The sequence below is a fragment of the Streptosporangium sp. NPDC023615 genome (genome assembly GCF_040640155.1).
GTDB lineage: Bacteria > Actinomycetota > Actinomycetes > Streptosporangiales > Streptosporangiaceae > Streptosporangium.
The window spans coordinates 18,480-64,646 of sequence record NZ_JBFABE010000046.1; the positions used below are offsets into that span (position 1 = coordinate 18,480).

Annotated in this window: 47 protein-coding genes and 1 pseudogene; 27 read left to right on the forward strand and 21 right to left on the reverse strand. The window is 71.2% G+C overall.

All coding sequences use genetic code 11. The features are described 5' to 3' along the window. Positions 1 to 115 precede the first annotated feature (115 nt). Entirely contained in the window at positions 116 to 853 is a 738-nt protein-coding gene (locus tag AB0G16_RS26700) for a DUF998 domain-containing protein (protein WP_362810437.1), read from the reverse strand. A 217-nt stretch (positions 854 to 1,070) separates the two neighbouring features. On the opposite strand from AB0G16_RS26700, the gene AB0G16_RS26705 reads away from it, so the two are divergent. The 4 genes from AB0G16_RS26705 (at position 1,071) to AB0G16_RS26720 (ending at position 5,444) form a co-directional block, all read left to right on the forward strand. Further along, positions 1,071 to 1,658, forward strand: a complete 588-nt coding sequence (locus AB0G16_RS26705; RefSeq protein ID WP_362810440.1) for an MFS transporter — start codon at positions 1,071 to 1,073, stop codon at positions 1,656 to 1,658. Between the two features lie 291 nt (positions 1,659 to 1,949). Further along, entirely contained in the window at positions 1,950 to 2,555 is a 606-nt protein-coding gene (locus AB0G16_RS26710; RefSeq protein WP_362810443.1) for a copper chaperone PCu(A)C, read from the forward strand. Between the two features lie 21 nt (positions 2,556 to 2,576). Then, positions 2,577 to 3,872 carry a Dyp-type peroxidase gene (locus tag AB0G16_RS26715; RefSeq protein ID WP_362810446.1) on the forward strand — a complete coding sequence of 432 codons (1,296 nt, stop codon included), beginning with the start codon at positions 2,577 to 2,579 and terminating at the stop codon, positions 3,870 to 3,872. A gap of 312 nt (positions 3,873 to 4,184) precedes the next feature. Then, positions 4,185 to 5,444 carry an ROK family transcriptional regulator gene (locus AB0G16_RS26720; protein ID WP_362810449.1) on the forward strand — a complete coding sequence of 420 codons (1,260 nt, stop codon included), beginning with the start codon at positions 4,185 to 4,187 and terminating at the stop codon, positions 5,442 to 5,444. A 190-nt stretch (positions 5,445 to 5,634) separates the two neighbouring features. Here the strand turns inward: AB0G16_RS26720 and AB0G16_RS26725 are convergent, their stop codons facing one another. Next, the gene (locus AB0G16_RS26725) at positions 5,635 to 6,207 is read right to left on the reverse strand and encodes a DUF1707 domain-containing protein (protein ID WP_362810452.1); all 573 of its coding nucleotides are present in this window, start codon (positions 6,205 to 6,207) and stop codon (positions 5,635 to 5,637) included. 193 nt (positions 6,208 to 6,400) lie between these two features. Between AB0G16_RS26725 and AB0G16_RS26730 the strand changes: the two genes are divergently transcribed. The 3 genes from AB0G16_RS26730 to AB0G16_RS26740 all read left to right on the forward strand — a co-directional run bounded on the left by AB0G16_RS26730 (position 6,401) and on the right by AB0G16_RS26740 (position 10,191). Beyond that, positions 6,401 to 8,362: an acyltransferase family protein gene (locus tag AB0G16_RS26730; RefSeq protein WP_362810454.1), complete on the forward strand. Its 1,962-nt coding sequence runs from the start codon at positions 6,401 to 6,403 to the stop codon at positions 8,360 to 8,362. A 112-nt stretch (positions 8,363 to 8,474) separates the two neighbouring features. Further along, positions 8,475 to 9,305 carry an alpha/beta fold hydrolase gene (locus AB0G16_RS26735; protein WP_362810457.1) on the forward strand — a complete coding sequence of 277 codons (831 nt, stop codon included), beginning with the start codon at positions 8,475 to 8,477 and terminating at the stop codon, positions 9,303 to 9,305. Between the two features lie 151 nt (positions 9,306 to 9,456). Beyond that, positions 9,457 to 10,191, forward strand: a complete 735-nt coding sequence (locus tag AB0G16_RS26740; protein ID WP_362810460.1) for an AAA family ATPase — start codon at positions 9,457 to 9,459, stop codon at positions 10,189 to 10,191. A 34-nt stretch (positions 10,192 to 10,225) separates the two neighbouring features. On the opposite strand, the gene AB0G16_RS26745 is transcribed toward AB0G16_RS26740, so the two are convergent. Next, positions 10,226 to 10,786: a flavoprotein gene (locus AB0G16_RS26745; RefSeq protein ID WP_362810463.1), complete on the reverse strand. Its 561-nt coding sequence runs from the start codon at positions 10,784 to 10,786 to the stop codon at positions 10,226 to 10,228. 274 nt (positions 10,787 to 11,060) lie between these two features. Between AB0G16_RS26745 and AB0G16_RS26750 the strand changes: the two genes are divergently transcribed. From AB0G16_RS26750 to AB0G16_RS26760, 3 genes are all read left to right on the forward strand, one after another. Next, positions 11,061 to 11,468, forward strand: coding sequence for a hypothetical protein (locus AB0G16_RS26750; RefSeq protein WP_362810466.1), 408 nt, complete (start codon positions 11,061 to 11,063; stop codon positions 11,466 to 11,468). Positions 11,469 to 11,550: 82 nt separating this feature from the next. Then, positions 11,551 to 12,210, forward strand: a complete 660-nt coding sequence (locus tag AB0G16_RS26755) for a hypothetical protein (protein WP_362810469.1) — start codon at positions 11,551 to 11,553, stop codon at positions 12,208 to 12,210. Between the two features lie 284 nt (positions 12,211 to 12,494). Further along, a complete protein-coding gene (locus AB0G16_RS26760) occupies positions 12,495 to 13,145 on the forward strand; it encodes a phospholipase A2 (protein WP_362810472.1) in 651 nt (216 codons plus the stop codon). 196 nt (positions 13,146 to 13,341) lie between these two features. Here AB0G16_RS26760 and AB0G16_RS26765 read toward each other — a convergent pair whose 3' ends face one another. From AB0G16_RS26765 to AB0G16_RS26775, 3 genes are all read right to left on the reverse strand, one after another. Continuing rightward, complete coding sequence (locus AB0G16_RS26765; protein ID WP_362810475.1) at positions 13,342 to 13,971, reverse strand: SRPBCC family protein; 630 nt, start codon at positions 13,969 to 13,971, stop codon at positions 13,342 to 13,344. Positions 13,972 to 14,027: 56 nt separating this feature from the next. Continuing rightward, positions 14,028 to 14,909, reverse strand: a complete 882-nt coding sequence (locus AB0G16_RS26770; protein ID WP_362810478.1) for an aminoglycoside phosphotransferase family protein — start codon at positions 14,907 to 14,909, stop codon at positions 14,028 to 14,030. A gap of 96 nt (positions 14,910 to 15,005) precedes the next feature. Next, positions 15,006 to 15,962, reverse strand: coding sequence for a YafY family protein (locus AB0G16_RS26775; protein ID WP_362810480.1), 957 nt, complete (start codon positions 15,960 to 15,962; stop codon positions 15,006 to 15,008). A gap of 39 nt (positions 15,963 to 16,001) precedes the next feature. On the opposite strand from AB0G16_RS26775, the gene AB0G16_RS26780 reads away from it, so the two are divergent. Together AB0G16_RS26780 and AB0G16_RS26785 are read left to right on the forward strand one after the other, a co-directional pair. Continuing rightward, positions 16,002 to 16,481, forward strand: coding sequence for a hypothetical protein (locus tag AB0G16_RS26780; RefSeq protein WP_362810483.1), 480 nt, complete (start codon positions 16,002 to 16,004; stop codon positions 16,479 to 16,481). Continuing rightward, a complete protein-coding gene (locus AB0G16_RS26785; protein ID WP_362810487.1) occupies positions 16,478 to 16,927 on the forward strand; it encodes a hypothetical protein in 450 nt (149 codons plus the stop codon). The genes AB0G16_RS26780 and AB0G16_RS26785 overlap by 4 nt, the downstream gene beginning before the upstream one ends. Positions 16,928 to 17,273: 346 nt before the next feature. Here the strand turns inward: AB0G16_RS26785 and AB0G16_RS26790 are convergent, their stop codons facing one another. The 3 genes from AB0G16_RS26790 to AB0G16_RS26800 form a co-directional block, all read right to left on the reverse strand. Next, complete coding sequence (locus AB0G16_RS26790) at positions 17,274 to 17,627, reverse strand: metalloregulator ArsR/SmtB family transcription factor (protein ID WP_362810490.1); 354 nt, start codon at positions 17,625 to 17,627, stop codon at positions 17,274 to 17,276. Beyond that, positions 17,624 to 18,076 (reverse strand): SRPBCC family protein, encoded by a 453-nt coding sequence (locus AB0G16_RS26795; protein WP_362810493.1) that lies wholly within the window; start codon positions 18,074 to 18,076, stop codon positions 17,624 to 17,626. Before AB0G16_RS26795 ends, AB0G16_RS26790 begins: the two co-directional genes overlap by 4 nt. Positions 18,077 to 18,213: 137 nt before the next feature. Continuing rightward, complete coding sequence (locus tag AB0G16_RS26800; protein ID WP_362810496.1) at positions 18,214 to 18,882, reverse strand: DUF6879 family protein; 669 nt, start codon at positions 18,880 to 18,882, stop codon at positions 18,214 to 18,216. A gap of 88 nt (positions 18,883 to 18,970) precedes the next feature. Between AB0G16_RS26800 and AB0G16_RS26805 the strand changes: the two genes are divergently transcribed. Next, entirely contained in the window at positions 18,971 to 19,885 is a 915-nt protein-coding gene (locus AB0G16_RS26805) for an aldo/keto reductase (RefSeq protein ID WP_362810499.1), read from the forward strand. 50 nt (positions 19,886 to 19,935) lie between these two features. After that, complete coding sequence (locus AB0G16_RS26810) at positions 19,936 to 20,499, forward strand: YciI family protein (RefSeq protein WP_362810503.1); 564 nt, start codon at positions 19,936 to 19,938, stop codon at positions 20,497 to 20,499. An 87-nt stretch (positions 20,500 to 20,586) separates the two neighbouring features. Here AB0G16_RS26810 and AB0G16_RS26815 read toward each other — a convergent pair whose 3' ends face one another. Further along, positions 20,587 to 21,315, reverse strand: coding sequence for a GNAT family N-acetyltransferase (locus tag AB0G16_RS26815; RefSeq protein WP_362810506.1), 729 nt, complete (start codon positions 21,313 to 21,315; stop codon positions 20,587 to 20,589). 379 nt (positions 21,316 to 21,694) lie between these two features. Here AB0G16_RS26815 and AB0G16_RS26820 point away from each other — a divergent pair, with 379 nt between their 5' ends. After that, complete coding sequence (locus tag AB0G16_RS26820) at positions 21,695 to 22,444, forward strand: hypothetical protein (RefSeq protein WP_362810509.1); 750 nt, start codon at positions 21,695 to 21,697, stop codon at positions 22,442 to 22,444. Then, positions 22,339 to 23,787: a DUF4132 domain-containing protein gene (locus tag AB0G16_RS26825; protein WP_362810512.1), complete on the forward strand. Its 1,449-nt coding sequence runs from the start codon at positions 22,339 to 22,341 to the stop codon at positions 23,785 to 23,787. The genes AB0G16_RS26820 and AB0G16_RS26825 overlap by 106 nt, the downstream gene beginning before the upstream one ends. A 128-nt stretch (positions 23,788 to 23,915) precedes the next feature. On the opposite strand, the gene AB0G16_RS26830 is transcribed toward AB0G16_RS26825, so the two are convergent. Next, positions 23,916 to 24,419, reverse strand: a complete 504-nt coding sequence (locus AB0G16_RS26830) for a hypothetical protein (RefSeq protein WP_362810515.1) — start codon at positions 24,417 to 24,419, stop codon at positions 23,916 to 23,918. A gap of 100 nt (positions 24,420 to 24,519) precedes the next feature. Then, a complete protein-coding gene (locus AB0G16_RS26835; protein WP_362810517.1) occupies positions 24,520 to 25,650 on the reverse strand; it encodes a serine hydrolase domain-containing protein in 1,131 nt (376 codons plus the stop codon). A 171-nt stretch (positions 25,651 to 25,821) separates the two neighbouring features. Here AB0G16_RS26835 and AB0G16_RS26840 point away from each other — a divergent pair, with 171 nt between their 5' ends. The 3 genes from AB0G16_RS26840 to AB0G16_RS26850 all read left to right on the forward strand — a co-directional run bounded on the left by AB0G16_RS26840 (position 25,822) and on the right by AB0G16_RS26850 (position 27,396). Next, positions 25,822 to 26,361 (forward strand): PadR family transcriptional regulator, encoded by a 540-nt coding sequence (locus AB0G16_RS26840; protein WP_362810519.1) that lies wholly within the window; start codon positions 25,822 to 25,824, stop codon positions 26,359 to 26,361. Positions 26,362 to 26,462: 101 nt separating this feature from the next. Then, positions 26,463 to 26,675 (forward strand): hypothetical protein, encoded by a 213-nt coding sequence (locus tag AB0G16_RS26845; protein ID WP_362810521.1) that lies wholly within the window; start codon positions 26,463 to 26,465, stop codon positions 26,673 to 26,675. Between the two features lie 37 nt (positions 26,676 to 26,712). Next, a complete protein-coding gene (locus AB0G16_RS26850; protein ID WP_362810523.1) occupies positions 26,713 to 27,396 on the forward strand; it encodes a hypothetical protein in 684 nt (227 codons plus the stop codon). Positions 27,397 to 27,450: 54 nt separating this feature from the next. Here AB0G16_RS26850 and AB0G16_RS26855 read toward each other — a convergent pair whose 3' ends face one another. Next, a complete protein-coding gene (locus AB0G16_RS26855; protein ID WP_362810525.1) occupies positions 27,451 to 28,581 on the reverse strand; it encodes a helix-turn-helix domain-containing protein in 1,131 nt (376 codons plus the stop codon). Positions 28,582 to 28,765: 184 nt separating this feature from the next. Here AB0G16_RS26855 and AB0G16_RS26860 point away from each other — a divergent pair, with 184 nt between their 5' ends. Further along, positions 28,766 to 30,802, forward strand: coding sequence for a SufS family cysteine desulfurase (locus tag AB0G16_RS26860; protein ID WP_362810527.1), 2,037 nt, complete (start codon positions 28,766 to 28,768; stop codon positions 30,800 to 30,802). Positions 30,803 to 30,957: 155 nt separating this feature from the next. On the opposite strand, the gene AB0G16_RS26865 is transcribed toward AB0G16_RS26860, so the two are convergent. The 5 genes from AB0G16_RS26865 to AB0G16_RS26885 form a co-directional block, all read right to left on the reverse strand. Then, positions 30,958 to 31,566, reverse strand: coding sequence for a response regulator transcription factor (locus AB0G16_RS26865; RefSeq protein ID WP_362810530.1), 609 nt, complete (start codon positions 31,564 to 31,566; stop codon positions 30,958 to 30,960). Continuing rightward, positions 31,563 to 32,717 (reverse strand): histidine kinase, encoded by a 1,155-nt coding sequence (locus AB0G16_RS26870; protein WP_362810533.1) that lies wholly within the window; start codon positions 32,715 to 32,717, stop codon positions 31,563 to 31,565. The genes AB0G16_RS26865 and AB0G16_RS26870 overlap by 4 nt, the downstream gene beginning before the upstream one ends. Before the next feature lie 29 nt (positions 32,718 to 32,746). Continuing rightward, a complete protein-coding gene (locus tag AB0G16_RS26875; RefSeq protein ID WP_362810536.1) occupies positions 32,747 to 33,646 on the reverse strand; it encodes a DUF6010 family protein in 900 nt (299 codons plus the stop codon). Between the two features lie 162 nt (positions 33,647 to 33,808). Continuing rightward, entirely contained in the window at positions 33,809 to 35,386 is a 1,578-nt protein-coding gene (locus tag AB0G16_RS26880; protein ID WP_362810540.1) for an alpha/beta fold hydrolase, read from the reverse strand. Positions 35,387 to 35,673: 287 nt separating this feature from the next. Continuing rightward, entirely contained in the window at positions 35,674 to 35,898 is a 225-nt protein-coding gene (locus tag AB0G16_RS26885) for a hypothetical protein (protein WP_362810543.1), read from the reverse strand. A 521-nt stretch (positions 35,899 to 36,419) separates the two neighbouring features. On the opposite strand from AB0G16_RS26885, the gene AB0G16_RS26890 reads away from it, so the two are divergent. The 3 genes from AB0G16_RS26890 to AB0G16_RS26900 all read left to right on the forward strand — a co-directional run bounded on the left by AB0G16_RS26890 (position 36,420) and on the right by AB0G16_RS26900 (position 38,554). Further along, positions 36,420 to 36,686: a hypothetical protein gene (locus AB0G16_RS26890; RefSeq protein ID WP_362810546.1), complete on the forward strand. Its 267-nt coding sequence runs from the start codon at positions 36,420 to 36,422 to the stop codon at positions 36,684 to 36,686. 195 nt (positions 36,687 to 36,881) lie between these two features. Beyond that, positions 36,882 to 37,406, forward strand: a complete 525-nt coding sequence (locus tag AB0G16_RS26895) for a hypothetical protein (RefSeq protein ID WP_362810549.1) — start codon at positions 36,882 to 36,884, stop codon at positions 37,404 to 37,406. A 95-nt stretch (positions 37,407 to 37,501) separates the two neighbouring features. Further along, a complete protein-coding gene (locus tag AB0G16_RS26900) occupies positions 37,502 to 38,554 on the forward strand; it encodes a hypothetical protein (RefSeq protein WP_362810552.1) in 1,053 nt (350 codons plus the stop codon). 394 nt (positions 38,555 to 38,948) lie between these two features. Here the strand turns inward: AB0G16_RS26900 and AB0G16_RS26905 are convergent, their stop codons facing one another. Then, positions 38,949 to 39,698 carry an SDR family oxidoreductase gene (locus AB0G16_RS26905; protein ID WP_362810555.1) on the reverse strand — a complete coding sequence of 250 codons (750 nt, stop codon included), beginning with the start codon at positions 39,696 to 39,698 and terminating at the stop codon, positions 38,949 to 38,951. Between the two features lie 210 nt (positions 39,699 to 39,908). Continuing rightward, positions 39,909 to 40,928 (reverse strand): DUF4331 family protein, encoded by a 1,020-nt coding sequence (locus tag AB0G16_RS26910; protein ID WP_362810558.1) that lies wholly within the window; start codon positions 40,926 to 40,928, stop codon positions 39,909 to 39,911. 664 nt (positions 40,929 to 41,592) lie between these two features. Between AB0G16_RS26910 and AB0G16_RS26915 the strand changes: the two are divergent. From AB0G16_RS26915 to AB0G16_RS26930, 4 genes and pseudogenes are all read left to right on the forward strand, one after another. After that, a pseudogene (locus AB0G16_RS26915) lies at positions 41,593 to 42,966 on the forward strand (IS1380 family transposase). A 292-nt stretch (positions 42,967 to 43,258) separates the two neighbouring features. Continuing rightward, a complete protein-coding gene (locus AB0G16_RS26920; protein WP_362810561.1) occupies positions 43,259 to 44,380 on the forward strand; it encodes an XRE family transcriptional regulator in 1,122 nt (373 codons plus the stop codon). Then, the gene (locus AB0G16_RS26925; RefSeq protein WP_362810564.1) at positions 44,377 to 44,925 is read left to right on the forward strand and encodes a hypothetical protein; all 549 of its coding nucleotides are present in this window, start codon (positions 44,377 to 44,379) and stop codon (positions 44,923 to 44,925) included. The genes AB0G16_RS26920 and AB0G16_RS26925 overlap by 4 nt, the downstream gene beginning before the upstream one ends. Before the next feature lie 125 nt (positions 44,926 to 45,050). Next, complete coding sequence (locus tag AB0G16_RS26930) at positions 45,051 to 45,197, forward strand: hypothetical protein (protein WP_362810567.1); 147 nt, start codon at positions 45,051 to 45,053, stop codon at positions 45,195 to 45,197. Between the two features lie 242 nt (positions 45,198 to 45,439). Here the strand turns inward: AB0G16_RS26930 and AB0G16_RS26935 are convergent. Then, a partial coding sequence (locus AB0G16_RS26935; RefSeq protein ID WP_362810570.1) for a transposase occupies positions 45,440 to 46,167 on the reverse strand: 728 nt, incomplete at its 5' end.

A 46,167-nucleotide genomic window follows, 5' to 3' on the forward strand; every position in this document is an offset into this window, starting at 1 on the left:
CGGTGTTCGGCTGTGACGGTGTTCGGCTGTGACGGTGTTCGGCTGTGACGGTGTTCGGCTGTGACGGTGTTCCCGGACGGTGGGACGGGGTGTCCTCCGGCGTGCGGGGCGCCGGTCAGGCGCGTCCGGGCGAGACGCGCCGGTGGAGGTGGAACGACAGGGCCGAGATCCAGGCCCAGACGACCACGACGCCGGTGACGAAGGTCAGGATGGACCAGGTGGCCCCGCCGCCCGCCGCGATGCAGAGGAAGGTGACCAGGAAGAGCCCGCCGGTGATCCGCGAGTACAGGCCCCATCCCCGGCGCCCCTCGGCGGCGAACCCGCGGCCGGCGACCAGGCAGGCCGCGATCACGCACAGGAAGCCCACGGCGCCGACGGCGAAGTGGAGCGTCCCGTGCCGGCTCACCGGACCCGGCCCTTCCGGTGTGCCGGGCGGGAAGCCCATCCCCGGATCCGCCCGGAAGATCCCCGCGCCGATCAGGCTCACCCCGTACACGGCGACGAGCCGGGGGATCCAGGCCGCGCCGGCCCCGCCGGTGAGGGCCCGGCGGAGACCGGCCGCGCAGGCGACGGTCGCCAGCCCGGCCACGACCAGGTTGGTGACCTGGATCCATCCGAGGTCACCGTTGGCGAGCATGCTCCACGCGTGGCGGGTGAGGTCGAACCCCTCCCGGGTCAGCGCCTGGACGACCGAGACCACGACGTACACCGGCCCGGCGATGACGCCGAGGCTCAGGAGCGACGCCGTGACGCCCGCGGCCGGGCCGGCGGTCCCCGCGGCGGTGGCCCTCGGGGCGGCGGTCCCCGGGCCCGTCGTGCTGTCGTTCGTGCTACCCGTCGTCTGCTGGGGCATGGGCCCGTCTCCTCACCTCTCCGGGGCCGGTCGGCTGCCTCGTTCCGGCCCTTGTGACCACGCTTCGAACGGGACCGGGCCGATTCGACAGGCCGCCCGGATTCTTTTCATGATTTTTTACGAGCGGGTACGGCTCCGGCCGCCCGGCTCCGATCGGAACCGGGCCGCGCACCGCCCCGATCTTCACGGCGGCCCACCCGGCTGAGAGGATGTCTCCGTGACCTCCAGTGCGACCGGCCCGGCTGCCACGCGAGCGGACATGACGTTCCGCTCCGCGCGCGCAGCGGTCTTCGCCGTGGTCTGCCTGGGGCTGAGCGTGACGGCGCACGTCGTCGCGGGAGGCCCGGTCTCCGCGACGAGCGCGGTCCTCGCCCTCGTCCTCGCCTTCGTCGTGGCCCTGGCCGCCTCGGGGCGCGAGCGCACGGTGGCGGTGATCCTGCCGCTGCTGGCGGGCGTGCAGGCCGCTCTGCACGTGCTGTTCTCCCTCGCGCACGCCCCGTCCCACACCGATCCGATGGGACACCTCCACTCCGGGCTGCTGCCCGACCTGGGCATGCTGGTGGCGCACGGGTGGGCCGTCGGGCTGACCGCGCTCTGGATGGCACGCGGCGAGGCGGCCCTGTGGGCGACGCTGCGCGGGTTCGCCGTGCGGCTCCGCCGGGTGCTGATCGTGCTCGTCACCCCGGCGCGCGTCCCGCTCCTCACCGCGAGCACGGCCGGGCCGGGAATCCTCCGCTCCGCCGTCCTGCGTCATTTCGTCAGCAGGCGTGGCCCCCCGGCGACCGTCGTCGCCGTCCCCGGCTGACCGACCGGGTCACCCGGAACGCCATCCTTCCCGCGCGCACGTCCGCGCGGGCCTTCGCCGACGCCGCCGTCCCGGCCGCTCGTGCCGCCCTTCCGGCCGCTCGTGCCGCCGTCCCGGCCGACCACGCGCCACACGGGCCGCTCACGTGCGGGTCGGGCCGCTCATGTGCGGTCCCGGCCGCTCGGCGCACCGAACCATCGTTGACGATCCCGGCCGTACGTCCGGCACGGCCTCCTCGAGCGGCGTTCCGCCGGGGCCCGCCGGCCGTCCGGCCTGCAGAAAGGCATCACCATGTCCGTTCGACGTACCATTCCCGCCCCGATCCGCCGGGCCGTCTCCGCCGGAGTCCTGATCGCGGCCGTGACGACCCTCGGCGCGTGCGGGTCCCAGGGGAGCCCGGCCTCCCAGGGAGCCCCGGCCGGCACGGCGTCGGCCGTCGCCCCGGCCTCCACGCCGTCCGCCGTGGCCGCTCCCGGCGCCGCGCTGACGATCACCGACCCGTGGGTGAAGACCGCCTCGAAGGGGATGAGCGCAGCCTTCGGCACCCTGGTCAACCCCACCGACGCCGAGGTGACGGTCGTCTCCGGGACCTCGCCGCTCTCACCGACGATCGAGCTGCACGAGGTCGTCGAGGCCGACGGAAAGATGATCATGAGGCCGAAGGAGGGCGGGTTTGTGATCCCGCCGCGGGGCACCCACCGGCTCGAGCCCGGAGGCGACCACATCATGCTGATGGGCGTCGTCGAGGAGGTGAAGCCGGGCGCGAGGGTCCCCTTCACCCTCACCCTCAAGGGCGGCGGGACCCTGGAGTTCACCGCCGTCGGCAAGGAGTTCGCCGGTGCCAAGGAGGACTACGAGCCCGGCACGCACGGTGAGGGGGACAAGGGTGACGGCTGACCGGGAAGCGGAGTAGAGCTCATGCGGGAACCTCGAATCAGCCGCAGGGGCCTGCTCGCGGGGGGCGCCGCCACCGCGGCCGGCGCCCTCGCGGCGTGCGCGCCCGACCAGGTCCTCTCCCCGGCGGCCCCCCGGCCCGCCGCGGCGCCCCCCGCGCCCCCCGCGCCCCCGGGGTCCCCGGGGGCCCCCGTGCCCGCGACCTCGGACGTCTCCCGCGTCCCGGGCGGTTCCGACGGTTCCGGCGGCCTGGTGACGGAGCCGTTCGACGGCGTCCACCAGGCGGGGATCGCGACGCCGCCGCAGACGTACGGGGTCTTCGTCGGCCTGGACCTGCTGCCCGGCACCGATCGCGAGGCGCTGGAGCGGATGATGCGGCTGCTCACCGACGACGCCCGGCGGCTGACGCAGGGCAGGCCCGCCCTGGCCGACACCGAGCCCGAACTCGCCGGGCTGCCCGCCCGGCTGACGGTGACCTTCGGGTTCGGGCCCGGCCTCTTCACGGCGGCCGGGCTGGCCGATCGCCGTCCCGAGCAGGTGGCGCCGCTGCCCGCCTTCGGGATCGACAGACTGAGAAAGGAGTGGAGCGGCGGGGACCTGCTGCTGCAGATCTGCGCCGACGACGCGCTGACCCTGTCCCACGCCCTGCGCATGACGGTCAAGGACGCCCGCGCGTTCGCGAAGGTCCGCTGGACCCAGCGGGGCTTCCGGCGCGGTGCGTACACCCACGCCACCGGGCTGACCCAGCGCAACGTCATGGGACAACTCGACGGGACCGTCAACCCCGTCCCGGGCACCCCCGACTTCGACCGGGCGGTCTGGGTGAGCGACGGCCCGTCCTGGCTGCGCGGCGGCACCACGCTGGTGCTGCGGCGCATCCGGGCGGAGATGGAGACCTGGGACGCCGTGGACCGGATCGGCAAGGAGTTCACGGTGGGGCGCCGCCTGGACAACGGCGCCCCGCTCACCGGCCGGGACGAGCGCGACGAGGCCGACTTCACGAAGGTCAACGCGATCGGTTTCCCCGTCATCTCCGAGCAGGCCCACATCCGCCGGGCCCACGTCGCCGACCCGGGCATGCGGATGCTGCGCCGGGTCTACAACTACGACGAGGGGCTCACCCCGGCCGGGCACGCCGACTCAGGGTTGTTGTTCGCCTCCTACCAGGCCGACATCGCCCGGCAGTTCGTCCCCGTCCAGCGAAGGCTGGCCGAGGCCGACCTGCTCAACGAGTGGACGACCCCGATCGGCTCGGCGGTCTTCGCCGTCCCTCCGGGATGCTCCCCGGACGGCTGGATCGGGGAGGGGCTGCTCGGCTGAGACGGCGGGGCCGCCGGGGGCGTTCACCGATCCCGCGGCCCCGCCACCCCGCCGGTCCCGTCCCGCCCTGGAACGGGGCGGGACCGGCGGATCCGGACGCGCGTGCCGGTCCCACCGGACGGGAGCCGGTGCCTTCCTCCGGGAACCGCCGGAATCACACGTGATTCCGGCTTCTTCGTGACAATACTGCGGCGGGCACCGGTTGGTATTCTCACCTGGTGGCAGGACTCGTCCCATCGCTCCCGGGCGACGGGGGACGTCCTGTCGGTGGCGCACCACGATGACAATCCTCGAGTCGTCAGGATCCCCACGATGCTGAGAGCCGGTAGGTCCCAGGAGGAGATCCGCCGGCACAACCTGGGCGCCCTGCTCCGGCAGGTACACCTGGGCGGGCCGGTCTCCCGCACGGTCCTGGCCGACCGGATGGGCCTGAACCGGAGCACCATCATGGCGCTGACCGCCGAGCTCACCTCGGCGGGCCTGGTCCGCGAGGAACGCCCCACCGACACCGGCAAGGCGGGCCGGCCCTCGCTGGTGGTCCGGCCGGAGTCCGACCGGGTGTACGTGCTGGCCTTCGACGTACGGGTGGACAGGCTCGTCGCGGCCAGGGTCGGGCTGGGCGGGACGGTGCTGGAGCGGATGGAGGCGGTCCGGCCGAGAGCCGGAGCCGATCTGGACGACGTGGTGGGGGTGCTCGCCGGATTCGCCCGGCGGTTGCACCGCGCGGCGAGCCCGGACGCGATCTGCGTCGGGGTGGGGGCGGCCTACTGCGGCATGATCCGGCCCGCCGACGGGATGGTGCGGTTCGGGCCGAACATGGGCTGGGTGGATCAGGCCTTCGGCGCCGAGCTCGGTCACCGGCTGGGGCTCGGCCTGCCGGTGGCCGTGGGCAACGAGGCCCACCTGGGCGCGCTGGCCGAGCACGAGCGCGGCGCGGGGGTCGGCTTCGACAACCTGATCTACCTGCACGGGGACGTCGGCGTGGGGGGCGGGATCATCGTCGGCGGCAAGCTGCTGGACGGCGACGGCGGCTACGGCTGCGAGCTCGGGCACATGATGGTGAACCCGCACGACGGGCGGCCCTGCGGGTGCGGCTCGCGAGGCTGCCTGGAGGCGGAGGTGGGGGAGCAGGCCCTGCTCGACGCGGCCGGCCGTTCCGCCGACCTCTTCGGCCGCGAGGGCGTACGGACCGTGGTGGAGGCCGCCGATCTCGGTGACCTCAGGGCGCGGGACGCGCTGCGCCGGATCGGCGACTGGCTGGGCATCGGGGTGGCGAACCTGATCAACCTGTTCAACCCGGGCATGGTGATCTTCGGCGGGATGCTGCGCGAGGTCTACCCGGGAGCGGCGGCCCAGGTCCGGGACCGGGTGGAGGCCAACGTGCTGATGATCTCCCGGAAGGCGCGCCTGCGCGTCGCGGCCCTGGGGGACGACGCCACTCTGATCGGTGCCGCCGAGCTCGCCTTCGCCAAGGTCCTGGCCAGCCCCCTGGAGGTGCTCTCCCGGAGCGACGGCGCCCTGGGCGGCGCGCCGGGGGCGGACGCCCGCCCGCACGACGTCATGATCCGCTGACCCCCACGCCCCCCGGATCCATCGCCGGACGCGGCGGGCGGCGGGGCGAGGTGAGCCGGGTGGCGGGGTGAGACGGGTGACGGGGCGGGGTGAGCGGCGGGGCGAGCCGGGCGGCGGGGTGGGACGGGTGGCGGGGTGGGACGGGTGGGCGGTGCGGCAGGTGGCCGCACCGGGTGGTGGAGGACGGGGTTCAGGTGCGGCGGCGGCGGTACCTCACCCAGACGTGGCCGTCCGTCCGGCCCGTGAGCCGGAGCGTGACCGCGGCGGGCCCCGTCGGCGCGGACGGCCTGTTGTAGACACCTCCCCAGCCGGCGACGAGCACCTCGTCGGAACGGACCTGCCAGTCGCCCGGCACCGTGATCATGATGCCGCTGGACCGGGCGTCGCAGCTCACCTCCATGAAGATCTCGGGCCAGGCGCACTCGGCCCCGGTGAAGTCGATCCTCACCGAGCCCTGGCGGGCTATGGCGTTGATGCGCGGGGGCACGACCCAGTACCCCTCCTGCCGGACCATCTGCCAGTTCTGGGCCTCCAGCCGCAGGAGGTCGGGGACGCCCGGAAGGGAGACGGGCGGGCCGCCCGCCCGGGGAAGATCGGCCACGATGGCGTCCAGCTCCCCGCAGGTCCGTGCCTCGTACGTACGGTCGAGGCGTTCGTTCAGCTCCTCGAGGCTGATGCGTCCCTCGGTGACCGCGACGCGCAGCGTCTCGGCGATTCGCTCCCGGTCGGCGTCCCCCGCGCGGATGTCCACGTGATCGGTCATGGCCTCCACTGTAAGGATCATTCCTCCGGCCCACCAGGCGATCCGTGAACACCTCTCTCGCCGCCCGGAGCCGGGAGGTATAGGTTCTTCTGACGCCATGACGGTACGACCCGGCCGGGTGCCCGCGACATGACGGCACGACCTGCCCGGGTGCCCGCGGCGCCCGCCCGTCAACCCAGCACGGAGGTGGACAGTGTCGGCTCCCGCGGACGTCCTGCCCGTGTCGCCGGCCGACCGGCCGGCGACACGGGCGGAGACGCGGAGCGAGCGCAGGCCGGAGATCGAGGGGTTGCGGGCCGTCGCCGTCCTGCTCGTGGTGATCTACCACGTCTGGCCGCGGCGGGTGTCCGGCGGGGTGGACGTGTTCCTGATGCTCACCGGCTTCCTCATCACCGGCTCCCTGCTGCGTACGGTGGAGCGCCGCGGGCGGGTGGCGTTCGGGGCGTTCGCCGCGCGCCTGGCCGGCCGGCTGCTGCCCCCCGTCGCCCTGGTGCTGCTCGGGGTGCTGGCCGGGACGCTGCTGTGGCTGCCGCGGACCCGATGGCACGACACGCTGGCCGAGGTGTTCGCCTCGGCGCTGTACTACGAGAACTGGCACCTGGCGGCGGCGGCCGTCGACTACCTGGCCGGGGGGAACGCGGCCGGCCCGGTGCAGCACTTCTGGTCGCTGGCGGTCCAGGGGCAGTTCTACGTGATCTGGCCGGTCCTGCTGGCCCTGACGACCGTGGTGGCCGCGCGCGGCCACCGGAGCCCGCGGACGGTCTTCCTCGGCGTGATGACGCTGGTCCTCGCCGGATCGCTCGCGTACTCGGTGGTGTGGACGGCGGCCGACCAGCGGTGGGCATACTTCGACACCGGCGCCCGGCTGTGGGAGTTCGCCCTGGGCGGCGTGCTCGCGGTCGTCCTGCCGTACCTGCGCCTCCCGCGGGCGTCGCGGGTGGCGCTGGGCTGGATCGGCCTGGCCGCGCTGGTCTCGTGCGGGGTGCTGCTCCAGGTCTCCACGGTCTTCCCCGGGTACGCGGCCCTGTGGCCGACCGTCGCCGGGGCCATGATCATCGTGGCCGGGGTGACGGGCAGCGCGTTCGGCGCCGACCGGCTGCTCACCCTGCGTCCCGTGACGTACGTGGGGAGCATCTCCTACGCGCTGTACCTGTGGCACTGGCCGATCTTCATCTTCTACCTCGCGGAGACCGGCCGTACCGCGGCCAGCCTCAAGGGCATCGTCCTCATCGTGGGCACGTCGCTCGTCCTCGCGGCGGCCACCACCGCGCTGACCGACCGTATCCCCCTGGGCGGCGCGGGACGTCCGGCGGCGATCGGCCTGGCGTGCCTGCTCCCGGTGCTGGTGATCGCCGGGGTGTGGACGTCCCGGCTGGACGGCCAGGTCCGGCAGGAGGGCGGCGGCATCGTCCCGGCCCCGGCCGTGGCCGCCCGCGACCGCCCCCGGACCTACGCCGACGGCTGCAACCAGGTCACCGGCCGCGACGAGCTGCTGACCTGCCGGTACGGCGCCACGAACCCGGCCCGCACCATCGTCCTGGCCGGCAACTCGCACGCCGCGCACTGGTTCCCCGCCCTGCACGCCATCGCCGACGCCAACGGCTGGCAGGTGGTGAACATGACCAAGGGCGCGTGCGCGCTCTCCACGAGGCCGCAGCGCTACCAGGGCAGGCCCTACCCCTCCTGCGACCGGTGGCAGCGGGACGTCATGGCGGAGGTACGGCGGATCGAACCCGATCTCCTGGTCACCACCGCGACGATCTCCAGCCCGTTCGAGCGCGGCGAGACGCTCCCGGCCGGGTACGTCGAGAGGTGGCGGCAGCTCGGCGCGATGGGCGTCGAGGTGCTGGCGATCCGCGACACGCCGCGCATGCCCTTCGACCCGCCCGAGTGCGTCGAGGTCAAGGGGGCGGCGGCCTGCGTGGACGACGAGCGGAACAGCCTGGCCGCGGTCTCTCCGGCCGCCGGGCTCCGCCGCCCGCCGCCCAACGTGACGTTCGCCGACCTCACCCCCCTGCTCTGCCCGCGGGACCGCTGCCCCTCGGTCATCGGCGACCTGATGGTCTACTCCGACAAGGGGCACATCACCGCGACCTTCATGCGGAGCCTGGCGCCGGCGGTGGAGAAGGAGATCCGCAGGGCCCTCGGCCCCTGAGCCCGGCGGCCCCGTCCCACCGGACGGGGCGTCACCTGACGAGTGTTCCCGTGCCCCGGTTTCGTCGGGGGCGTCCGATAGCGTCGAGAGCCCACCGGACGAGGGGAGCACCATGGCGACGGTGACGTCACGCGACGGCACACGGATCGGGTTCGAGAGTGTGGGGGCGGGCCCAGCGCTCGTGCTGGTCGACGCGGCGGGCGGGTTCCGCGGGTTCGGGCCCATGGGGCCCCTCGCCGCGCACCTCGCCGACAGGTTCACGGTCGTGACCTACGACAGGCGCGGACGCGGCGAGAGCGGTGACACCTCGCCGTACGCGGTGGAGCGCGAGGTGGAGGACCTCGCGGCCGTGATCGAGGCGAGCGGGGGGCCGGCGTTCGTCCACGGGTTCTCCTCCGGCGCGGCCCTGGGAGCGCTCGGCGCGGCGGCGGGGCTGCCGATCACGATGCTCTCGCTCCTCGAACCACCCGTCACCCTCGACCGGCCGGAGGGGGAGGGTGGGGCACGGCACGAGGGCGCCCGGGGGAACGAGCCCCGGGCGGACGGGGCGCGGGAGGACGGCGATCTCGCGGCCGAGATCGACGAGCTCGTCGCGGCCGGCCGCCGGGCCGACGCGGTGGAGCACTTCCACCGGAGCATCGGCGTCCCCGACGAGATCGTCGCGGGGCTGCGGCAGGCCCCCTTCTTCCCGGCACTGGAGGGCATCGCGCACACGCTCGCCTACGACAGCCGGATGACATCGGCCGTCTCCGCCGCCACGCTGCGGTCCGTCACCGTGCCGACCCTGGTGATCAACAGCTCGGCCAGCGACGACCGCCTGCGCGGCTGGGCCGCGGACGTGGCGGGGGCGCTTCCCCGGGGGCGCCACCTGACCCTGCCTGGCGAGTGGCACGGCGTCCCCGAGGAGACGCTCGCCCCCGCGCTGGCCGGTTTCTTCGCGTGAGGGGCGCCTCCCGCCCGTGCGAGCCGGACGTTGCGCGCCACCCGCACCGGCCGCGAGGAGAGCGGACCCCGTACCGGCCGCGAGAGGACCGGGCGCGACCCGTGCCCGGCCGTGACCGTGGATCCGTGCCCGGCCGTGACCGTGAGGGATCATGTTCCTCACCCGCCTGACCGTTCCGCGCCCCCCGTCCGGCTGGCTCGCGGGCCTGCCCGCCGTCGGGCATCTCGTCGAGCACGGCCTGGACCTCACCGTTCCGGTCACCTTCCTGGTGGGGGAGAACGGTTCCGGGAAGTCCACGATCGTCGAGGCGATCGCCGACGCGTGCGGCGTCAACTCCGAGGGCGGCAAGGCCGGCACCCTCTACGCGAGCAAGGGCCCGGCCACCCCGCTGGGCGAGGCCCTCGACGTGGACTTCACCGTCACCGGCCTGCGCCTCACCCGGGGGCCCCGCCTCAAGCGGCGGGTGTTCTTCTTCCGTGCCGAGACGCTGATCAACCTGGCGCGCGGCGTGTCGGGCCTGCCCGGATACTGGGAGGAGCACCCCGACGAGCAGTCCCACGGGGAGGGGTTCCTCACCGTGCTGGAACGCATGATGAACGGGCCGGGCATCTACCTGCTGGACGAGCCCGAGGCCGCCCTGTCGTTCCGGTCCTGCCTGCGGCTGGTCGGCCTGATGGACCGGGTCGCGCGCAAGGGCGGGCAGATCGTCTGCGCCACGCACTCGCCGATCCTCGCGAGCCTGCCCGGCGCGCGCATCCTGGAGCTCGGCGAGGACGGCATCCACCCGGTGGAGTGGGAGAAACTCCAGATCGTCGACCACTGGCGGCGCTTCCTGGCCAAGCCGGACTTCTACCTGCGCTACGTCCTGGACGACGCCGACGACTGACCGCCCGGCCGGACGGCGACACGACCCGGTCCGCTCACACCGGACCGTCCGGTGGTCGCGACGCCCGCTCGCGCACGGAGGTCACGGCGAGGCGCCACGGACGGTCGCCGACGAGATCGGCGTCGGAGCCGTCGCCGGGCTCGAACTCCCCGGGCCCGAACAGGACGCGCACGCCTTCGGCGCGGAGCCGCTCGACACTGTGCCGGAACGCCGTACGGGAGGCGAGTGCCGCGCTGACGAACGGCAGGACCACCACCGGGATCCCCAGGCCGGGGGCCTCGGCCAGCAGGCCGAGGGCGTAGGTGTCGGCGATGCCCTGGGCGAACTTGTTGACGGTGTTGTAGGTCGCGGGCGCGACGACGATCGCGTCGGCCCGCGGCGGCTTGGGCTCGTCCGGTGTGCGGTACCGGCTGCGCACGGGACGGCCGGTCTGGTTCTCCAGGGCGGGGACGTCGATGAAACCCAGGGCGGACGGGGTGGCGACGATCTGGACGATCCACCCGTCGTCCTGGGCGAGCGTGACGAGACGGCCGACGCCGCCGGCGGCACCCGCGGCGCACACGATGACGTAGAGAACCCGCCCGGACCGGGTCATGCGACGACCCCACGAGGTGCGGTGCGCTCGCGCGCCTCGTCGTGGGCGCCGGTTCGGGCCGCTCCGGCCCACCCGGCGCGTTCGCGGTGTCGCATCTCGCCTTCGTCCTCCGCTCCTCGACGAGGTCCACGGTACGCGCGCCCGCCCGGCCGTCCGACGACGATCACGCGTGTCCGGCCGTTTCCGGCGTACGATACCGCCGCCCTCGAATCCCCGGGTCGCCGTCCGGCTGCGCATCGCCGGACCGGCCCTCGCCGAAGGAAGCGTGAAGATCGTGACAGCAGGCGAAACCCCCCGTACCCGGCGCGGCACGACGGGCGTCCGGACCGGTGTGATCCTGGCCGCGGTGTCCGCGGTCAACTACCTGGCCTGGCTGGGATGGGACCGTGAACGGGACGTCGCGCCGGACGGCACCGTCAGCGGCCCCTACGAGACCTGGCAGGTGGCGGGCCTGGTGATCGTCCTGGGGATTCTCGCCGTCCTCGCCGGCAGGCGTGGTCATCCCGTGATCGGCACCCTCGCGGTCGCCGGTGTGACGTGGCTGTCCTGGTCGGTCGACGCCGCACTGTCCGACGACAGCGGCCTGTGGCTCGTGGGCTCCCTGCTGCTCCTTCCCGCCCTGCTCGCGGGCGTCGGCCTGGTCGCCTTCCTGGCGTCCCGGCGTGGGAACACCGGCGGGTAGGCGGTCGCGCGGCACGCCGCCGCGCACCCCCGCCCCCTATAGGTAGATTGTCTACATGTAGTCCATCTACCTATAGGAGGGGATGACGGTGACCCCCGCCGCCCGCCACCTGCTCGTGTGGATGCACGTCGTGACCTCGGTGGCCTGGATGAGTCAGGCCCTCGCCCTGTTCGCGCTGAGCGTCCACAGCATGTCCACCGGCGACGACAGCGGTTACGCGATGGCGGAGCTGCTCGACACCCGGGTGCTGCTTCACTTCGCCAACGCCTCGGCCTTCACCGGGCTGATGCTGTCCGCCATGACCAGGTGGGGCTACTTCCAGTACTGGTGGGTGCTGGTCAAGTTCGCCGTCACCCTGTCCCAGCTCTACGCGGGCATCTTCCTGCTCGGCCCCAGACTCGAGGCGCTCGCCCACGGCACGCGCGACGCCGACCCCGTGCTCCTCGGGGCGACGCTGCTCATGGTCTCGGCCATCGCCTTCCAGGCGTGGGTGTCGGTGGCCAAGCCGTGGAGGCGGACCCCCTGGGGGACGAGGCCGGTGAGGCCTCCCGTTCCGGCGGCCTGGGTGACCGGCCTCGTGCTGCTGGCACCCGTGCTCGACTACGTCCTCGCCACGTTCGTCGTCGGCAACCCGACACCGCTGTTCTGTGTTCTCGTCGCGCTCCTCTACCCGCTCTGGCGGGCCCGCGCCTCCCGGCGGGACGGGAGCGACCGGGTTGTCGCCGCGCGCTCCCGCGGGTGAGCGAGCGGTTCGGGAAAAGGAGGGGCCGTGCGGGTGAGAGGGCGCGTGTTCCGGGCAGGTGGGGCACCGGTGGGCGTCCGCGCGCGAAGGCCCGGTCGCGCCGCCCGTTCTTCTGTGACGGCTCCTTACAATACGCTGTCATGCCTGTAAAGAGCGACCGTTAACGAACACCTGTGCCGATCTTCACGAAGATCTGTCCCGGTGTTCGGAGGCGTTTCGCCGCATCGTTGGCTGTGGCAGATTCCTGCCCCACGAGGTACACCCCCCGGACAAAGGCAGAGACCATGGTCAAACGCGCCCTGGCAACCGTCGCCCTCTTCCTCGTCGCATCGCTCGGGCTGGCGTTCCCCGCTCACGCGGTGACGCTGGAGCAGAAACTCGCCGCGCTCTCCAACTTCTCGCAGCCCACGGCGGGCAGCGCCTCGAGCTGGCGCTCCGCCTGGCAGAACCAGGGAGCCTGGGCGGGCTACGGGTTCGACTGGTCGACCGACCTGTGTTCGACCAGCCCTGACCGGCCGCTCGGCTTCGACTTCAGGATGCCGTGCCGCCGTCACGACTTCGGGTACCGCAACTACAAGGCGGTGAGCCGGTTCCCGGCGAACAAGGCCCGCATCGACAACGCCTTCTACTTCGACATGAAGCAGGTCTGCGCGGGATACTCCGGCGTCTCCAAGACCACCTGCGACGGTCTCGCCTGGACCTACTACCAGGCGGTCAAGGAGCTCGGCGCCCTCAACGTCACCAAGGCGCAGATCGAGCGGGTGCGCCAGGCCGCCGAGGAGCAGGCCGCCCGGGAGCAGGCGACCCAGGAGCAGGCCCCGCAGGACCAGGCGACCCAGGACCAGGCGACCCAGGAGCAGACCCCGCAGGACCAGGCGACCCAGCAGGTCCCGCAGGACGACCAGGCGACCCAGGAGCAGCCTGCTCAGCAGTAACGCGGGCTCGGGGGCGGGTCCCCCGGCAGGCGGGTGCGTGACTCGTCCGCTCCCCGCGCGAGCGGGGGGCGGACGATCGCCGGTGCGGTGGCCCGGTGCGACGAGCCGGTGCGGTGGGCCGGTCGGTCGGGGGGTCCGGAACGGCCGTGCGCGCGGATGTTGATGCCCGCACTCAGGCGGACGCGGAGTCCCGCACTCAGGCGGACGGGGAGTCGCCTTCCGGCGCGAACTGCGCGAGCGCGGCCTCGACCGCCGCGGCGGTGTCGGCGGCCCCGGCGGTGCCCGAGGACTCGACCGCCGCCGTCCACGCGGGGATCGACCGCCGGGAGAACTCCCGGCCCTCCGGCGAGTCCTGCGCCGCGACCGGGTCGAGGCCGATCTCACCGGTGAAGAAGAGGTCCAGCGCCAGGAGGGCGTTGTCCCAGCCGGGCCCGACGTAGAGCGCGCCCGCGCCGCTGCCCACCATCGCCAGGGGAACGGTGTGTTCGAGTTCGAGGGTGGTGCCCTCCCCGGCCGGGATCAGGCGCACCTCGACCAGGCTGTTCTCGCCCCCGAAGGTGACCTTGAGCAGGCGCGGCGGCTCGCAGCGCAGGATCCTCCCGCCCGCGTTGCCCTCCAGCTGGAAGTCACCGCCGGCCCGCAGGTCGCCGCCGACCGGCAGGAACCAGCGCTTCAGGCGGCCGGGGTCGGTCAGGGCGTCCCAGACGTCCTCGGCCGGGGTGTCGTAGTCGCGTCGCAGCAGGACGGTGACGTCCTCGCCGTCGTCACCCGGCCGGGTGCCGACCTCGCGGTGAATGGCGTTGATCTGGGCGATGATGTCGAGCATGACCGCGACTATGCCAGTCACTGCTTATATAAGTCAACGCTGCTATAGTCGGTGAGTCAGGGGCGGTCCACGACCGGGTCCTCCAGGACCTGGACGAGGGTGCGCGCCTGGACCCCGTCCTGATCGGGGCCGGACAGGCCGGCCATGGTCGCGAGGGCCTTCCACAGCGCCCATCCGCGCGCCCGCCGCCAGGCGTCGTCGGGAAGGCCCGCGGCCTCCCGGAAGATCTTCCGCTCGTCCCCGGCGAAGTAGGTCCACGCCATGACGAGGTCGCAGGCGGGGTCGCCGACGCCGCAGGTGCCGAAGTCGATGACCGCGCCGAGCCTTCCCTCGGCGACGAGCAGGTTGCCGGCGGCGACGTCCCCGTGGAACCACACGGGCGGCAGCGGCCAGGCCGAGGTCAGCGCGCTCGCCCAGACGGCCCGGCAGGCGGCGGCGTCGACGGCGTCCCCGAGCCTGACGAGGGACTCCTCGACCTGGTCCCCGTAGACGCTGGGATGGCAGCCCCGGAAGAAGGAGTGGCGGCCGGCGGCGGGTCCCCGCCCCGCGGGGGCCCGGCGGAGCGCGGTCAGGAAGCCCCCGAGGTCGCGCGCCAGCTCCGCCCGGTCGACGTCCGCGGCCCCCTCGACGGTGTCCCCGTCGATCCAGTTCCGTACCGACCAGGGGAACGGGTAGCCGGCCGCCGGACGCCCGGTCGCCACCGGCTCCGGTACGGGCAACGGCAGGTGCCCGGCCAGCAGGGGAAGGCAGCGCTCCTCCTTCTCGACGCTCGCCACGTACCCTTCGGCGCTCGGCAGGCGCACGGACAGCCGGTCGCCGAGCCTGAAGGTGCGGTTGTCCCAGCCCTGGCGTGGCACGGGCTCGACCGGGAGGTGGCCCCACCGGGGGAACTGTCCGGAGACGAGGGCGCGCACGAGGTCGGCGCTGATGTCGATCACCCCGCCAATTCTGCGCGTACCCGGCGGGTGTCATCCACCCGATTTCCCGCGGCGGAAGCGCGGCGGAAGCGCGGCGGGAGTGCGGCGGAAGCGCGGTCAGCCGGAGGCGTAGCGGGCCGCCAGGGCGCGGGAGGTCTCGGCGAGGCGGGCCCGCAGCTCCGGCGGCCCGACGACCTCGACGTCCGCGCCCAGGGCGAGGAACACCCCGTGGGCGTGGTCGATCGACTCGATGGGGAGCAGCGCGCGGGTCCAGCCGCCGGGCTCGGCCGTGCCGGTGTCGGCCAGGGCCTGGGCGGCCGCCCCGGTGAGGCGGGACGCGGCGCGCGGCGAGAGGCGGACGACCGCCTCGCCCCCGTGCAGGCGGGCGTGGAAGTCCGCCTGGTACCTCTCCCAGTGGCCGGCCAGGTCGAAGTCCTCGGGGGGCCGGAACTCCTCGTTCCGCACGGTGAGGCCGAGGATCTGGTCGACCCGGTACGTCCGCGGCCCCGGCCCGGCCACGACGTACCAGCGACCGGCCTTGAGCACCAGGCCGTACGGCTCCAGGCGCCGGTCGACGTCGGTCGGTTCCTTCCAGCGTCGGTAGCGGATGTCGAGCACCCGGCCGCGCCACACCGCGTCCGCGACCTGCGGCAGGTACGGGACGTCGTCGTCCTTGGCGTACCAGCCGGGCGCGTCGAGGTGGAAGCGGGAGCGCATCCGGTCGGCCTGCGCGCGCAGCTCGGGCGGGAGTGCCGCGCGCAGCTTGAGCTGGGCGGTCGCGAGCGCCGAGCCGAGTCCGAGCTCGGCGGCGGGTCCCGGGATCTCCGACAGGAACAGCGCCTCCGCCTCGCCGGCGTTCAGCCCGGTCAGGCGGGTGCGGTAGCCGGCGAGCAACCGGTAGCCGCCGGAGTGGCCGGCGTCGCCGTAGAGGGGCACGCCCGCGCCGTGCAGCGACTCGATGTCCCGGTAGACCGTCCGCACCGACACCTCCAGCTCCCCGGCGAGCTGCGCGGCGGTCATCCGGCCCCTGGTCTGGAGCAGCAGGAGGATCGACAGGAGGCGGCTGGACTTCACTGACACAAGATGACAGTGAACCGGCCTTACGGTCCAGCCATGGCTTTCACCGAGAAACTGCTGTGGGCGCCGCCCCCGATCGAGGTGGGGGGCCGCCGCGTCAAGCGTTACCACGTCACCGCCGACCCCTCCGGCATCGATCCGGCGATCGAGAAGGCGGCGTACGCGATACTCCCCGAGCTCCTGCCCGAGCCCGACGGCACGCCGCCGGGAACCTTCGTCGTCCTGCACAAGGGCGGGGACAGCGGGGCCTACATCAACGCGTACAGCTGGGTGTGGGACAACGCCCTGCACTTCGGCGGGGCGGCGGCGGGCCAGCCGGTGCTGGGCTGCCCGGACACCGACCCGACGAACTTCGTCCGGCTGGACCGGTCGCTGATCGGCTGCGTCTGGGAGGTGCCGCCCATCCTCCACGAGCGCGACGCCTGGGTACGGCACATGCTCGCGCCCGAATCCCCCGACCTCGACGCCTACATCGCCGACACGCTGCCCGACGGCACCACGGGAGACCGCCGATGAACGACTTCGACTTCCTCGTCGGCACCTGGGACGTCGTCAACCGGCGGCGCACGGACGCCCTCGACGACACGAGCGAGTGGGAGGAGTTCCCCGGCGTCAGCCACGCCTCCCGGCACTTCGAGGGCGGGGCGAACTTCGACGAGATCACCTTCCCCACCAAGGGCTTCGGCGGCGTCACCCTGCGGCTGTTCGACGTCGAGCGCGAGCAGTGGTCCCTGTACTGGTCCAGCAGCCTCACCGGCACGCTGTACCCGCCGGTCGTCGGCCGCTTCACCGGCGGGCGGGGCGAGTTCTACGGGGACGACACCCACGAGGGCAAGGAGGTCCGGACGCGCTTCGTCTGGTCGGACATCACCGAGCGGTCCGTCCGGTGGGAGCAGGCGTTCTCGGTGGACGGTGGAGAGACCTGGGTGATCAACTGGATCATGGAGTTCACCCGCCGCTGACCCGCCCCGCTCTCCCGCCGCGGCACGACGGCACCTCCACCGGTGGCGTCGTGCCACCGGCGGAGGTGCCGTCGTGGCCCCCGTGGCGAAGGGCGAGAGGCCCCGGTCCCCGTGTGAAGCGTGTGAAGCGGTGGAGTACCTGGGGCGTGCGGGCGTCAGTTCCAGTTGTCGATCTTGACGTCGTAGGGGTCCGGGGCGCCCTTCCCGGTCTCCACCAGCCGGCGAGCCCCTCGGTCGTGGTCAGGGCCGCGTAGACCTCGGCCGGTGACGACTCGGCCGCGACCCGGTGCAGGATGTCCACCACTGTCGATCCCTCTTTCCCCGTCGATTCTCGGATGACGCGGATTCACGGCCGTGTGCCGCGCTCGTCCTTCGCGCGCTGGACGGCCTCGGCGATCCGCTTGATGTGGCGGAGCCTGGTGTCCCATGCCGCCCCCACCGAGGACAGCTGCGCGACCGCGCGGGCGAGTTGCGCCTCGTCCACCCGGTACCTCTTCTCCCGCCCGGCCGGGGTGGCGTGCACCAGGCCGACGCGGTCGAGCACGCCGAGGTGTTTCGCGACGGCCTGCCGTGTGACGGGCAGCCGCTCGCTGAGGCCGGTGGCCGTGCCGTCGCCGTCCGCCAGGAGCAGGTCGAGCATCCGCCGGCGGGTCGGATCCCCGATCGCGGACCACAGGTCGTCGTCGGCGGCGGCGCTCACGGGGCCGAAACCAGCCGCGCCAGGTAGTCCCCCAGGCGGGGGACGAAGGTGTCCCAGCCGCTGACGTGGTCGGCGTACAGCTCCTCCAGCTTGGCGGCCTCCCAGCCCATCTCCCGGAATCCGCTCTCGGTGAGCCTGATCCTGGTGCCCGTGCCCACCGGGGTGAGCTCGAAGACGACCAGCAGCGAGCCTGCGGGGTCGTCGTCCGCGCCTTCGGGGTAGCACCAGCGGAACGAGAACAGCCGGGGCGGTTCTGCGCGTACCACGGTCATCGGGGCGACCGTCGCCCGGTCGCCCCAGACGAGCTCGCCGACGGCGCCGGGCGTCGCCTCGAAGCGGGCGTCGTCGGTCCACCACTGCGAGATGTGCTCGGGACGGCTGACGACCTCGAAGACCACCTCGGGCGAGGCGTCGACGTGGATCTCGCGCTCGATGCTGCCGTACTCCATGTCCCTCACTCCTTCCATGTGCAACGTTTGGTTGCATATCACGCTAGCGCGTCATTCGGCGTCGCGCAACCATTGGTTGCGTAAAGAAGGGTGCCGGGCCGCCCCGCCCGGCCCGGTGAGCGGACCGCCGGTGGTGGCTACCCGTTGAGCCCGAGCTCGCCCACGCGCAGCCCGGCCTGGAACCGGGAGGTGGCCTCCAGCGTGGTCATCAGCTCCGCGACCCGTCTGCGGTAGGTGCGCAGCGACAGGCCGAGCAGTCTGGCCGCGGTCTCGTCGGTGTGTCCCGCACCGAGGGCACGAAGGACCGCCCGGCTGTCCGCGTCGAGGTGCGGGACGTCTCCGGCGAGATAGGCGGAGAGATCGGTGGCGGCCTCCCAGGCCGCGTCGAAGAGGGCGTACACGCCGCCGACCAGCGCGGGCGAGGTGGTGACCGTGAACTCGCGCGGGCCGCCCGGCACGTCACGCCCGGCGAGGATCATCACCCGCCGGTCGATGACGATCGTCTCGTGGGGGAGCCGCGTCGAGCTGATCCGGACCCGGGCGCCCGCCGCGACGACCCGGCGAAGGTGCGCCCTCGCGGCCTCGTCGACCAGGGCGGCCGGGCTGAGGAGCTTGTTCACCGTGAGACCGCCCTCGTCGGCCGCGCGCGTCCGGGGCCCGGCCGCGTACCGCGCCGCCGGTCGCGACCACGTGTCGAGATCACGCGCCGCGCACACGAACTCCCGCCGGGCGCCGGTGAAGAGATGACCCGCCCGGGCGACGAGCTCCGCGTCCCCGCGGACGGTCAGGACCTGATCGGCGATCATCCGTTCACCATCCCCGTCGCCGTACGGGCGATGGCACGTTGCTGCCACCGCGTTGGGCCACTGTACAGAGACGGTGGAGGCTGACCGCATGACAAGGGAAGACACGCATCAGGCCTCGGCCACCTCGGCCACCTCGGCGGCCCCGGCGGCCCCGGCGGGAAGGTTCCTCCTCGGCGGGGACCTCCCCGTCCACCGGCTCGGCTTCGGGGCCATGCGGCTCCCCACCGGGAGCTTCCAGGGACCCGCCCGCGACCCCCGGACCGGCGTCGCGGTACTCCGCCGCGCGGTCGAGCTGGGGGTCGACCACATCGACACGGCATGGTTCTACCGCAGGGGTGGGGTGGTGGCCAACGAGCTCATCCGGACGGCGCTCGCCCCGTACGGGGACGACCTGGTGATCGCGACGAAGGTCGGACCGCTGTTCGGGGAGGACGGGACCCCGGGCGGCGAGGCCGGGCCGGACCGGCTCCGCGGCCTGGTGGAGGAGAACCTCCGCACCCTGGGGGTGGACCGGCTCGACCTCGTCTACCTGCGGGTGGGCGGCATGACCGTCCCCGGAGGCGAGTCGATCGCCGCCCGGTTCGCGGCCCTGGCCGAACTCCGCGAGGAGGGGCTGATCCGGCACCTGGGGGTCAGCAACGTCGACGCCGCCCAGCTGGCCGAGGCGCGGGAGATCGCTCCGGTGGCCGCCGTGCAGAACGCTTTCCACGTGCAGGACCAGGGCGACGCCGGGCTTCTGGCCCTGTGCGAGAGGGCCGGGATCGCCTTCGTGCCGTTCTTCCCGCTCGGCGGCGGCCATCGCCCGATCGACGCGACCCGGATGACGGAGGTCATGACCCGCCACGGGGCCGGCGCCGCGCAGGTGGCACTGGCCTGGTCGCTCGCGCGCTCACCCGTACTGCTCGCCATCCCCGGCACCGGTTCCCTGGAGCACCTGGAGGAGAACATGGGGGCGAGCCGCATCCGCCTGACCCCCCAGGACCTCGCCGCGCTCGGGGGCTGACCGCGCCCGAGGGCCGGGCCGGCCCTCGTGATCATCTAGCCTGGACGACCGTGGAGTATTTCGTGTACGGCCGCGACCGCCCCGGCGCCTTCGGCCTCAAGGTGAGCCTGAGCGAGGACCACTGGACCTTCATGGACGGCTACGCCGAGCGGCTGATCGCCCGCGGTCCCACGCTGACCGGTGACGGTGACGACGCCGAGTCGACCGGAAGCCTGCACATCGTCGACCTTCCGGACGCCGAGGCCGCCCGCGCGTTCGCCTACGAGGAGCCGTACCACCGCGCCGGCGCCTTCGAGTCGGTGCTGCTGTGCCGCTTCCACAACGTCCTGGGCCGCACCATGTGGGACTTCACCAAGACCGTCGACGGCTACGGCCGGTTCCTGGTGATCGCCATGGGCGGGTCCGGCCCCGCGCCGGTCATGTCGAGACACATGATCGTGTACGGCGAGCTGCTCGCCCTCGACGGCGAGGCGCGGCTCGGCCGGGCGGCCATGGTCGAGGCGCCGGACCGCGAGGCCGCAGCGGCGCTGCTGCCGGCCGGCGACGGCCGTACCGAGGTACATATGTGGCGCTTCGGCGGCAGGCCTGGCGAGCGCCGCCCGCGTCCGGCGTGAAAGGGACTCCGGCCCGGCGGTCCCGCCTCGTCGGCGTTCGCCGGGATCCGCCGGTGCCGGGAACCGCTCCGCCGGGGCCGTGCCCGGTCAGCGCGCCGGAGGCGTGCCCTCCCCGGGGCGGAAGACGGCCGCGGTGACGGGCGCGTGCGACGTCCAGCCCAGGGATCGGTAGAGCGCGCGTCCGTCCCGGGTCGCGACGAGCACACCGGTCCGCGCCCCCTGGGCCGCGGCGTGGCTGCAGAGGGCGTCCATGACGAGGCGGCCCAACCCCCGGCGGCGATGGGACGGGCCGGTCTCCACCTGGTCGACGATCGCGAACGGCCCGGTCCGCGCGATCCGGCCCCTGGCGGCCACCTGCTCTCCGGCGGCAAGGACCGCTTCGCCGCCGGCCACCTGCTCGCCCGCGGCGAGGACCTCCGCGTCGGTGACGGCACCGCGTGTCGTGACGCGCAGCGTGTAACCGGCCGGGGCCGAGGGCTCGGCGAGGCGCAGGGACGCCGTCATCATGTACTCGGGGTCTCTCACCGCCCAGCCGGCCGGCAGCACGGCGGCGACGGTCTCCGGTACGGCACAGACCTTCAGCCAGGTTCCCGGCGCGACCGGTTCCCCCGTCAGGCGGCGAAGGACCGCCGGATCGAACCTCGGCAGCACGTAGCGGACGAGGTGGCCCGGCAGCCCCACATCGACCCTGTGGCCGCCCGGCACCGCCACCGGCGGCGCGGTCGTGCGGGAGACCGCCCACCCCCGTACCCAGGCCTCGGCCACCTCGGGCAGGGCTCCGTCGTCCTCGCGGGCATCGGCCGGGACGTCGAGCATGATCACTTCCTTCGGGGTTCCACGGGCTTCGCGGACGCGTTGCGTACTCTATTGCAAATCATGCGCAACAAGGCGTGATCCTCCCGCCGCGCGTGCGGAGCGGGAACGCGAGCATCGGAACGATCACCTCGACGAGCGCGGCGGGCAGCCCGCGTACGCCTCCGGCGAGCGCGCTCGACCGGCCCTCGACCGGCCCTCGACCGGATGCGCTCGATCAGGCCCGAGAGTCGGCCGGTGGTGTCCCCGCGCGCGGGGCATGTCGCGTGGCCTGCGACAACGACGTTCTGTCGTTCGCCGCTGCTATAGATTGCGCCACCCACTCACCCGGCCGCCGACCGGCCAGGACCCGCCGCTCCCGCCCCTGACAGAAACGACCGGTATGAACATCCCTCCTGGTGCACGGCTCTCCCCTTCCGCGCAACGCCTGCTCGACGTTCTCAACGGGCCCGTGGAGGAGACGGCGCGCTGGCCCGACGCCTCCCGGCTGGGCACGGCCCTGGGCGCGCCGGTGCCGGGGCGGCGCACGTTCACCGAGGAGGACCGGCGGCGGCTGACGGCCTCGGCCCGTGAACTGGTCGAGTTCGACACGGGCCACCACTACCGGCTTCTGGGGCCCTACCCCGAGACGGTGGCGGCGGGGCTGGCGGGCATGGACGCCGAGGTGAGCGCCCGGCTCGCCGGGGCGTGCGGCCCCATCGCGGCCGCCGAGCTGCGTCTGGTCCTCGGCTGGGAGGTGGAGCGGCGGGCGCTGTTCGCCGAGGCGATGCGGATGGAGCCGAGCGAGCCCCCCAGGCCGTCGGCCACCGTGCTCGACTGGCTCGCGACCCAGCCCGGCTACCTGGACTTCGCCAGGACCGCGCTGGAGACGGCCGAGGCCCGCGTCACGGCGATCCACGCCGGCGAGATCCCCTACGCGGCGGGGAAGGGGCGTTCGAGCACGGGGAGACGAGGACCCTCGGCCGGGCCGTCCGGCTGGCGCTCCACCGGGACGAGCCCTGGCTGCCCGAACTGCTGGAGAGCCTGGTGCGCGGGATCGCGGTGGCGCCCACCCCGGCCAGGACCCTGCCCTCCCAGGCACTGCTGTTCGAGATCGCCCGCGCGGCGGAGGACTACCCGACCCCCGAAGTGATCACCGCGCTGCGCACCGCCCGCCGGATCACCCGGCACGCCGGGGTGCCCAGGGAACTGGACCGCAAGTTCAAGCGCATCGAGCCCGCCCTGGCCGACCGGCTGGAGGTGGCGTTCCGGCTGCCCGACGGGCGGGTCCGGCAGGCCGTCGGCGACCACACCGCGGTGATCACCACCGACGGCGGTGTGGAACTGTCCTGGTGGCACGGGGACAGGAAGCTGAGGTCGGTCCCCGCCGCGGTCAGGCGGGACCACCCCGAGGAGGTCAAACGGCTGCGCGAGCTGGCCAAGCGGACCGCGCAGCAGCAGACCACCCTGGTCAGGGCGCTGGAGGCCGGATACACCGCCGACCCGCCCCCGCCGTACCGGCAGCTCGAAGGTCACGCGATCACCGACCGGCTGATCTGGGAGTTCGAGGTCGCGCCCGGGGTGTGGCGGGCCGAGCTGGGGTTGAGCGTGCCGGACGTGCCGGTGCGGCTGTGGCACCCGGCGCGCGCGTCCGTGGACGAGGTGCGCGCCTGGCGGGAGACGGTGGAGGGCGGGGAACTGCGCCAGCCGTACAAGCAGGCGTTCCGCGAGGTCTACCTGCTGACCCCCGCCGAGGAGACGACCGGGACCTACTCCAACCGGTTCGCCGGGCACGTGGTGGACTACCGCAAGCTGCGCGCGCTGTTCAAGGACCGCGGCTGGAAGTCCCACTACCTGGGCTTCTGGGACGGCGCGCACAACGACGGAGAGGCCCGGCGGGTGCTGGCGAGCGGGCGGTGGCGGGCGACACTGAGCCACGGTCTGTACGAGGAGGGCTACGCGCTCACCGACCAGGTCCACTTCCACAGGCTGGACGGAGGCGTCTGGCGCCAGGCGCCGTTGAGAGAGGTCCCGGCGCTGGTCTTCAGCGAGGCCATGCGGGACGTCGACCTCTTCGTGGCCCTCACCTCGATCATGACCGACCCCCGGTGGGCCGACCAGGGGCCGGACCGGATGCGGGACTACTGGCGGACCGGGGCGTTCGCCGCGCTGACGTCCTCCGCCGAGGTACGCCGCGACGCGCTCTCCCGGCTGATCGCCCGTACGTCCATCGCCGGCCGGTGCACCATGACCGACCGCTTCCTGGTGGTCCGGGGCGACCTGCGCACCTACAGAATTCATCTCGGGTCGGCGAACATCCTGATGGAACCCAACGACGCCTACCTGTGCGTCGTCGCCGGGCGCAGCCCCCGCACCGGGCTGTTCCTCCCGTTCGAGGAGGACGGCCGGTTGGCGCTCATCCTCAGCAAGGCCTTCCTGCTGGCCGACGACACCGCCATCACCGACCCCTCCATCGTCCGCCAGATCAAGGAGTGAACCACGCGATCCCCATGCTCCACGTGGTCCCGCGAAACCCCTGATCGACACGATCCGCCCGGCCGGCACCGGGTCGCGCCGACCGGTCCGGACGAGACCGGATCACGCCGCCCCACCCGGCCGGATGATCAGAAGTGGGTGGTGATCCCGAACGCGTCGCGGAGCAGGGCCATGTCGTGACGGTCCTGGTCGCCGGGTTCGTATCCCTGATGGAAGTGAACCTGCCGGCCGGCCGACAGGCAGGGCACCCGCACGCCGTCGATCACGCCTGTGACGAAGCAGTCCGCGGGGTAGGACAGGGTGCCGCCGTCGGTGTCGATCCGCTGGACGGCGGAGCCGTCCGGAGCGAACAGCAGCGGGTGAAGATCCAGATCATGGCCGTCGCGATCGGTCATGACGAAGCGAGCCGGCCGCCCGGGCGAGACGCCGGGCCGTTCGACGAACCCGGCCGCCTCCAGCGTCCCGATCAGCAGGGGTTCCTGTTCGACGCGATGCAGCAGGTCGAGGTCACGATGTTCCCGGGTGATCCTGCCGACCAGGGCGTCGATGCCCCATCCACCGCCGATCCAGACCTCGCAGCCCGCGTCGCGGAGCAGCGCCGACACCCGTAGCACCTCGCCCGCCTCGAACACGGGAACACCCTGACAGTTCCGCCCGGGGCGAGTCGATCGGTTTTCGAGCGGGCCCAGGTGGCGTGAAACGCGCCGGTGGCCCCTGTCCGGCCTTCCGCCCTCACGTCCGCCAGAGGTGCAGGCAGCGCGCCATGAAGCGGAAGGGGACGGCCTGCCCCCCGGTCTGGTCGACGGTGCCGGCCAGGTGCAGGTCGAGCTCCGGGCAGTGGAAGAGCCAGGTCCCGGTGACTCCCGAATGGCCGACGAGCGTGACGGGGCGGCGGCCCGCCGACATGAGCCGGCCGAGCGTGAAGAACATGGTGCCCAGTCCGTACCGGAGGACGGGGATGTTGCGCAGCCGGTTGCGCCGCTCGGTGAGCGGTTCCAGCGAGCGGGGGTCGTCGAAGAGCTCGCCGCCGAGCAGCGCCCGCTGGAAGGTGAGGAGATCGCCGGTGGTGCTGAACAGGTCGTTGGAGGACTCGATCATCGAGGTCAGCTCCACGCGGCGCCGCTTCGCGTGAAGCGGTGAGGGCTCCGCGGTCGCCGGATCCGGCGGGAGGCGTCCCGGCAGCCAGGTGTGCGTGAGGCCGAGCGGGCCGAGGATCCGTTCGGTCAGCAGCTCGGCGAACGACCGGCCGGTCACCGTCTCCACGATGCGGATGAGCAACTGGAAGCCGGTGTCGGAGTAGCGGGCCTTCTGCCGGGCGGCCGTGAGGTCCTGCGGCGCGAAGTGCGGGCGCTGCTCGCGCGTGATCCGCATCGTGTCCTCGAAGGTCCAGGCCACATCCTGACCGGCGGCGAGGCACTCGTACAGGCTGGGGCCCTCACCGCGCTTCTCGAAGTGGTCGGGCAGTCCGGACGTGTGACTCGCGAGGTGGCGTACCGTGATCGCGGACGTCCGGTCGACCCCCCCGAGGACATGGAGCCCGCCGACCGTCTCCGCCGGCAGATAGCCGTCGATCGGCGCGGCCAGATCGAGCTCGCCGCGCTCGTGGGCCTGCAGCACCAGCGTGACGATGAAACGCTTGGTGACGCTCGCGACGAAGAACGGGGTCTCGGGACGCGGCGCGTGACCGCCGGGACCGGAGGCGGCGGACCAGCGCAGCCTTCCGTCGCCGCTCCTGACGGCGACGTTGGCGTGGTGCGCGCCGTGTCGCGTGACGAGGCTCTCCAACAGGCCCGTCAGCCGCGCGCCGACGTCGCCGGGAACGTGATTGTCATGGGCGGGGATCGTGGCGAGCGGCGATGTCATGTGAATGTTCCCTGTCTCCGTTCCCTGGGCGTGACCCCGGGCGCCGTGTCCTCCGCCCACCGAGGCGGCCGACCGGCGTCCGCGACGGCCGTCGTGGCCGTGAGCCCCGTCATCCCGGGGTTCGATGACGTGTCTACTAGACATGTCTATGAGAGTCAATAAACTCGACGAATGGCCCATGTGATCCTCGGTCTGCTCCTGATCGCCCCGCAGACCTTCTACGACCTCATCAAGGGATTCGAGGCCGGCGTCGCGCTCTTCTACAGCGCCAGCTCCGGCAGCATCAAGCGCGCGCTGGACACCCTGCTCGCGCGGGGACTCATCGAGGTCGCCAGCGTCGAGGCCGGAGGCCGGGGACGGAAGGTGTACCGCCTGACCGACGCCGGTCGCCAGGAGTTCCGCGCGTGGATGACGGGGGACCTGACCGGGCCCGATCTGGAGACCGCGGCGCTGTCCAGGCTCTACTTCCTCGGCCTGCTGGAGCCCGCCGAACGCGTGCCGGTGCTCCGCCGCGTCACGGCGCGCATCGAGGCCGACCTCGCCGCGCTCTCGGCCCTCGACGCGCACCTCGACACCCTGGACGTCTCCGCCGAGCACCGCGACCTCGCCGTCCACCAGCGCGCGACGCTCGCCTACGGCATCGCCTCACACCGCTTCGCGCTCGACTGGTTCCGCGACCACATCGACCGCCAGGAGACGCCGGACCGGTGACACCGGGGCCCTTCCGTTCGTGATCGAGATGCTTCATGCTGCTGACCTCGCCGGTCATGGTGGCGAGCGGTCGGGAGCGACGGCGCACGAAGACGAGGGGCATGTCCTTGTTGCTGATCATGGCGTTGGTGGCCCTGCCGGCGCTCGGCACGGCCGCTCCGCCGGATCGCCGGGTGCGACCGCCCACGGACACCGAACCCCTCGTGCCGGGTGAACCGCCGCCTGAACGCCGCTGCCGGTTCGCCGACCACGCCGACCACGCCGATCACGCCGACAGGGCCGGGCGGCCGATGACCGACGACCCGTCCGGGTAGGCCGGACCCGTGTCCTCACCTTTGGAGACAGATTTCGATGCGTCTACATCCAGGCGAGCCCGAGGCCGTCGGCTGGCGGGTGGTGAGCGTGCTCGACGCCGTCCGGCGGCTGCGCGACGCGTCCCCCGACGTCGTCGGACGCCCGCGGGTGATCGCGATCGACGGCCGCGGCGGTGCCGGCAAGACGACCCTGGCCGAGCGGCTACGCAAGGTGGTGCCCGGCTCCGCCGTCGTGCACACCGACGACATCGCCTGGAACCACGCCTGCTTCGACTGGGGCGCCGTGCTCGTCGAGAACGTCCTGCGACCTCTGCACCGGGGTGAGGCGGTGGACTTCCGCCCCGATGCCTGGATCACCCACGACCGGCCCGGATCGATCACCGTTCCCGCCGGTGCCGACGTCGTCTGGGTCGAGGGCACCGGCATCATCCGCGAAGAGCTCGCCCCGTGGCTGGACGCCTCGGTGTGGATGCAGGGCGACCTCGACGAGCAGGAGCGCCTGCTGGTCGTCCGCGACGGTGACTCCCCCGAGCAGTCGGAGCACGTGGCGAACTGGCTGCTGGAGGAACTGCCGTTCCTGCTGCGGGAACAGCCGTGGGCCCGAGCCACCGTGATCGTCGCCGGTCCTCCGTGGATCGGCCACGACCCGGACACCGAGCTGGTCGTCGCCCCGCCGACCGGCCCCCAGGCCGCGACCCGCCCGCGGGACGCGGGATCCTGAGCCGGGACCCGCATCCTGACCTGGGCATTTGAGCGTGGGACGGGCGCCGATGAGTCAAGCGGTGATCCGGGTCATCTCCCGCAGTTCCCCCCGGGTCGACTCGCAGTCCATCGCTCGCAGCCGGGCCAGCACAGGTTCGGCGTCCGCGTTGAGCCGCAGCTCCTCCGGGCAGTCCTCGACGATCCGCCACAGCAGCGTCATGGCCGCGCTCGAGTCGCCGTCCATCGCGTGCGCGCCGGCCACGGCCAGCAGGTGCCGCGCCCGGCGGTCCTTGTCGGGCAGCCGGTCGGTGTCGACGCCCGCCGCGAGGCGGATCGCCTGCGCGTACCGGCCCATCCGGACCGCGACCGCCACCCGGTGCAGGTCCACCTCCAGCGCGAACTCCGGGCCCAGCCGGTCACCGACCTTGCGGGCGTGGTTCAGCAGTTCCTCGACCCGCAGCACGTCGCTCTCCTCGGCGGCGGCGAGCGCGGCCGTCAGGTAGCAGAGCCCGGTGACCTCCGGTGACTCGGGCCGGTCGTCGATCACCGCCAGGCACAGCCAGCGCGCGTCGGCGTACCGGCCGAGCGAGACGAGCACGCCCGCCATCTCGGCCCGGGTGATCGGCGAGCCCGCCGAGGCGGCCACCGCGCGGTCGGCGGCGACCAGGGCCAGCGCGTGCCGGCCGCGGCTTCGCAGCAGCGCCGTGAACAGCCGGTACACCTGGGTGAGGACGGCCGTACCGGCTTCCCGGTCCGCGCCGGTGGCGACCCTGACCGACAGGTCGGCCATCGACAGCAGCGGCGGCAGGCGGCGGCGCGTCTCGGTGTAGCGCTGGGGCGAGCGCTGCCAGACCTCCCACGCCGTCATCACGTGGTGCCGCACCCGTGGCACGCTCTCGGCCGCCTCGCCGGTGAAACGGCCGGGCAGCAGCAGCGCGTTCCCGACCTCGTCGGATTCGCCGTGGTCACAGGCGAGCGGGAGCTTCGTCCGGCCGCCGACGAACTCGGAGAGATCCTCGACGCGGAGCACCTCGGCGATCCGCATGATGGTCGACAGCCGATCCAGGGGTCTCACCCCGTTCTCGACCAGGCGGAGCCATTCCTCGCTGCAGCCGACCAGGTCGGCCAGAATTCTCCGGGTAAGGCCGCGTGAACGGCGCCTGGCCATGATGCGCGCGCCGTCAACCAAGAAATCGCCGGCCATGCCGCCACATTAGGTGAGGAATTCAAAGCCCTCGGTGGCCAAAAATGACGGTGATTTCTTGCCACCCTACCCACCTGAAATATAGGTTATTCTGGAGGGTTCACCATGACGCAACTCCAGTTGGATCCAGCCTGCCGGGCTCCGCCGACACTGCCGCTACACCATTCGGCAGGAGGAGACCACGATGGCGATCGACGTCGAGTCGATTCGGAAGGAATTCCCGTTCTTCGAAACCGCCCCTGACGGTTCCCGCCCACCCGTATACCTCGACAGCGCCGCCACCACGCAGAAACCCGCCGTCGTCCTGGACGCGTTGAACCACTACTACATCCGCACCAACGCGAACGTGCACCGGGGCGTGTACCGGCTGGCCGTACAGGCGACCGAGCTGTACGAAGGGGCGCGCAACACGATCGCCACGTTCGTGCGCGCACCGCGAGCCGAGGAGATCGTGTTCACCAAGAACGCGACCGAGGCCGTCAACCTGCTGGCCAACGCGTTCGTCTGGGCGGACGGGCGGCTCCGCGTCGGCCCCGGCGACGAGATCGTCCTGACCGAGATGGAGCACCACTCCAACCTGGTCCCCTGGCGGCTGCTGGCCGAGCGGGTGGGGGCGAAGGTCAGGTACCTCGGCATCACCGACGACGGCCGCCTGGACCTCTCCGACCTGAACGAGAAGATCAACGAGCGGACCAAGGTCGTCGCGGTCGTGCACGCCTCGAACATCCTGGGCACGGTGAACCCGGTCGCGACGATCGCCGCCCGCGCGCGCGAGGTCGGCGCCCTGACGGTCGTCGACGCGGCCCAGTCGGTCCCGCACCTCGGCATCGACGTCACCGCGCTGGGAGCCGACTTCGTCACGTTCTCCGGCCACAAGATGTGCGGCCCCACCGGAATCGGCGCCCTGTGGGGCAGGTACGAACTCCTCGAGGCGCTCCCGCCCTTCCTCGGCGGCGGCGAGATGATCGAGAACGTCTCGGTGGACGCCATGTACTACGCCGCGCCCCCGCTCAAGTTCGAGGCCGGCACACCCCCGGTCGCGCAGGCCGTCGGCCTCGGTGCCGCCTGCGACTTCCTGAGCGGGATCGGCATGGACGCGATCGCCGCCCACGACCAGGCCCTGATCGAGTACGCCCTGGACCGGTTCGGCGACGTGCCCGGCATCCGCTTCATCGGCCCGACCGACACCGCGAACCGGCTGCCGCTGCTGTCGTTCGTGGTGGACGGCATCCCGCTGCAGCGCATGCGCGCGATCCTGGACGAGGCGGGCATCGCCGTCCGGTCCGGCAACCACTGCGCGCAGCTCGCGTGCAGCCGGTTCGGCGTCCCCGCCGCGATCCGGGCCTCGTTCTACCTGTACAACTCCCCCGACGAGGTCGACGTCCTGGCCGAGACCCTGGAGACGGCCACGCGGTCCAGGACCGCCGTGACCGCGGACACCTCCTTCGACGTCGGCCGGGTACGGCCGTACAAGGACGTCCTGCTCCCGTCGATCTTCCAGCCGTGGGCGGAGCACCTGGTCGAGGCGCTGGCGCCGGCCCCCGGCACCAAGGCGCTCGACATCGGCACCGGCCCCGGCACCGTCGCCCGGGTGCTGGCCAAGGCGGTCGGCCCCACCGGCACCGTGGTCGGCACCGACCTCAACCCCGCCATGCTCGCCCTCGCCGCCGAATCACCCGCCGTCGACGGCGCCCCCGTCCAGTACGTGGAGTGCGGCGCCACCCCGCTGCACGTCTCCGACCAGGCGTTCGATCTGATCACCATGCAGCAGGTCCTGCAGTTCGTCCCCGATCGCGGCGCGGCGCTGGCCGAGATGCGGCGGGCCGCCCGCCCCGGCGCGCGGATCGCCGTCGCCACCTGGCAGCCGCTGCACCGCAATCCGCTCTTCCGCGCCCTGCACGACGCCGTCGCCACCGTCCTCGGCCCCGGCGAGGCGGAGCTCTTCGAGGAACCGTGGTCCTTGTCCGGGATCGAGGTCGCCACGCTGGCGAAGGAGGCCGGTTTCGTCGACGTCGAACTCCTCGAGTGGACGCTGCCGGTCACCGTTCCCGGCGGACCCGACGCGATCTGCTGCCTGTTCGACTTCTCCGCGGTCGGCCCGTACATCGGTTCGCGCCGCGCCGACCTCACGGCCGCCGTACGGGCGAACCTGGCGCACCGCACGGACGAGACCGGCGTCCACTCGGAGACCGCGGTGACCCTGGTGACCGCCCGGGCCTGACCGCCGCCCCTTCCCGCGGAAGGCCACCTCCCGGCGGGGGTGGCCTTCCCGGCACCCCGAAGGCCCGGGTCGGGAATCCATCGATGTCCTGCCACCCCAAGCCGCGGCTCGTGAGGCTGAGCGGGGTCGTGCGCGTGTGACGGGCGACGAGGCCGTCAGGGGAGCCAGCCGTTGTCGACGGCGATGCGGGCGGCGTCGGCGCGGCCGGTGGCGCCGAGCTTGGCCACGATGGCGCTCAGGTGGTTGCGGACCGTTCCGGGGGACAGGTGGGTGCGCCGGGCGATCACCGCGACCGGGGTGTCGAGCTCCGCGAGCCGCAGCACCTCCAGCTCCCGCGGGGTCAACGGGCACGGGGGCGCGGTCAGCGCGTCGGCGGCCATCGCCGGGTCCACGTACCGGCTCCCCCGGTGGACCCGTCTGATCACGTCGGCGAGCTGTCCGCCGGGCGAGCCCTTGGGCAGGAAGCCCTTGGCCCCGGCGTCCAGCGCGCGCTTCAGCATCGAGGGCTTGCCGTACCCGGTGAGGATGATCACCGCGCAGGCGGGCAGCGCCCTGGAGATCTCGGCGGCGACGCCGACGCCGTCCAGCCGGGGCATCTGCAGGTCGACCACGGCGACGTCGGGGCGGTGGGTCAGCGCCTCCTCCACGGCCGCGCGGCCGTCGCCGGCCTGGGCCACCACCTCCAGGTCGACCTCGAGGGACACCAGCGCGGCCAGGGCCGTCCTGATCAGTTCCTCGTCGTCGGCGAGGAGCACCCTGATCACGAGGGCACCGGCATGGCCGACTCCAGGACGAACAACCCGCCGTCGGCGCGGACGTCCAGCGTGCCGCCCGTCTCGGCGAGGCGCTCCCGCAGGCCGCGCAGCCCGGAGCTGTGGCGGTCGGGCCGCACGGCGGCGGCGCCGTCGTTGGTCACGGTCATCCGTACCTCGTCGTCGTGGCGGGACAGCTCTATGGAGCACCAGCTCGCCGTGCTGTGCCTGAGGACGTTGGTGCCGGCCTCACGCAGGACCATGCTGAGCGGGGCGGCGACGTCGACCGGCAGTTCGCCGGTCCGGTCGGTGACCGTGCACCGTATCCCCGAGGAACGGAGGACCCGCGAGACCTCGTCGAGCTCACCGCGGAGATCGACCGTGCGGTACCCGTGGACCGCCTTGCGGAGGTCGGCGAGCGCGGAGGCGGCCAGCAGGCGCACGGCCGCGGCCTCCTGCTCGGCACGGGCGGCGTCGACGGAGACGAGCCTCTCGGCCAGTTCGGCCTTCAGGGCGATCACCGAGAGGGTGTGGCCGAGCAGGTCGTGCACGTCGCGCCCGAACCGCAGCCGTTCCCGGGCGGCGGCCAGCCGCCCCTGCGCGGAGTTCTCCTCCTGGGCGGCGATCAGGAGGTTCCACAGCCAGGCGTGCAGACCGGTGACGCCGATGGTCATCACCCCGAAGCCGACGGTCGTCACCAGGTACTCGACGAGGGGCCCGCCGCTCCACCAGCCCACGACGCCGGAGACGGCGACGGCCGCGGCCATGACCGCGACCGCCGTGGCCCGCCCGCCGAGAAGGGGCGCGGTGCCGACGATCGAGGCGCCCACCCACGCCCACGTCTTCCAGTCGCCACCCCCCAGCGGGGCGGTAAGCGGGACCGACAGGGCCGCCGCCGTCGCGAACCCCGCCAGCAGCCGGCGGTGAACGGCCTGCGACAGCGACGGCGTGACCGCCGCGTACAGGACCGCGGCCTGCGCCGCGGCGAAGACGAGGATGCCCGTGGCGCCGAGCGCGATCCGCAGCGGATCGGTCTCCACGCCGAGGCCGAAACCCGGCATGGCCAAAGTCATGAGCACGGCGGTGGCCAGCGAGCCCAGGGTCGCCACCCTGACCCATCGCAGCCGCTGCCGGAACACACCGGTGATTGTAATTCGTCGCATGGTTCCTCCCTGTGCCGGTGCGGCGGACCTCACCACAGCATGAGGAGGATGGTCACGCCGATGACCGTGTCGATGACGATGCAGGCCTCGGCGTACGCTCGCGGGACGACCCTGTCGGCACGGTGGTGGATGATGTCCCACCCCGCGTGGGCGAGCCAGCCGGCGGCCACCAGGTAGAGGGAGAGGTTTCCGCCCACCGCCGTCGCCACCGCGGCCAGCGCCACGTAGACGGCGAACACCCCCAGCTGGAGCGCGAGCACGCCCGGCTCCCGCAGGTGCTTCCGGGCCGCGCCGATGGCCAGGTAGGCGCCGGCGAGGATCACGAGCATCCACGGCGGGGGAGCGGAGGACGAGCCCCAGCTGTCGATGGTGATCACCAGGGCCAGCCACGACGGCCACCGGTGCACCAGCCATGCCGTGATCCGCCGGCGTCGACCGGCGTCGGCCGGCGGCTCAGGCCGGGCGGGCTGGCGGTGCGGCCGGCCGTACTCCTCTCGGCGGAGCAGCATCGCGACGAGCATGGCGGGAAGCATCAGCAGGTGCCCGCCGGCCATGAGGCCGTCGCCCGACAGCGCCCCGGTCCAGAAGGGGACGAGCAGCACGAGGTACGGGACGAACATCGCCGCGCCCATCTCGGCGATGCCCGGCCAGTCGTGGCCGCGGACGCGCATCCAGATCGTCATGCCCAGGGTCATGTCGGTGGCCATCACCATGGCGGCGAGGTCGGCGCGCGCGAGCGCGTCCGACCAGCCGAGCAGCGGGGAGACGGCCTCCCACACCTGGCCGAACAGCAACATCCCGACGATCATGGCGATCACCATCTCGGCGAAGTGCCACGCGAAGTACCGGCGGCCGGAGGGCCGGGGGGAGGGGCGGGTGCCCGGGGGGCGCGACGTGTCGGCCGCGGTGATGTCCGTTTCGGTGTCCATGGATCCAAGGGTGCGGGCGGGGGCGCGCAACCCCCACCCCCGTCATGTCACCGATCGACCGTGCGGATCGCACCCCCGGACCGTGAACGCCCGGCCCCTGCGTCGACGTGACGGCCGGCGGTGTCGGCAGGCGGTGTCGGCAGACGGTGTCGGCCGGCGGGGTCAGCAGGCGGTGTCGGTGGCCGGCAGTTCGCCGGTGGTGAGGTAGCGGGTGACCGTGGCGTCGAGGCAGGCGTTCCCGTAATGCGGGAACGGGGCGTGGGTGTGGGCGTCGATCGTGACCAGGCGTGACCCGCGGATGCGCGCGGCCACGGCCCCGCTCACGGACGCCGGCACCGCCACGTCCCGCAGGGCCGCGACGACCAGGGCGGCCGGCGCGCGGCTGCCGTCGAGCCGCACCGTTTCGTCCTTGGCGGGCGGCCAGAACGCGCAGGGGTTGATGTTGGCGTTGACCGGGCCGAACAGCGGGTGGCGGTCCCGCTGGGAGGCGATGTCGCGCAGGTAGACGCGCGGGTCGCGCGGCCATGGGGCGTCGGCGCAGCGGTAGGCGATGTTGGTGGCGGTGTAGTGGCCGGCGGGCACGCCGGGCACGCCCTCGGGCCGCGGAGGGCGGACGGGGAACGGCAGGGACGGCTCCCGTCCGGCCGCGACGGCGGCGAAGGCGGCGGCGACGACGCCGAAGGCGCGCTCGTCGTAGATCCCGGCCACCAGCAGGGAGCCCAGCTCGCCGACGGTCCAGGCGTGACCGCCGATGACGATGGGCGCTCGGGTGGCCCGGTCGAGGATCCCGGTGAGTGTGGCGTGCACCTGTGCGGTGGTCTCCCCCAGACCGTATTCGGAGTGCCGCCCGGCGGCCCAGGCGGCGAGGGCCACCGTTCCCTTCTCGAACGCGGGGGTGCGGCCCATCTCGTAGGGCCGCCAGATCGTGTCGGCGTTCACCGGGCTGTCCAGGACGAACCGGTCCACGCGGTGCGGGAACAGCGTGCCGTAGACGGTGCCGAGCAGTCCCGCGTACGAGCCGCCCAGGTAGGAGATCTTCTCCTCGCCGAGGGCCGCGCGGATGAGGTCCATGTCGCGGGCGGCGTTCGCGGTGGTGGCGTGCGGCAGGGCCCAGCCGGAGGCCCGTACGCAGTCCTCGGCGTACCGCCGGGCCTCGGCGGCCTCGGCGAGGAAGCGTCCGGGGGCCGCAGGACGTACCCAGAACCCGCCGGGCTCCTCCTCGGGCTGCCCGCAGCCGATGGGCGTGCTGCGCTCGACGAATCGCATGTCAAACCCGATCAGGTCATACCGGGCGCGGACCTCGGCGGACAGCGCCGGGGCGAGGCTCACCGGCAGCGGGACGCCCGGCCCGCCGGGTCCGCCGCCGGTGGTGAGCAGAACGCCCCGGCGCCGCGCCGGGTCGGTGGCGGGCAGCCGGGAGACGACGACGGAGATGGTGCGGCCGCGCGGGCGGCGGTGGTCGAGGGGGACGGTGACCCGTGCGCATCGCAGGTCCGGCGTGCTCACCCCGGCGCACGCCTCCCACCGCAGCCCCTTGCCCCCGGTGGCGGTGCCGGGTGCGGCGACCGCGGGGGCGGCCAGGGCCGCGGCGGCGACCGGTGCGAGCGCGGCGGCCGTCACGGCACGGACGAGGCGTCCGGACCGGCGCCGCCCGCGTGCCGGGCCGGCCGGGACCGCGTTCGTGCCGCCGGCGACGGCGAGCGCCGCCGGCGAGGCGAGGGGGGCTTTCCGTACGGGCATGGGTCTCCCTGCCGTGAGGGGCGGTTCGCGAGCGACCCGGGGAGGCCGGGCCCTGACGATCACCTGGCGCGCGGACCGTGTCAAGCCCGCAGCGCCGGTCCGACCAAGCCGGCCTGGTCAGGCGGATCGCTGCCCGTGATCGTTTTCATGGTGTTTTCATGGCCCGGCAATCGGTGTGGAAGATTTCGGTACACGGTTTCCCGAAGCGCTGCGGTGCAGGCGGAAGACGTTCTCCACCCATTCGCGAGCCCCTTGTTCCCCGGCCGTACCGGCACACGAGTGGCACGTCACCCACGACTTTTGATCGCTGCCTCGATACGCAGTCCAATTCCGACGGTCGCGAAGATGAGCGCTCCAAGGAGGGCGTTGGTGGTGAGCTCTTCCTCGATGACGAAGCCGAAGACGGGAATCGCCGCGCTCAGGACGAGAGCGGCGTTCCCCCACCCGTCCACCGGTTGCGCACCGCCGGTTTCCTTCCCCTGACGTGCGGCGGGATCCTCTGGTTCGCTCATGGGCAGAGCATCCCATCGGTGTGTGAGGCCGGCAAAGGGATACGCCACGCGTGCGCACGCCTCTCCCGCCCGGACCTTCCCGTCGCATCGTGGTGCGTGACACCTGTCATCCGAAGGTGCCTCCCGGACGGTAGTCATCGCCGGGGACAACGAAACGGAGACGATGGATGGACGACGGATTCGCCGAGTACGCGGGAACCTCCAGGTTCGGGAACCACCCGTGGCCCGGGACCTGAAGCGTGGAGCGGGTGACGGGAGCCGAACCCGTGCCGTCAGCCCGGGAAGTGCATCGATCACGCCTTGCGGAGCGGCCGAGCTGGGCGTTCGGACGGTCGTGAGTGACCGTGGTTCTCCCCTCGTAACCCTGGTCGACGGCCCGCCAACGGCCCGAGGGGCAGCCTGTCACCTGGTCCTCCTCCGGGAGGCGTGATTTGTCTTCCCCGGATTCTTTCTGGCTTGGCCGGGCCGATGACAGGCGGGATGATCGGCCCCTACGTCAGCCACCGCGCTACGATCCTCAGATGCCCGACTTCGTGCTCCCCTTCATTTTCGTCGGACTCTTCGTCACGCTTTTTGTTTGCCTCTTCATATTTTTTGTAGTATTGATGGTCAAAGGCATTCGTCAACGCCGTGTACTTAAATATACGGATCCGGTGAGAGCTATGGACATTGTCGGCCGTGTGCGCCAGCTCAAGGTCCGGGGTAATGAAGAGGAAGCCGTGCTTCTCGTTCAGAACGAACTCGCGATGCCCGCCGACGAAGCTCGGTCGTGGGTGAAGTCCATTTGAGCCGTAGGTCACGGTAACCGCACGGTGAATTCCGTGTGGCGGCACCGCACCACCGGTCCGAAAGACTGAATCCAAGGATGGAAACCGCTGCGTCCAGGGCAGGCGTCTGGCGCGGGTGCCGGCGCCCCCTGTCGGTGCCGCGGCTTGCTCGTAAGGGCTTGGCCTCCCGGCATCGACTCCTGGCATGATCGCCAGATGTTCGACTTCGGGATCAGTGGATACAGGCCCGCATGGTTGAGCGGGAGTTCGGTGGTTGCCGCCGCTCATGGGGGGAGACTGGCCATGCTGGAAGGGCGGAGGCTGACCCGAGCCCTGCTGGTGTGGGACCTCGACGAGGATGCCTGGTTCCCCGACGGCCTGGTCCTGCTGGACTTCGAGGGTGAGCAGGTCGAGATCGTCCACCAGAAGTTCGACGAGATTTCGATCACGTGGAACACGGTCGATCCGGCTCAGCCGCTGGATTGGGCGGGGGAAGGGCTCCGGCTGACGTGGCGAGGGGACGAACCTGACGAGCTGGTGAGCTTGCGGGGGCGGAGAGTGCGAGCCGTGGAGCTTCTCGAGTGGACAGGTGACGACATGGCGCAGGGGGCGGTGGCTGTCGGTTTCCTCTTCTCTCATGGCCGCCTGACGATCTACAACGCTCTCGACGAGAACGGCATGGAGTTCGGAGATCCTGATCAGCGGTACACGCGCCAGAGGCTCAGGGGGTGGTGCGCCTGATCCGATACGCGAGCCTGCAGCGCTCGGAACGTGGAGCGGGTGACGGGAATCGAACCCGCGCCGTGAGCTTGAGAATTACATGGACAACGGCTCATATGAGCGCTGACATGAGCGTAGGGCCGGTCGCGATCGAACGTGGTCGCCCCTCTTCCCGCTCCCGTACGGCAACGATGAACCAATTGGAGGCGGGGTGCGTCGTAGAAGGCGTGAGGGCTTCATGGTTCACGCCGGTGGTCGGCGCGATCGTGCTGGCCGGATGCGGCCAGGGGGGCGCCCTGGTTGTCCCGGGTTCACCGGTCGTTGATATGCGCGCGGTCGCGGAGCGGTGGCGGGCGACAGGGCTGTCCGAGGAATGGGTACGCGGGTTCGTCCCCCAGCAGGAGCTCACGGTGCTGGGCAAGGATGTTCAGTTCACCGGTCGCAGCAAGTTGGCCTTCGTCGCCGGGAAATGGGAACTTCACGCGGATCTGCCAGACAGTGCTCCTTCCCACGGTGAGATCCGGTGGCTTGACGGGACGACGATGACATCGCCGCTGCTGCGGGCTACGGCGGCGTACGAGCAGATGAGCATGCCCAACCCGCACCAGAAGTGCGCTCCGGGCGAGTGCGGGCTGCTCACGGTCATCGGGGCGCGCCTGGGCGAGGTCCAGATCCAGACCAGCCGGGGTCCGGCCGTCGTCCCGGCGTGGCAGTTCAGCGTGCGGGACGTACCAGGCACGTTCAGCCGGGTTGCGATTGCTCCCACGGCACGCTCCAGCCCTCCACCCGCCCTCGGAGGGGCCGAGGTCAACGGCTACCGGCCAGGCGAAGGAACGACCGTCCGGCTCGAATACATGTCTGGTGGCTGTGACGAACTGCACGACGTGCGAAGCTTCGAGGCGGACGACCTGGTGGTGGTCGACCTCGATATCGAGACGGCCGCCGGTGTCTGCACTGCTGTGGGATTGATCGGGGCCACCGAGGTCACACTGGCCAAGCCACTCGGCGACCGGATCATGCTGGACGCGTCGAGTGGGCTGCCGGTGCCGTATGGGGTAAACCAGTACCCGGCTGTGCCACCGCCGGATATTTCACCGCCCTCGCCGACCCCGGATGCCTCCCTGCCAGGTCACGCCTCGCTGCCCCCGTGGTCCCCCTCTCGCGGATGAGTCAGGATTGTCCTGCGCGGTGGGTGGTCCGGGGTGAAGGAGACCCGCGGAAACGATCAAAGTCCGGGTAGGGGATCTGTTCTTGATCTGGGCCTTGAAGCGTGGAGCGGGTGACGGGAATCGAACCCGCGCTGTCAGCTTGGGGATCGGCCGCTGGTGTTGGCGGGCTGAGCTGGGAAAGCAGGTGTGCGGGTGGACGAGGTGTGATTCCCCCTGCTGTCCCTGCTGTCCCTGCTGTCCCTGCCTGGACGGTCTGTCGTCGGCTCGGTCAAGCACGGGCTCGGGCCGGTCGCCACGAGCGAAGACGCTCAGGGCGGCCTGTCGTTGTCGTGGTAAGTCGTTGACCTGTGGACGCCGAGCACCCCACGCGGCTACCGGCGGGTCGGGCGAGTGGTCAGATCTGGTTGAGGCCACCGTCTGCGAACAGCTCGATACCGGTGACGAAGCTGCTCTGGTCGGAGGCGAGGAAGAGGGCGGTGGCCGCGGCCTCTTCCGGGCGGCCCATCCGGCCCAGGGGCACGATGCTTGCGAGGTGACTCTTGAGTTGTTCGGCCTGTCCCTGGTCGGCGGCCAGGCCGGTGATGCCGGGAGTGTCGATGGGGCCGAGCACGAGGGTGTTCACCCTGATCGCACGACCTCTGAGCTCATTGGCCCAGGTGCGGGCGAAGGAGCGGACGGCAGCCTTGGAGGCGGCATAGACGCCGAAGGCCTCCTCGCCTTTGGTGGCGGCGGTGGAGCCGGTGAGGATGACCGAGGCGCCGTCGTTGAGCAGCGGCAGTGCCTTCTGGACCGTGAACAGCGTCCCTTTGACGTTGGTGTCGAAGGTCGCGTTGAAATGCTGCTCGGTGACCTGCTCCAAACTGGAGAATTCGCCACCGCCGGCGTTGGCGAACAGCACGTCGATGTGGCGTCCCTGTTCGGCGACGGCCGTGTAGAGCCGGTCGAGGTCGGCGAGGTCGGAAACGTCGCCGCACACACCGGTGACGTTCGCGCCGATCTCGGTGACCGCCGCATCGAGCGCCTCCTGGCGGCGGCCGGTGATGAACACATAGGCACCCTCGGCCGCGAACCGGCGCGCAGAGGCCAGGCCGATGCCACTGGTGGCGCCGGTGACGACGGCGGTCCTGTCCTCAAGCTGCCCCATGGCTTTTCTCCTGTTCGTTCTGCTGAACCCTTTTCATTCCTGCCGGAAGAGGCGTCGACCACACGGCCCTGGACCGGGTACGGTCATCCGCAGCCGGAACCTGCTCGACGAGCGGCGTCTCCCGTCGAACACCCCCTCCGGCACGATCATCGTCAACCACGGTGCCGGCGACTCCGCCGAGGCCGGGCGGATCGGCGCGCACGTCGCACGTCAGGAGGCGGCCACCGGGTGCGGGGCGCCGAGGTAAGGGAACCGGTCCAGGGCGTCGGTGTGCGGCGTCAGCCCGGTGGGCGGGGCCTCGTTCTTGGTGAGGAACGCGACACGGATGTCGATGACGTCTTCCACGAATGTCCGGCCATTGGGGTACGCGGCAGGCTTGGACGGGTCGAAGTGCAGTACATCCGGCAGGAGACCGTGCAGGTCGAGCGCGGTGATCGCCTCCTCACGCGAGTAACCGCCGGTGTGGCCCAGCAGGTGGACGAACTGGTCTGTCCACCTGGTCCGGTCGTCGACCGGTTCGCTGGCGTTGTACTCCTCCTTCGTGTCGTCGGTGTTGAAGAAGCTGCTCATTGACGGGTGTCCGGCTCGGTCGGCGTGGACGAGTTCGCCGTCGCGCAGGACGCTGCACCGTCCCCAGATGCGTAGCTCGGGGTCGGGCGCCAGCTCCGCGGCCGGCAGTTCGACGGCCATGGAAAAGACGTTGGCCGTGCTGTTGGAGTCGACGCCGGTCCACGGGGACCTCCCGCCCAGGTGCGGTGCGGTGAAGTTCCGGTTGCCGCCGGTGTCGAACAGATTCTTGATTCCGTCGAAGTCGAAGAAGAAGGCGTCACTGCGGCTCCCGGCAGCCACCTCGTAACCGCCGCTGCCGACCACGTTGGCCTGGGGGCCGAAGGAAACGGCGGCGTCCGACACGATCTTGGTGCCGACCGCCTCCGGCCTGCGGGCCTCCGCACCAGTTGCCATGAAGACGCTGTAGGTCTGAGAGCCGTCGGACGCCGGCGGGTCGAAGACCCAGCTGAAGGCGACGTCGGCCAGGTAATCGCCGTCGTTGTCAATGTTCAGGCGGTATATGGCGTCAGGGTGCAGGGCGTCTGCGTTGGGATTGGCGTTGAGGATGAGAACGATTCTGCTCGGATCGCCGGGCGCCCCGAAGGCGTAAAGGTCGCACAGGTCGAGGCGCTGGTCGCCGAGTGGCGGCCCAAGGCTGAGGCCGGTGAAGTGGTTGGACATGTCAGATCCTTTCGTTGCTCGCTCGCCGGAAACCGCTAGAGCGCTCCAGTCCGGCCCATGATCGCGTCGGGCCGTCGGTGGCCAAGGCGGGACGCCGTGTGGAGCAGTGCATCGGCGAGCCGGTCTCGCTGTGCCCCGTCGTGGTTCCGGTCCGTGATCGCCGTCATGTGATCCCCTTCGCGCGAAAGGGGAGGTGGAATGTCTTCCCGCCGCTCACCTGCGGTAATCCAGTACGGCAAGACCAGGGCAACCCCGTCGATCATGAGGTCATGGATCGGGGACCATCCGCGCGTTCGGCCGGTCGAGCAGTTACTCCAACGACACCGCCTGATCTGATGAGGCGGCGCGACCCGCAGCGCGCCCTGGCCTACCCCGCCCGAGCTCCGAGCGATCGTTCAACGGCAAGCAACAGTGGGAGGTCTTCGCTTTCACGGCCGCAGCCACCAAGGCGGTCGCCCGCACGTGACGCCACGGTGACTGCAGACGCCAGCGGCTCTGCAGGGCACTGCCGAGACCTGCTCTGACCTGGCCGTTCGCTCTAGCCTCGGGCTTTCATGGCGAATATCGACAGCCTTGATCGTTTACATGAGAAAAGTGCCTCTGAACTGGGATGATCGGACTTGTCTAAGGTCCCGTCCACACCAGCTCAAGAGGCACTTTTCACGTGAAGACTATCGCGCCGCGACCCAAGATCGTCATGTCCGCCGACACCTCCGGGCTCATCTCCCAATCCGGCGCACTGCTGTTGCTGGAAACGCTGCGCCTCACCGGCCTGAACCATGCCCTGTCGAAGCAACTACAGCGATGGCGACCGGCCCGCGCGATCCACGACCCCGGCAAGATCATCGCTGATCTCGCCGTCAGCCTCGCCCTGGGAGGTGACTGCCTGGCCGACATCGCAACCCTGCGCTCTCAGCCAGCACTGTTCGGCCCCATCACCTCCGACCCGACCGTCTCCCGGCTGATCGACCGGCTCGCCACCGACACCACCAAAGCCCTCAAAGCGATCCGCACCGCCCGCGCCACCGCACGTGAACACGCCTGGACCCTCGCCAAGTCAGCCGCACCCGGAGCCGATGGCCAGCTGATCCCCATCGATCTGGACGCCACCATCGTCATCTCCCACTCCGACAAGGAAAACGCCACCCCGACCTGGAAGAAAACCTTCGGTTTTCACCCCATGACCGCCTTCGCCGACCACGGCGCAAACGGAGCCGGTGAGCCCCTGGCCCTGGTGCTCAGGGCGGGCAACGCCGGCTCCAACACCGCCACCGACCACATCAACGCCACCGTCTTGGCCCTGGCCCAACTACCCCGGGCCCAACGCCACCAGGTCCTGATCCGCACCGACTCAGGCGGCGGCACTCATGAGTTCCTCACCTGGCTGACCCGACCGAGCCGGTAGTTGAAATACTCCATCGGCTTCACCATCACCGACGACCTCGAAGCGGCGATCCTGCGCCTGCCCGCCACAGCGTGGACCCCCGCCTACGACGCCGAGGGACAGGTACGGCCAGGCGCCTGGGTCGCCGAGATCACCGCCATGCTCAACCTCACCTCCTGGCCCCGCAAAATGCGCGTCATCGTCCGCAGGGAGCGCCCCCATCCAGGTGCGCGGCCGCGCTTCACCGACCCGGGCGGCCACCGCTTCACCTGTTTCGTCACCAACACCACCGGCGGCCAGCTTCCCGACCTTGAACTGCGCCATCGCCGCCGCGCCCGAGCCGAGGACCGCATCCGCACCGCCAAGGACACCGGCCTGCGTAACCTGCCCCTGCACGACTTCACCCAAAACCACATCTGGTGCGAGATCGTCGCGCTGGCCTGCGACCTCATCGCGTGGATGCAGATGCTCGCCCCGGAGGGCCCCGCCCGCCGCTGGGAGCCCAAACGCTTGCGATTACGCCTGTTCGCCATCGCCGGGCACCTGGTCCACGGCGGCCGACGGCTCCGGCTCCGCATTACCGCCCGATGCCCTTGGGCCACGCAGATCATCACCGCCGTCAGCCGCCTGCAAGGCTTGCCGTCACCGCCCTGACCAGCGCCAAACCGCTCCACCGACCAAGAAAGGACACCCGCGGGCTCGTGGAACCCCGCCCACCCGGCGCGACAGCCGGGCCACCACGCTGACCAAGAAGCGAAATCAACACTCAGCCGGATGCCTCAGCCAACCACACGAAGATCATGAAAGATCGAGGCTAGTTGGTAACGGGGCCGACCTCCGGATTGTCGATGTGAGGGTAGGAGGTAGCAAGACCGCACTGCCCAATCAGGCTGATCGCGGGGTTTTGGGCGTGCCTTCGGTCTCCATGTGTGCGAAAATCGTACACATGGCTGAGGTAGACGAGAAGACGCTTGGTGCCAGAGTCAGGGAGGCGCGTGAGCGGGCTGGCTTGAAGCAGGGCGAACTTGGTCAGCTTGTGAGCCTTGACCGAACAGCAGTGAACAAGATCGAGTGTGGTGCCCGCAAGGTCACCGCACTTGAACTGTCAGATATCGCGGCGGCGCTCGGTGTGAGCATGTCCTCGTTCTTCTCGGAGCCTATCCCAGCGCTGGTATCTCATCGCTCTGCTCAGGGCTTGGACACGGCTGACTCGAAGATCGACAGACTTCTGGCAAACATCGCCGCTAACGTTGAGTTCGTTGCTGAATTGACTCCTAGCGAACTCGCGCTCCCCGGAGACGACGTTGTGTCGTTCCCTCCCCCCCGAACTTCGTCGGACGCCGACGCTCTTGCGGTCGCTACGCGGACCAATCTCGGCCTCACTGACACGGAACCTATATACGACCTGGTTGGTAAGGCCGCCAAGATGGGGCTCTTGGTCTTTTCCGCTGATTTGGGAGTGGACACGGCTGATGCTGGGACGATCTTGCTCCGCCGGGGTGGGGTAAGTCTGGTGAACAGCTACAACAAGGTAGGGCGCCGCCGTCTTGCAGCGGCCCATGAGTTGGGTCATTACTTGATCGCTGATGAATACACCGTCGACTGGCGTGTCGCTGACCGACAGAGTAGTGGTATTGAGGCACGCTTGGATGGGTTTGCGCGGTCGTTGCTGCTGCCCGAGCCTGGCATGCGGGCTGCTTGGACTCAGTACAAGTCGGCTGAACTTCGCGATACCGCTGTGCTGCTTGCCAGCAATTTTCGGGTCGACATGGCAACGCTTGCCAGGAGACTGGAAGAATTGGATCTCGTCGATAGGGAAGGCGCTGCACTGGTCCGCGGTGTCACCACCACTCGTGCCGATATCGTGGAATTCGGGTTGACTGTGCCAGTCGACCTTGAAGGAACCAGCTTGCCTTTGTCATACCAAAAAGCGATCCTGCGTACCTTCCGTGATGAACGGATCAGTCAGGCACGCGCGCTTGAACTACTCCAAGGCACCTTCACTGAGTACGACCTACCTGCGCGCCGGAAACGCCGGGAAGACGAGATCTGGAATTTCGTGTCGTGACACAGTCATCGGACGCCATGGTTTTCGACACCGGTCCCCTGCGTCACTTCGCTGTACATGGGTGGTTAGGCGTCTTGAAATTCCTTGCTGGCGAACGCCCGGTCATCATCCCAGAGAGCGTTGAACGCGAGCTCAAGAACCAGGCCCATGATTATCCCGCCTTGCATCAAGTCCTCGACGCAGGCTGGATCAGTGTTGACCGTAGCACCGACATGGACTTCCTGGTCGCGTTTGCGGCCTACGAACAGCGACTCGTCGCCAACGGGTCGAATCGCGGCGAATGCGGTGTGCTAGCTCTAGGAAAGACCCGCGGCTTCGAGACAGTGCTCGACGATAGCGTTCCCCGAACCATCGCCGAAGAGCAGGGCATCCGGGTGACAGCCACGCTCCCGCTGCTCTGCAGTGCTATCCGAGCGGGGCAGTTGACTGTACCGATGGTGGAGGCACTTGCCGATGATCTGCTTGCGGGTAAGTATTTCCTTCCTTTCGGTCCCGGTGGTTTCAGGAAGTGGGCGCTGGAGGAAGGGCTCATCGAATACTACTGAGACGCTCCGTTCGCCGGACTCCTCCTGCGATTAGGTCTGGAAGCCACCTTTGCTGCCCCGTCGCGTCTGTTCGCCATACGGGCAACACGTTCGCCTCGCAGTCGGGTGCGACCCTGCGGGAGCTGATGAACCGGATGGGGCACTTGACCACGCGGGCCGCGCTGATCTATCTGCACACCGAGAACGGGCGGGGTCAGATGATCGCCGACGGCATGGGAAAGCTCGCCGAAGCCGCTCTCAAGAAAGAAGATCCACCGGCATCGGGCACGTAACGGGCACGGAAGATCGAAGAGGCTTAGAAAACAACGAAGGCCCCGGTTCGGATTCGCATCCTGACCTGGGCCTTAGCGTATGGAGCGGGTGACGGGAATCGAACCCGCGCTGTCAGCTTGGGAAGTGCATCGATCACGCCTTGTAGAGCGGTTGAGCTGGGCGTTCGACCGGTCGTGAGTGACCGTGGTTGACGGGTCTGTCCAGTGGACGGCTCTGTCTCTCTTTCGGTGGTGACGGAGGGTTAGGCCAAGAGGATGCGGTGGCGGAGCAAGGTGAAGCCGGCTCGGCCGTGCATCTGGCGCATGATGCGCTTGGTCTTGGTGTTCACGCCTTCGGTGCCGCCGTTGTGGAAGGGCATGGTGACGGCCGCGCGGACGGCTTCGTGGTCCTGGTCGAGGCCTCGGGTGAAGGCGTGCAGATGAGGTAGATCGGCGCCGCGCGCGGTGGTGATCCACGCGTCGAGGTGGTCGGCGTTGTCCTGGCGTGGCCGGAGCAGGTCGGCGAAGGTGCGCACCAGCCCGGCCAGGTCGATCATCTCGGGGCAGGTGGCGGTGAGGTCGTCGTGTAAGCGCCGTTGGTCGTCGGTGAGGCGGTCGGGCCGGGTGAGCAGGAGTCGGGCCAGGCGGCGTGGGGAGATGGGAAGCCGGTCGGCTTCGACCCTTCCTTGGGTGATGTAGCGGTAGAGCAGGTTGAAGCTGCCCTGGTAGCCGAGGGCTTTGATCTCGGTGAACAGGTGCAGGACGGGGACGGCGGGCTCGTCGCCGCGGCGGCGTCGAAGGTGGTCGCGGTAGGGGTCGACGAGGGTGGGCCGGTATTGCGGGGCGCGTTGCAGCCGCTCTGGCTCGTGGACGCGGGCGTAGCGTTTGACGGTGTTCAGGCTTAGGTTCAGTCGGCGTGCGCACTCCAGCAGGCCGACGGTCGCGTCCGAGATGCGGTGTAAAAGGGAACGAGCGTAGGTTGCCGTGCTGA

Bases quoted from the DNA above. Each gene is read 5' to 3' on its own strand.
- AB0G16_RS26700 (WP_362810437.1), bottom strand. From the start codon at position 853: ATGCCCCAGCAGACGACGGGTAGCACGAACGACAGCACGACGGGCCCG.
- AB0G16_RS26710 (WP_362810443.1), top strand. From the start codon at position 1,950: ATGTCCGTTCGACGTACCATTCCCGCCCCGATCCGCCGGGCCGTCTCC.
- AB0G16_RS26715 (WP_362810446.1), top strand. From the start codon at position 2,577: ATGCGGGAACCTCGAATCAGCCGCAGGGGCCTGCTCGCGGGGGGCGCC.
- AB0G16_RS26720 (WP_362810449.1), top strand. From the start codon at position 4,185: ATGCTGAGAGCCGGTAGGTCCCAGGAGGAGATCCGCCGGCACAACCTG.
- AB0G16_RS26725 (WP_362810452.1), bottom strand. From the start codon at position 6,207: ATGACCGATCACGTGGACATCCGCGCGGGGGACGCCGACCGGGAGCGA.
- AB0G16_RS26735 (WP_362810457.1), top strand. From the start codon at position 8,475: ATGGCGACGGTGACGTCACGCGACGGCACACGGATCGGGTTCGAGAGT.
- AB0G16_RS26740 (WP_362810460.1), top strand. From the start codon at position 9,457: ATGTTCCTCACCCGCCTGACCGTTCCGCGCCCCCCGTCCGGCTGGCTC.
- AB0G16_RS26745 (WP_362810463.1), bottom strand. From the start codon at position 10,786: ATGACCCGGTCCGGGCGGGTTCTCTACGTCATCGTGTGCGCCGCGGGT.
- AB0G16_RS26755 (WP_362810469.1), top strand. From the start codon at position 11,551: ATGACGGTGACCCCCGCCGCCCGCCACCTGCTCGTGTGGATGCACGTC.
- AB0G16_RS26760 (WP_362810472.1), top strand. From the start codon at position 12,495: ATGGTCAAACGCGCCCTGGCAACCGTCGCCCTCTTCCTCGTCGCATCG.
- AB0G16_RS26765 (WP_362810475.1), bottom strand. From the start codon at position 13,971: ATGCTCGACATCATCGCCCAGATCAACGCCATTCACCGCGAGGTCGGC.
- AB0G16_RS26780 (WP_362810483.1), top strand. From the start codon at position 16,002: ATGGCTTTCACCGAGAAACTGCTGTGGGCGCCGCCCCCGATCGAGGTG.
- AB0G16_RS26785 (WP_362810487.1), top strand. From the start codon at position 16,478: ATGAACGACTTCGACTTCCTCGTCGGCACCTGGGACGTCGTCAACCGG.
- AB0G16_RS26795 (WP_362810493.1), bottom strand. From the start codon at position 18,076: ATGGAGTACGGCAGCATCGAGCGCGAGATCCACGTCGACGCCTCGCCC.
- AB0G16_RS26800 (WP_362810496.1), bottom strand. From the start codon at position 18,882: ATGATCGCCGATCAGGTCCTGACCGTCCGCGGGGACGCGGAGCTCGTC.
- AB0G16_RS26805 (WP_362810499.1), top strand. From the start codon at position 18,971: ATGACAAGGGAAGACACGCATCAGGCCTCGGCCACCTCGGCCACCTCG.
- AB0G16_RS26815 (WP_362810506.1), bottom strand. From the start codon at position 21,315: ATGCTCGACGTCCCGGCCGATGCCCGCGAGGACGACGGAGCCCTGCCC.
- AB0G16_RS26820 (WP_362810509.1), top strand. From the start codon at position 21,695: ATGAACATCCCTCCTGGTGCACGGCTCTCCCCTTCCGCGCAACGCCTG.
- AB0G16_RS26835 (WP_362810517.1), bottom strand. From the start codon at position 25,650: ATGACATCGCCGCTCGCCACGATCCCCGCCCATGACAATCACGTTCCC.
- AB0G16_RS26840 (WP_362810519.1), top strand. From the start codon at position 25,822: ATGGCCCATGTGATCCTCGGTCTGCTCCTGATCGCCCCGCAGACCTTC.
- AB0G16_RS26845 (WP_362810521.1), top strand. From the start codon at position 26,463: ATGTCCTTGTTGCTGATCATGGCGTTGGTGGCCCTGCCGGCGCTCGGC.
- AB0G16_RS26850 (WP_362810523.1), top strand. From the start codon at position 26,713: ATGCGTCTACATCCAGGCGAGCCCGAGGCCGTCGGCTGGCGGGTGGTG.
- AB0G16_RS26855 (WP_362810525.1), bottom strand. From the start codon at position 28,581: ATGGCCGGCGATTTCTTGGTTGACGGCGCGCGCATCATGGCCAGGCGC.
- AB0G16_RS26860 (WP_362810527.1), top strand. From the start codon at position 28,766: ATGGCGATCGACGTCGAGTCGATTCGGAAGGAATTCCCGTTCTTCGAA.
- AB0G16_RS26870 (WP_362810533.1), bottom strand. From the start codon at position 32,717: ATGCGACGAATTACAATCACCGGTGTGTTCCGGCAGCGGCTGCGATGG.
- AB0G16_RS26875 (WP_362810536.1), bottom strand. From the start codon at position 33,646: ATGGACACCGAAACGGACATCACCGCGGCCGACACGTCGCGCCCCCCG.
- AB0G16_RS26880 (WP_362810540.1), bottom strand. From the start codon at position 35,386: ATGCCCGTACGGAAAGCCCCCCTCGCCTCGCCGGCGGCGCTCGCCGTC.
- AB0G16_RS26885 (WP_362810543.1), bottom strand. From the start codon at position 35,898: ATGAGCGAACCAGAGGATCCCGCCGCACGTCAGGGGAAGGAAACCGGC.
- AB0G16_RS26890 (WP_362810546.1), top strand. From the start codon at position 36,420: ATGCCCGACTTCGTGCTCCCCTTCATTTTCGTCGGACTCTTCGTCACG.
- AB0G16_RS26895 (WP_362810549.1), top strand. From the start codon at position 36,882: ATGTTCGACTTCGGGATCAGTGGATACAGGCCCGCATGGTTGAGCGGG.
- AB0G16_RS26900 (WP_362810552.1), top strand. From the start codon at position 37,502: ATGAGCGCTGACATGAGCGTAGGGCCGGTCGCGATCGAACGTGGTCGC.
- AB0G16_RS26905 (WP_362810555.1), bottom strand. From the start codon at position 39,698: ATGGGGCAGCTTGAGGACAGGACCGCCGTCGTCACCGGCGCCACCAGT.
- AB0G16_RS26910 (WP_362810558.1), bottom strand. From the start codon at position 40,928: ATGTCCAACCACTTCACCGGCCTCAGCCTTGGGCCGCCACTCGGCGAC.
- AB0G16_RS26920 (WP_362810561.1), top strand. From the start codon at position 43,259: ATGGCTGAGGTAGACGAGAAGACGCTTGGTGCCAGAGTCAGGGAGGCG.
- AB0G16_RS26930 (WP_362810567.1), top strand. From the start codon at position 45,051: ATGAACCGGATGGGGCACTTGACCACGCGGGCCGCGCTGATCTATCTG.